The 52,000-nt window shown below is 50.8% G+C and carries 53 protein-coding genes, 1 pseudogene and 1 riboswitch; of the genes and pseudogenes, 21 read left to right on the top strand and 33 right to left on the bottom strand.

All coding sequences use genetic code 11. The features are described from left to right. The 4 genes and pseudogenes from BM299_RS15025 to BM299_RS15010 form a co-directional block, all read left to right on the top strand. Nucleotides 1-684, top strand: a pseudogene (locus tag BM299_RS15025) (acetyl-CoA decarbonylase/synthase complex subunit alpha/beta); the annotation flags it as partial. 163 nt (nt 685-847) lie between these two features. Next, nucleotides 848-1,255 (top strand): YqhR family membrane protein, encoded by a 408-nt coding sequence (locus tag BM299_RS15020; RefSeq protein ID WP_092486148.1) that lies wholly within the window; start codon nt 848-850, stop codon nt 1,253-1,255. Nucleotides 1,256-1,388: 133 nt separating this feature from the next. Next, nucleotides 1,389-2,624: a (Fe-S)-binding protein gene (locus BM299_RS15015; protein WP_092486145.1), complete on the top strand. Its 1,236-nt coding sequence runs from the start codon at nt 1,389-1,391 to the stop codon at nt 2,622-2,624. Nucleotides 2,625-2,768: 144 nt separating this feature from the next. Beyond that, entirely contained in the window at nt 2,769-3,122 is a 354-nt protein-coding gene (locus tag BM299_RS15010; RefSeq protein WP_092486142.1) for a CGGC domain-containing protein, read from the top strand. A gap of 120 nt (nt 3,123-3,242) precedes the next feature. On the opposite strand, the gene ltaE is transcribed toward BM299_RS15010, so the two are convergent. Next, entirely contained in the window at nt 3,243-4,268 is a 1,026-nt protein-coding gene (ltaE, locus tag BM299_RS15005; protein WP_165608360.1) for a low-specificity L-threonine aldolase, read from the bottom strand. Between the two features lie 218 nt (nt 4,269-4,486). Here ltaE and BM299_RS19475 point away from each other — a divergent pair, with 218 nt between their 5' ends. Continuing rightward, entirely contained in the window at nt 4,487-4,624 is a 138-nt protein-coding gene (locus tag BM299_RS19475) for a hypothetical protein (RefSeq protein ID WP_165608359.1), read from the top strand. 74 nt (nt 4,625-4,698) lie between these two features. Beyond that, entirely contained in the window at nt 4,699-4,959 is a 261-nt protein-coding gene (locus tag BM299_RS15000; RefSeq protein WP_092486139.1) for a TSUP family transporter, read from the top strand. A 121-nt stretch (nt 4,960-5,080) separates the two neighbouring features. Here the strand turns inward: BM299_RS15000 and BM299_RS14995 are convergent, their stop codons facing one another. Together BM299_RS14995 and BM299_RS14990 are read right to left on the bottom strand one after the other, a co-directional pair. Next, complete coding sequence (locus BM299_RS14995; protein WP_245779805.1) at nt 5,081-5,878, bottom strand: MBL fold metallo-hydrolase; 798 nt, start codon at nt 5,876-5,878, stop codon at nt 5,081-5,083. Between the two features lie 115 nt (nt 5,879-5,993). Further along, nucleotides 5,994-6,236, bottom strand: a complete 243-nt coding sequence (locus tag BM299_RS14990) for a hypothetical protein (protein ID WP_092486136.1) — start codon at nt 6,234-6,236, stop codon at nt 5,994-5,996. 185 nt (nt 6,237-6,421) lie between these two features. Between BM299_RS14990 and BM299_RS14985 the strand changes: the two genes are divergently transcribed. Beyond that, entirely contained in the window at nt 6,422-7,297 is an 876-nt protein-coding gene (locus BM299_RS14985; protein ID WP_092486134.1) for a hypothetical protein, read from the top strand. 136 nt (nt 7,298-7,433) lie between these two features. Here BM299_RS14985 and hypF read toward each other — a convergent pair whose 3' ends face one another. From hypF to BM299_RS14910, 15 genes are all read right to left on the bottom strand, one after another. Beyond that, nucleotides 7,434-9,728, bottom strand: coding sequence for a carbamoyltransferase HypF (gene hypF, locus BM299_RS14980; RefSeq protein ID WP_092486131.1), 2,295 nt, complete (start codon nt 9,726-9,728; stop codon nt 7,434-7,436). A 76-nt stretch (nt 9,729-9,804) separates the two neighbouring features. Then, the gene (hypE, locus tag BM299_RS14975) at nt 9,805-10,821 is read right to left on the bottom strand and encodes a hydrogenase expression/formation protein HypE (protein WP_092486128.1); all 1,017 of its coding nucleotides are present in this window, start codon (nt 10,819-10,821) and stop codon (nt 9,805-9,807) included. 58 nt (nt 10,822-10,879) lie between these two features. Further along, nucleotides 10,880-11,983 (bottom strand): hydrogenase formation protein HypD, encoded by a 1,104-nt coding sequence (gene hypD / locus BM299_RS14970; protein WP_245779807.1) that lies wholly within the window; start codon nt 11,981-11,983, stop codon nt 10,880-10,882. Beyond that, entirely contained in the window at nt 11,964-12,203 is a 240-nt protein-coding gene (locus tag BM299_RS14965; protein ID WP_092486122.1) for a HypC/HybG/HupF family hydrogenase formation chaperone, read from the bottom strand. Before BM299_RS14965 ends, hypD begins: the two co-directional genes overlap by 20 nt. 19 nt (nt 12,204-12,222) lie before the next feature. Beyond that, nucleotides 12,223-12,882 carry a hydrogenase nickel incorporation protein HypB gene (gene hypB / locus BM299_RS14960; RefSeq protein ID WP_092486119.1) on the bottom strand — a complete coding sequence of 220 codons (660 nt, stop codon included), beginning with the start codon at nt 12,880-12,882 and terminating at the stop codon, nt 12,223-12,225. A 55-nt stretch (nt 12,883-12,937) separates the two neighbouring features. Then, nucleotides 12,938-13,279: a hydrogenase maturation nickel metallochaperone HypA gene (hypA, locus tag BM299_RS14955; protein ID WP_092486165.1), complete on the bottom strand. Its 342-nt coding sequence runs from the start codon at nt 13,277-13,279 to the stop codon at nt 12,938-12,940. Continuing rightward, the gene (locus BM299_RS14950; RefSeq protein WP_092486116.1) at nt 13,261-13,749 is read right to left on the bottom strand and encodes a hydrogenase maturation protease; all 489 of its coding nucleotides are present in this window, start codon (nt 13,747-13,749) and stop codon (nt 13,261-13,263) included. Before BM299_RS14950 ends, hypA begins: the two co-directional genes overlap by 19 nt. Nucleotides 13,750-13,982: 233 nt before the next feature. Next, nucleotides 13,983-15,440, bottom strand: a complete 1,458-nt coding sequence (locus BM299_RS14945) for a Ni/Fe hydrogenase subunit alpha (RefSeq protein ID WP_092486113.1) — start codon at nt 15,438-15,440, stop codon at nt 13,983-13,985. After that, nucleotides 15,440-16,396, bottom strand: coding sequence for an NADH-quinone oxidoreductase subunit B family protein (locus BM299_RS14940; protein ID WP_092486110.1), 957 nt, complete (start codon nt 16,394-16,396; stop codon nt 15,440-15,442). The genes BM299_RS14945 and BM299_RS14940 overlap by 1 nt, the downstream gene beginning before the upstream one ends. Then, entirely contained in the window at nt 16,389-16,823 is a 435-nt protein-coding gene (locus tag BM299_RS14935) for a hydrogenase iron-sulfur subunit (RefSeq protein WP_092486107.1), read from the bottom strand. The genes BM299_RS14940 and BM299_RS14935 overlap by 8 nt, the downstream gene beginning before the upstream one ends. A gap of 42 nt (nt 16,824-16,865) precedes the next feature. Beyond that, nucleotides 16,866-19,922 (bottom strand): CoB--CoM heterodisulfide reductase iron-sulfur subunit A family protein, encoded by a 3,057-nt coding sequence (locus tag BM299_RS14930; RefSeq protein ID WP_092486104.1) that lies wholly within the window; start codon nt 19,920-19,922, stop codon nt 16,866-16,868. A gap of 306 nt (nt 19,923-20,228) precedes the next feature. After that, nucleotides 20,229-20,510, bottom strand: coding sequence for an alpha/beta-type small acid-soluble spore protein (locus BM299_RS14925; protein WP_425429494.1), 282 nt, complete (start codon nt 20,508-20,510; stop codon nt 20,229-20,231). 671 nt (nt 20,511-21,181) lie between these two features. Further along, the gene (locus BM299_RS14920) at nt 21,182-21,496 is read right to left on the bottom strand and encodes a carboxymuconolactone decarboxylase family protein (protein WP_092486098.1); all 315 of its coding nucleotides are present in this window, start codon (nt 21,494-21,496) and stop codon (nt 21,182-21,184) included. Nucleotides 21,497-21,522: 26 nt separating this feature from the next. Next, nucleotides 21,523-21,789 carry a zinc ribbon domain-containing protein gene (locus BM299_RS14915; RefSeq protein ID WP_092486095.1) on the bottom strand — a complete coding sequence of 89 codons (267 nt, stop codon included), beginning with the start codon at nt 21,787-21,789 and terminating at the stop codon, nt 21,523-21,525. A gap of 69 nt (nt 21,790-21,858) precedes the next feature. Beyond that, complete coding sequence (locus BM299_RS14910; protein ID WP_245779804.1) at nt 21,859-23,319, bottom strand: alkaline phosphatase; 1,461 nt, start codon at nt 23,317-23,319, stop codon at nt 21,859-21,861. A 394-nt stretch (nt 23,320-23,713) separates the two neighbouring features. On the opposite strand from BM299_RS14910, the gene BM299_RS14905 reads away from it, so the two are divergent. Further along, nucleotides 23,714-24,433 carry a response regulator transcription factor gene (locus BM299_RS14905; protein ID WP_092486093.1) on the top strand — a complete coding sequence of 240 codons (720 nt, stop codon included), beginning with the start codon at nt 23,714-23,716 and terminating at the stop codon, nt 24,431-24,433. A 179-nt stretch (nt 24,434-24,612) separates the two neighbouring features. Here the strand turns inward: BM299_RS14905 and BM299_RS14900 are convergent, their stop codons facing one another. From BM299_RS14900 to htpG, 7 genes are all read right to left on the bottom strand, one after another. Beyond that, on the bottom strand, nt 24,613-25,119 hold the full coding sequence (locus tag BM299_RS14900) for a hypothetical protein (protein WP_092486090.1): 507 nt from the start codon (nt 25,117-25,119) through the stop codon (nt 24,613-24,615). A 43-nt stretch (nt 25,120-25,162) separates the two neighbouring features. Then, the gene (pstA, locus tag BM299_RS14895) at nt 25,163-26,047 is read right to left on the bottom strand and encodes a phosphate ABC transporter permease PstA (RefSeq protein ID WP_092486087.1); all 885 of its coding nucleotides are present in this window, start codon (nt 26,045-26,047) and stop codon (nt 25,163-25,165) included. Further along, a complete protein-coding gene (gene pstC / locus BM299_RS14890; protein ID WP_092486084.1) occupies nt 26,044-26,937 on the bottom strand; it encodes a phosphate ABC transporter permease subunit PstC in 894 nt (297 codons plus the stop codon). The genes pstA and pstC overlap by 4 nt, the downstream gene beginning before the upstream one ends. A 153-nt stretch (nt 26,938-27,090) precedes the next feature. Next, nucleotides 27,091-28,005 (bottom strand): phosphate ABC transporter substrate-binding protein, encoded by a 915-nt coding sequence (locus tag BM299_RS14885; protein ID WP_092486160.1) that lies wholly within the window; start codon nt 28,003-28,005, stop codon nt 27,091-27,093. A gap of 446 nt (nt 28,006-28,451) precedes the next feature. Beyond that, on the bottom strand, nt 28,452-29,696 hold the full coding sequence (locus BM299_RS14880) for a BaiN/RdsA family NAD(P)/FAD-dependent oxidoreductase (RefSeq protein ID WP_092486081.1): 1,245 nt from the start codon (nt 29,694-29,696) through the stop codon (nt 28,452-28,454). A 137-nt stretch (nt 29,697-29,833) separates the two neighbouring features. Next, nucleotides 29,834-30,508, bottom strand: coding sequence for a polyprenyl diphosphate synthase (uppS, locus tag BM299_RS14875; protein ID WP_092486078.1), 675 nt, complete (start codon nt 30,506-30,508; stop codon nt 29,834-29,836). A gap of 149 nt (nt 30,509-30,657) precedes the next feature. Further along, entirely contained in the window at nt 30,658-32,529 is a 1,872-nt protein-coding gene (htpG, locus tag BM299_RS14870) for a molecular chaperone HtpG (protein ID WP_092486075.1), read from the bottom strand. A 312-nt stretch (nt 32,530-32,841) separates the two neighbouring features. On the opposite strand from htpG, the gene BM299_RS14865 reads away from it, so the two are divergent. Next, nucleotides 32,842-33,954 (top strand): YeiH family protein, encoded by a 1,113-nt coding sequence (locus BM299_RS14865; RefSeq protein ID WP_092486072.1) that lies wholly within the window; start codon nt 32,842-32,844, stop codon nt 33,952-33,954. A gap of 150 nt (nt 33,955-34,104) precedes the next feature. Here the strand turns inward: BM299_RS14865 and BM299_RS14860 are convergent, their stop codons facing one another. The 3 genes from BM299_RS14860 to BM299_RS14850 are packed head-to-tail and all read right to left on the bottom strand — an operon-like array spanning nt 34,105 to nt 37,767. Further along, complete coding sequence (locus tag BM299_RS14860; RefSeq protein ID WP_092486069.1) at nt 34,105-35,550, bottom strand: transcriptional regulator; 1,446 nt, start codon at nt 35,548-35,550, stop codon at nt 34,105-34,107. 29 nt (nt 35,551-35,579) lie between these two features. Further along, nucleotides 35,580-36,194, bottom strand: a complete 615-nt coding sequence (locus tag BM299_RS14855) for a response regulator transcription factor (RefSeq protein WP_092486066.1) — start codon at nt 36,192-36,194, stop codon at nt 35,580-35,582. Beyond that, nucleotides 36,181-37,767, bottom strand: a complete 1,587-nt coding sequence (locus BM299_RS14850; RefSeq protein ID WP_092486063.1) for an ATP-binding protein — start codon at nt 37,765-37,767, stop codon at nt 36,181-36,183. Before BM299_RS14850 ends, BM299_RS14855 begins: the two co-directional genes overlap by 14 nt. A gap of 337 nt (nt 37,768-38,104) precedes the next feature. Here BM299_RS14850 and BM299_RS14845 point away from each other — a divergent pair, with 337 nt between their 5' ends. After that, nucleotides 38,105-39,445: a YeiH family protein gene (locus BM299_RS14845; protein ID WP_092486061.1), complete on the top strand. Its 1,341-nt coding sequence runs from the start codon at nt 38,105-38,107 to the stop codon at nt 39,443-39,445. A gap of 146 nt (nt 39,446-39,591) precedes the next feature. Here BM299_RS14845 and BM299_RS14840 read toward each other — a convergent pair whose 3' ends face one another. Continuing rightward, the gene (locus BM299_RS14840; protein WP_245779803.1) at nt 39,592-39,864 is read right to left on the bottom strand and encodes a hypothetical protein; all 273 of its coding nucleotides are present in this window, start codon (nt 39,862-39,864) and stop codon (nt 39,592-39,594) included. A 178-nt stretch (nt 39,865-40,042) separates the two neighbouring features. Continuing rightward, on the bottom strand, nt 40,043-40,591 hold the full coding sequence (locus BM299_RS14835; protein WP_165608358.1) for an ankyrin repeat domain-containing protein: 549 nt from the start codon (nt 40,589-40,591) through the stop codon (nt 40,043-40,045). A gap of 155 nt (nt 40,592-40,746) precedes the next feature. On the opposite strand from BM299_RS14835, the gene BM299_RS14830 reads away from it, so the two are divergent. From BM299_RS14830 to BM299_RS14785, 10 genes are all read left to right on the top strand, one after another. Continuing rightward, nucleotides 40,747-41,232, top strand: coding sequence for a universal stress protein (locus tag BM299_RS14830; RefSeq protein ID WP_092486052.1), 486 nt, complete (start codon nt 40,747-40,749; stop codon nt 41,230-41,232). 156 nt (nt 41,233-41,388) lie between these two features. Further along, entirely contained in the window at nt 41,389-41,736 is a 348-nt protein-coding gene (locus BM299_RS14825; RefSeq protein WP_245779802.1) for a DRTGG domain-containing protein, read from the top strand. A gap of 28 nt (nt 41,737-41,764) precedes the next feature. Beyond that, entirely contained in the window at nt 41,765-42,184 is a 420-nt protein-coding gene (locus tag BM299_RS14820; protein ID WP_092486154.1) for an ATP-binding protein, read from the top strand. Nucleotide 42,185: 1 nt separating this feature from the next. Next, the gene (locus BM299_RS14815) at nt 42,186-43,517 is read left to right on the top strand and encodes a [Fe-Fe] hydrogenase large subunit C-terminal domain-containing protein (protein ID WP_092486049.1); all 1,332 of its coding nucleotides are present in this window, start codon (nt 42,186-42,188) and stop codon (nt 43,515-43,517) included. Then, the gene (locus BM299_RS14810) at nt 43,514-43,864 is read left to right on the top strand and encodes a DRTGG domain-containing protein (RefSeq protein WP_092486046.1); all 351 of its coding nucleotides are present in this window, start codon (nt 43,514-43,516) and stop codon (nt 43,862-43,864) included. Before BM299_RS14815 ends, BM299_RS14810 begins: the two co-directional genes overlap by 4 nt. A 144-nt stretch (nt 43,865-44,008) precedes the next feature. Further along, nucleotides 44,009-44,506, top strand: a complete 498-nt coding sequence (locus tag BM299_RS14805) for an NADH-quinone oxidoreductase subunit NuoE family protein (protein WP_092486043.1) — start codon at nt 44,009-44,011, stop codon at nt 44,504-44,506. Between the two features lie 5 nt (nt 44,507-44,511). Further along, nucleotides 44,512-45,084 carry an ATP-binding protein gene (locus BM299_RS14800; protein ID WP_092486040.1) on the top strand — a complete coding sequence of 191 codons (573 nt, stop codon included), beginning with the start codon at nt 44,512-44,514 and terminating at the stop codon, nt 45,082-45,084. Beyond that, on the top strand, nt 45,059-45,421 hold the full coding sequence (locus BM299_RS14795; protein ID WP_092486036.1) for a (2Fe-2S) ferredoxin domain-containing protein: 363 nt from the start codon (nt 45,059-45,061) through the stop codon (nt 45,419-45,421). The genes BM299_RS14800 and BM299_RS14795 overlap by 26 nt, the downstream gene beginning before the upstream one ends. Before the next feature lie 39 nt (nt 45,422-45,460). Next, on the top strand, nt 45,461-47,254 hold the full coding sequence (gene nuoF, locus BM299_RS14790; protein ID WP_092486033.1) for an NADH-quinone oxidoreductase subunit NuoF: 1,794 nt from the start codon (nt 45,461-45,463) through the stop codon (nt 47,252-47,254). A gap of 21 nt (nt 47,255-47,275) precedes the next feature. After that, nucleotides 47,276-48,997, top strand: a complete 1,722-nt coding sequence (locus BM299_RS14785) for an NADH-dependent [FeFe] hydrogenase, group A6 (RefSeq protein WP_092486030.1) — start codon at nt 47,276-47,278, stop codon at nt 48,995-48,997. 63 nt (nt 48,998-49,060) lie between these two features. Here BM299_RS14785 and hepT read toward each other — a convergent pair whose 3' ends face one another. The 3 genes from hepT to BM299_RS14770 all read right to left on the bottom strand — a co-directional run bounded on the left by hepT (nt 49,061) and on the right by BM299_RS14770 (nt 50,939). Then, on the bottom strand, nt 49,061-49,492 hold the full coding sequence (gene hepT, locus BM299_RS14780; RefSeq protein ID WP_092486027.1) for a type VII toxin-antitoxin system HepT family RNase toxin: 432 nt from the start codon (nt 49,490-49,492) through the stop codon (nt 49,061-49,063). 4 nt (nt 49,493-49,496) lie between these two features. Continuing rightward, on the bottom strand, nt 49,497-49,934 hold the full coding sequence (gene mntA, locus BM299_RS14775; protein ID WP_165608357.1) for a type VII toxin-antitoxin system MntA family adenylyltransferase antitoxin: 438 nt from the start codon (nt 49,932-49,934) through the stop codon (nt 49,497-49,499). A 75-nt stretch (nt 49,935-50,009) separates the two neighbouring features. Then, nucleotides 50,010-50,939 (bottom strand): selenium metabolism-associated LysR family transcriptional regulator, encoded by a 930-nt coding sequence (locus BM299_RS14770; RefSeq protein WP_092486021.1) that lies wholly within the window; start codon nt 50,937-50,939, stop codon nt 50,010-50,012. Between the two features lie 167 nt (nt 50,940-51,106). Beyond that, nucleotides 51,107-51,192, top strand: a riboswitch (cyclic di-GMP riboswitch). Nucleotides 51,193-51,303: 111 nt separating this feature from the next. On the opposite strand from BM299_RS14770, the gene BM299_RS14765 reads away from it, so the two are divergent. Further along, complete coding sequence (locus BM299_RS14765; RefSeq protein ID WP_092486151.1) at nt 51,304-51,888, top strand: RNA polymerase sigma factor; 585 nt, start codon at nt 51,304-51,306, stop codon at nt 51,886-51,888. Nucleotides 51,889-52,000: the final 112 nt, after the last annotated feature.

Raw genomic sequence — 52,000 nt, 5'->3', positions numbered from 1 at the left:
TTCTACTCCTGCACCCTGTGCCAGAGCTTTGCGCCCACCCACGTGTGCGTGATCGCCCCCGAGCGGGTCGGCCTGTGCGGCGCAGTGAGCTGGCTCGACGCCAAAGCGGCCTACGAAATCAACCCGCACGGCGCCAACCAGCCCATCCCGAAGGAAGGCGTCATCGACGAAGTCAAGGGCCAGTGGCAGTCCTTCAACGAGTTCTGTTTCAACAACTCGCAGCGCAACATCGAGGCCGTCAACTTCTACACCATCATGGAATACCCGATGACCTCCTGCGGCTGCTTCGAGTGCATCCTGGCCATGGTGCCCGAGTGCAACGGCTTCATGGTGGTCAACCGCGAACACGGCGGCATGACCCCGTCCGGGATGACTTTCAGCACGCTGGCCGGCACCATCGGCGGCGGTGCCCAGATGCCCGGCTTCATGGGCATCGGTAAATCCTACTTGGCTTCGCCCAAATTTGTGCCCGCCGACGGCGGATTGGGCCGGCTGGTTTGGATGCCCAAGGCCCTGAAGGAAGAGCTGCGCCCCGCCCTGGAGGAGGCGGCCGAGAATGCCGGCCTGGGCAAGGAGTTTGTAGATAAGATCGCCGACGAAACCGTGGGCACCAGCGGCGAGGAAATCATGTCCTTCCTCGAGGAGAAGGGACACCCGGCGCTGACCATGGATCCGTTGATGTAATACTATAGTAATTTCAGGTTTATATAGATTTTAATCTTGGCATACTTTAGCCTCCCCTGATCGATTACTCCCCTCTACGATCAGGGCTTTTTTTCAGGGACGGTTCCATTCGCAGTGTAATAAAAGCCGGCGGCAGCGGGGAAACTACGATTGAGGTGATATTATGAATTACCTGACCACTTCACTCTGGTTTGTCGCCGCTTCAACACTGCAAGCTGCCACTGTGTGGGTGGCCCTGCGTTACGGGTTGACCGTATTCAACCCGGGCTTTACACTTTCCAGGCTGCTCGTACACTTAGTATTCGGGCAGGTGGCCGGCTACCTGTTGTTCAACTTTTTCAATGGCCGGGCCAGAATACCTGGTATAAGCTACGGGATAATTTACGGGTTGTTTCTATGGGTTATTGTGGCCTTGATGATAGCGCCGGCTTTAAATCTAATAACATCCCCTTTAAAGGTGGGTGCTAATGCTACCCTGACCACCCTGGCTGCGTTTCTGGTTTACGGTATTGTTGCCGGCTACGCGTGTGAACAAGCAGTTAAAGACAGCCGTGCGGAAGAAACCCGGTAACGGCCGATGGTTACCGGGTTTAAACAAGTACTGTACTGAAAAGTCAGAAAAAAAATCCAGTTATGTTAATTGACATTGTTTCAATATGGTTTTAAACTATTGTTAACTAATCTTTTAACGAGGGGGAGAAAAAGTGAGTGTAATTTCAGCAGACAAGCTGGATTCCAACTTTTTTAACGAAGTAGTATCCAAAGCTTGCACCACCAGCAATCGAGAGGATTTTTACAATTGCCTGGCCTGCGGTATGTGCAGCGCGGGATGCCCTTATAACGGGGTTCACGAAAATGCCGACCCCAGAAAATTTATCCGCATGCTGACTTTAGGTATGCGGGAGGAAGTTTTAAACTCTGACTTTATCTGGGCCTGCACCCAGTGCGGGCGCTGCACCATGGAATGCCCCATGGGAGTGGAAGTGTTAACTTTGGTGCGCACCGTCCGGGGCAATTTTGGTCTGAAAGCGCCGGGATTTTTACAGGACGTTGTAGATGCGCAAATTAAAACCGGTAACCAGATGGAAGTTTCCACCGAAGATTACCTGGATACCCTGGAGTGGATGGAGGAAGAGCTGCAGGAAGAAGTGGGCGACCCCAACGCCAAAATCCCCATTGACAAAGAAGGCGCAGACTTTCTGTTTCTGTGGGACCCCCGGGAAATCAAATATTACCCCAACGATGTCCAGAGTATTGCCAAAATTATGTGGTATGTGGGTGCCAACTGGACTTGCAGCAGCAAATGGTGGGATGCCACGCATTATGCATTGTTCAACGGTAACGATGAAGAAGCTCGCATCCTCACCCAAAGATACGCCGACGAAGTAAAACGGTTAAAAGTCAAGGAACTGGTGGTTACCGAATGCGGCCATGCCACCCACGCCAACAAATGGGGCCCCAAAGTTTGGCTCGAAAAAGATAATACATACCCCGTTAAAAGTATTATCGAAAAATACGTTGAGTGGTTTGAAGCCGGTTTACTAAAAGTGGACCCCTCTGTTAACACCGAACCAATCACCCTGCACGACCCGTGCAATACCGTCCGCAAACAGGGTCTGGGCGATGCCATACGCTATGTATTGAAAAGAACTGTATCTGACTTTCGGGAAATGCACCCTCACGGCGTTTCTAATTACTGCTGCGGCGGCGGTGGGGGACTTTTGGCCATGGGTAAAGAGATATACCCCTACCGGATGGCCAAAGGCAAGCTGAAAGCGGATCAGATCAAGGAAACCGGATGCAAACTGGTTGCCTGTCCCTGTCATAACTGTTTTGACCAGTTGACTGATATCATTAAGTATTACGAACTGGAAGGATGCCGGGTGATCCACCTGCACCACCTTATCAGTCACGCTTTAATCATGGATGAAAAGCCATGATCATCTCCCTTTTTAAGGCATAAGGCATTTCAGCATTGAAACCCATGATTATCAATACAAAAATTTATTTTCCTACAGGATTTTAACCATGTCTTATAGAAGGTTTTAAAAATGTTAAAATGTTAAAAACGGGAGAGTGATATCATGGCTAACATTATGATCGTTACCTGTGCCAAAATCAGGGACATTCATTGCATGGCCTGCCTGAAATGTTTCAAGGCCGCCGACCTAAAAGAGGGCGAATTTGCCAACTACGACGAGGTTAAAATTGTGGCTATGAGCTCTTGCGGCGACTGCCCGGGCCTGGTAATGCCCAAGGTCGGCCTGGTTATGGAAATGGCCGACTACCTGGAACGCGACGTCGATGCTATTCACCTGGGTACCTGTATGGTCAAGGCCAACAAAACAGCCGCATGCCCCATTGAATTTGACAAGATTAAGGAGATGCTCTCCAGCAAGTACGGCGTCCCCGTGGTCATCGGTACGCATAATTATTAATTTAAAAACCCCAAAGGGGACTGGCAAAAAGGGGACTGGCTCTTTTTTCGCTGTTTGAAAAAAGTGCCTGTCCCCTTTTTTGCCTTATACGGAGCCAGTCCCCTTTGGGGTTCTTTGTTTTTAATTTAAATTTTGCACCACACCGATTGCGTAATCAATATCCTGCCGGGAAACGTCGCGGTGGGTGACAAACCGCACCAGGTTCGGGCCGAAGGTGCCGGCCAGCACGCCCCGGTGTTTGAGGGCGGCGACGTAGTCCCCGGCAGTCATACCGGTCCCCGTCACATCGGCCACCACAATGTTGGTTTGCACCCTGTTTAGGTCCACTTTGATGCCGGACACTTCGGCCAGGCACTCCGCAAGTAGGCGGGCGTGCCCGTGATCCTCGGCCAGCCTGTCCACTGATTGCAGGGCAACCAGCCCGGCGGCGGCCAGGATGCCGGCTTGGCGCATGCCGCCTCCCAGGGCTTTGCGGTACTTGCGGGCCCTTTCAATAAACTCCCGGTTGCCGGCCAGCATGGAGCCCACCGGTGCCCCCAGTCCCTTGGAAAGGCAGAACATAATGGAATCACAATATTGCGTAAAGGCACGCACATCGGAACCCAGGGCCGCGGCGGCGTTAAATATGCGGGCTCCGTCCACATGCACCGCCACCCCCCGCCCTTTGGCCAGGCGGTACAATTCCCCCATTGTTTCCGGGCGCATCACCGTGCCGCTCCGGCGGTTATGGGTGTTTTCCAGGCATAAAAGGGTGGTTTTGGGGTAATGAATATTTTCGTCACGAATGGCGGCGCCGGCCAGCGCCAGGGCATCCCGGCCATGCAGCCCCGCCATCGGGCGCAATTGCACCGACGACAGCATGGCCGCCGCTCCCACTTCGTAGTAAAAAATATGCGATTCGTCGTCCACTATTACCTCATTACCCCTGGCGGTGTGTGTCAAAATGGCCACCTGGTTGCCCATGGTACCCGAGGTCACGAAAAGGGCCGCCTCCTTACCGACCATATCCGCGGCTGTTTCCTCCAGACGCCTTACCGTGGGGTCTTCCCCCAGCACATCATCCCCCACCTCGGCCCGGTACATGGCCTCGCGCATTTCCTGGGTCGGCCTGGTCACCGTATCACTGCGCAAATCCACTATTTTCATGTTTATCCTCCAAAGCTGCGTTTACTTTTAGTTTTATTTATAAAATTATATAAAACAACTATTTATCCCTCCCCGGGCCGGGTAAAAAAGCCAATGACTTTATTTTCAGGCAAATATTTAGCTAAATAAACAAATAAATTTCTGCAAAAAATTGAAAGGGATAACGCTTTAAGTGTAAAATATATATAATAAAAATATTACCCGGGGGAGGGGAAACTATGGATCCGCATGCAGTCCATGCAGAGCATATCCAGGAAGACTTTAAAATGGATTATTCCGAGTGGAATTATAAAAATATTATCCCGCTGCTGATTTTCAGCGGCTTCATTATCGGCGCCATTTCCATATTTGTATAAGGCATGTTGATAAGACCGCCAGGACGGTCTTATTTTCTTGGGTTGGAATAAAATATATCTCAGCGAGGACTGCAATGACCATTTCCGAATTACACGTTATATTGATTATGGTCACCGGGGTCGTGGCCGTTTATATGCTATCATCACTCATTGTATTTATAGTCAGCGGTAAAGTGCACTGGGTGCCGGGCCTCACCCTGGCCGTGGGCAACGGTATCGGGGCTTATCTGGGCAGCAATTTTGCCGTTGCCCGGGGCGACAAATGGATCAGGGTGATTTTAGTAATCACCGTGCTGGTTATGGCCGCCAAATTGCTGGGATTTACTCCTTTTTAAAATCAAGGACAAAGATTATCTTTTTTAATAAAAAACATTACATAAACTACTAATTGAAAAGGCTAATAATTTTCGTCTTTAAAATGATATCGGGGGTAATACCCCCGTTTTGTCTTAATATTTACCTATCCTCGATTATTGACCTAATGATATGCTGCGAAGCCCACTCCCCGCCGGATATGTAAGTAAGGGGCGCCGTTTTGGGAAAAATCTTTTTGTTGATGGCCGAAATACTCCACCCCCTGCGGTGCAGTTCCAACACCTCGCCCGACATATTTTCCAGGTGCGCCAGTTTCCGGGCCAGCATTTCTTTACCGTTTTTCACCACCCCCGCATGCCCGCAGTATACGGTTTGGAAATCATAGCGCAAAAGGAGACGTAAAGAACCCATAATTTGCGGGACATTCTCCGGCCGCATGGTTATTTTGGTTTTGGGGGTAACAAATAAATCCCCGGTAAAAACCGCCCCTTTTTCCCGGTCATACAGCGCGATATGGTCGAAAGAATGACCGGGAGCCTCTATAACCGACAAATTTTTGTTTTCCGTTTCCAGGTCGCCATTCAGCGGCCGGGGCGAAAATCTATCCCGCCCGCCCCAGAAAAAACGACGGTATAGCGGCAGCTCGGCTCTTCTCCGGCAAACCGGCACGGAAGAAGGGTGTATATAGACCGGAATACCCTGCAGGGCCAGCCAGGGGGCATTGCCGCTGTGGTCCTCGTGAAAATGAGTCAACACCGCCAGTTTTATCGACTGGGACCGGAAAAACTGTATATATTCCCGGGCAAACCTGCTGGGACCTGTGTCAATCAGCAGCCCGTCGTCTATAAATATAAAGGTATCCAAACGGGAGCCGAGTAATTTAACTGTGCAGCCGGCGCAAACCACACCGTTATACTTTTCTACTCGTAAACCTCGCAATAATAACACCTGCCAGAAAATAATAGAACATTTATTTAATTCGTGCAATTACCCCCAAAAACCTTTACCTGTTTCCATAAACTCACAGAATCAAAGGCCTAAAAAAAGAGGCTGTTTAAGCCCCTTTTACTTCATTGCTATGCTCCGTCCCCTTCATACGCCGGACTGCGTCAATATGCCGGCAAATAAAATTTGGATTGACCCGCGACCGGAACCTGAATGTGCAGCACTCACAGGTATGTTCACTGGCCCTTAATTCCCAGCGGCAGTCATAATCGGTGACCAGCGCTTCATTTTCGTTGATGAAATATACCACCAGATCATCCACAAAATACGGCTCACCTATTTTAAATGTCATAGACACACCATCCTTATAAAAGTTTGATATAAATACTGCCAGTATACACTATTCAACAACAGTTTTGTTGTGTCCTTTAAAATAAAGTATATTTTAAATTGTCGTTTTCGATCAATACTTTCATGTACTTTCCGGCGTTTAAATATGATAAATTAAAGTTAACACGGCATCAAGGGGGAGATTGCATGAACAAATCACCCGAACTCTTGAATCCGGCCCAGATTTGTGAAACTCTGGGCATAACACCGAATGGCGTAAACCGGCTTACCAGGGAAGGTTACCTGGAGGTAAAACAAAAAGTTAACTTTAAAAACGGGGTGATGCACCTGTTTCACAAAGAACAGGTACAGGCGTTGGCTCCGTCACTGCCCCGGATCAAGCAAGCCTGGGAGCGGTACGACAATTACTGCCACGGCGCCAGCAGGCTGGCCCGGGCCAGGATGTACAGGCAAAAATCTTATCAGGATAAAGTGAAACGCAAGGAACAATTTTTTAATAACCTGGCACTTTTGCCGGAAGACCAGGAAAAAATGCTTAAAGCTGCTTACTACCTTTTTCACCTGAACCACTACGCCAAGGCGGGCAGCACCTACCTTTACGACCTCAAGGAACTGGTGCTGCATACTTTGGTGCAGAACTATTACGGCAATGATGACTTGTTACAAGTAAGCTTTATCGAAGGGCATAACAAGATAAACCTGTGCCCGGATTGCAAATCCCGGGCGCAAAAACAGCGTTTAAGCTACCTGGAATACCTGGACAGAACCGGCGGCTGCCCCAAATGCACCAGAGAATATAAATACTACAGCCTGTATGAATTTATTGTAAGCTGCGAAGATTACCGGTTTTGTTTTCACACCCCTTACCACACTGCCCAAAAATGGTTTGATAAAAGCCACCTGCCCCGCAAAAAACACACCCCCCTGCGGGAAGGGGCTTATGCTTTCGGCAGGGCCATTTATGATTCCGAAGCCCGGGCCGTGGAATTGATGGAAGTAATCAAAGAGCTGCAACACTTTCTGGCAACATTTAATGTTAAGCCTTTGATTGATACCTACTAATGCAGCAGCGCTATAAATAACATGCTGAACCCCGGCACAAAACCGGTGCTGTTCCACACCGCCCGGCTGCGGGACGGTTTTGTTTGAGCGGATATTTCGGGTCTTTACCGGCCCAAAACACTCGTGGTATAGAGGATTACCCCGGTTGCAGGCAATACTGTCTGCCAGCCACCATGGCCTGCCCCAGGCAAATACCGCCGTCGCCGGTGGGAATTTGCCTGTGGCGGTAAACCCGAAATCCTTTTTCAACAAGTATATTGCTTACAGCCTCCAACATGTACCGGTTATACCAGCAACCACCGCTCAAAACCACTTGATCCAGCCCGCTCCCGGCACCGGCCTCATCCACCGCTTTAACCACCATTGCGGCCACGGTATCGTGAAAACGCCCGGCTATTTTTTCCGCATTAATTTTATTGTCAAGATCGCTTACTATGGCCTTGATTACCAAACCAACCTCAATAACACCATTCCGCAGATTAAAGGGATACGGCTCAAGGGTCCCCCGAAAACGCGCCGGTGCCATTTCGCCCAGTTCAATGGCCGCCTGCCCGTCGTATGTATTAACCAGGCATACGCCCAGCAAGGCCGCCACGGCATCAAAAAACCTCCCGCAGCTCGAGGCCGGGGGCGCATTAATCCCTTTTTGCATTATTTTTTGGATGATCGAAATTTCCTTTTGTTTATCCGGAAATATCTTTTTCGCTATCGCCAGGCCTTCTTCACCCAAGGCTTTGACCAGGTAGGCGACTGCAGTAACCCACGGGTTGCGCACGGCCCGCTCCCCGCCGGGCAAAGGCACGTATTCCAGGTGCCATTCCCTGGTAAACCCCAGGTAATCTCCCAGTAAAATCTCAAAACCCCAAATATTGCCGTCCGATCCATACCCCGTGCCATCCAAAACGGCACCGATAACCCGCTCTTCCAGCCCGTTCTCGGCCATGCAAGCGGCCATATGCGCATGGTGGTGCTGCACCCCGACATGCCGCCCGGCGATCAGGGAACGCGCCAGTTTGGCGCTGTGGTACCCCGGGTGCAGGTCATAACCCACCACCACGGGTTCCATACGCAACAGGCGGCGGAAATTTTCCACGCACTCCCTGTAGTTATCGGCCCCTTCCAGGGTGTCAACTTCCCCCACGTGCTGGCTCAGATAAGCCCGGCCGGCTTTTACAAGACAAAAGGTGTTTTTCATATCCCCGCCGGCTCCGAAGCAAACCATTTCACCCGCAGCCCCGTTAACGCCCGGCAACGCAATGGATTGCGGCACGTAACCCCGGGACCGCCGTATAAACTGGGTGCCACCGCCGGCTGCCCGGACCACCGAATCATCGCACCGGTGCAAAATATCCCGGTTATGCAGCAGGAAATAATCCGCCACCTCCCCCAGCTGTTGCAGCGCTTCCCGGTTATCCCTGGCCAGCGGCAACCCGCTGCGGTTCCCGCTGGTCATCACCAGCACCCCGGGGCCCTTTTCCTGCAGCAAAATATGCAGGGGGGTGTACGGCAGCATCACCCCGATGCTGTTTATGCCCGGGGCCAGTTCCCGCGGCAGAGTGGAAGACGGCTTACGTTCCAGAACCACTATGGGGGCCGCGGAAGAGCGCAGCAGCGCCTCTTCCGCGGGCGAAACCCGGCAATGCCGCCGCACCATTGCGATGTCCCGGCACATTACCGCCAGCGGCCGGGCCGGACGCCCCTTACGGCGGCGTAAATTCATGACAGCAACCGGATCTTCCCCGTTGCAGGCCAGGTGAAAGCCGCCCAGCCCTTTGACGGCTATAATCTTCCCCCCGGCCAGCAACCGCCGGGCCTGTGCAACCCAGTCCCCCGGCACGGCCTTGCCGCACCGGTCCACCAGGGACACCCGGGGGCCGCATTCGGGGCAGGCCACGGGTTGGGCGTGAAAACGGCGATCGACGGGGTCTTTATATTCAGCTGAGCAGCGCTCACACATGGCGAAACCGGCCATGGCAGTGCGGGCACGGTCGTAGGGCAGGCTTTGGATAATGGTAAACCGGGGCCCGCAGCAAGTGCAGTTGGTAAAGGGATACCAGTAATGCCGGTCCGCGGGGTCCATAATTTCCCGGCGGCAATCCGGGCAGGCGGCTGTGTCCGGGGGCACCACCGATTCCCCCGTGGTTTCGCCCCGGGTGGGTACGATGGTAAAGTCACGGTAACCCCGCAGCGGCTGGACATAAACTTCACATGCATTTATAGCAGCCAAGCAGGGCAGGTTCTCTTGCACCGCCGCAATAAAGCGCCTGACAATTTCCCCGGGCCCTTCCACCTCTACCAGCACCCCGCGCCCCGAGTTACGCACCGTCCCGGCCAGCCCCATGGACCGGGCCAGCTTGTATACATGCGGCCTGAAACCAACTCCCTGGACAGTGCCCGTTATTACGATCCGTTTGCTCACCGTTTCACCCACCTCAAACACCTCCCTCGGGTCAGACCCGTACTAACTGTAATAACTGCCTTTTCGCTATATGCGGATACTATACAGCCTAACAAATCCGGGGTAACGGGTTACCTGCCAGATAATCAATAATCCTGGTGCCGCCCAGGGCAGTTTCCATGTATACGTTCCCCTTGCCCGCACGCACTTCTCCGATTACCCGGGCATCACGGCCAAAAGGATGCCGCTGCAAAATTTCCACTACCAGGGCAGCTTCTGTGGGGTCAACTATAGCCAAAAATTTTCCTTCGTTGGCCAGGTAAAGCGGGTCCAGGCCCAGCATTTCCGCCCCTCCACGCGCCGCCGCATCCACCGGCAGCAGCGCTTCTTGCAAGTATATATCAATCCCGCCGGCTTCGGCTATTTCCTTTGCAGCGGTGGCCAGCCCGCCCCTGGTCAAATCGCGCATTATCTTTATGCCGGAACATTTATCCAGCAACTGCCTTATAATACCATTTAGGGGGGCACAGTCGCTTTGCAGGCCCCCTTCCAGCCCCAGGTTCTCCCGGGCGGATAATATGGTCAACCCGTGATTGCCCAGGCTGCCGTTGACCAGCACCGCATCCCCCGGTCGCAGGCGGTGGCAGCCCAGGCCAAGGTTGTCGGGAATCATACCCACACCCGCCGTGCTGATAAATATTTTATCCACATGCCCCCGGGGCACCACCTTGGTATCACCGGCCACCACGGTTACTCCGGCCTCGGCGCAGGCCGCAGCCATGGACGCCGCTATTTTTTCCAAGGCAGCCAGGGCAAACCCTTCTTCAATGATAAAAGAAGCGGTAATATGCCGCGGCCTGGCGCCGCTCACCGCCAGATCGTTAACCGTGCCGCAAACCGCCAGCTTACCGATATCCCCGCCCGGGAAAAAAACAGGGTCCACCACAAAAGCGTCAGCGGTAAATGCCATACGACCTGTTTGCGCCGGCAGTACAGCGGCGTCGGCAAGGGGGCGCAGCAAGGGATTGTCAAAGTGCCGCAAAAAAATATTATTTACCAATTCCCGGGTTAAAAGGCCCCCGTCACCGTGGGCCAGCAAAATAATCTCTTCTTTATCCTTGTTCATCAAAAATCACCTCAAAACACAGTAACCAACTTTCAACAAACGGTGCCTGGCACCATTTTCAACAGGTGGCGCCGTAGTGGTAGTAAGCGGCGCAGGCCCCCTCGGAAGAAACCATGCACGGACCCACGGGGCCGGCCGGAGTGCACCGGCGACCGAACATGGCGCAATCCGCCGGGGTTATGATTCCCCGCAGCAAGTCCCCGCACCGGCAGCCGGCCGGGTCGGCCACCGCCGGGACCTTCAGCGCAAACTTGCGCCCGGCGTCGAACCGGGCGAATGTATCACTCAAAAACAGCCCGCTGCCGGGAATCAAGCCGAACCCCCGCCAGTAGGCATCGCCGGGATAGAAATATTTTTCCATGACCTGTTGGGCTTCCGGGTTCCCCTCATCCCTGACCACCCAGCGATAGGCGTTATAAGTGCGTGCATTTTGGGCCAATACCTGTTCCAGCAACATATGTATAGCATCCAAAATATCCACCGGGGTAAACCCCGCCACCACCGCCGGAATACCGAATTCTTCGCCGATAAAAGCAAACGCCCGGCTGCCTGTAACGGCACTGACATGCCCCGGCAACAAAAAACCGTCCACCCGGACATCTCCCAGCTCAAGTAAAGCGCGCAGCACCGGAGGCACTGATTTATGTACCGAATACACACTGAAATTCCCGAGGCCCAATTCAGCCGCATGACTAATACTGAGCGCCGCCAGGGGTGCCGTGGTTTCAAACCCCACCCCCAGGAAAACCACCTCCCGGTCCGGGTTTTGCCGGGCCAGTTCCACAGCGTCGGCGGGTGAATAAATAATACTTACCCCGGCGCCCCGGGCCCGCTCCCTTTCCAGGGAAGATTGCCCGCCGGGCACCCTGACCATATCGCCAAAGGTGGCCACAGTCACACCCGGAATCCGCGCCAGGGCAATCATGTACTCAATATCCCGGGCGGCGGTGACGCACACCGGACACCCCGGACCGCTGCGCAGTTCCAGTAAGCCCGCCAGCACTCCACGCAGCCCCGTGCGTGAAACCGCCATGGTGTGCGTACCGCAAACCTCCATCAACAATACGGGCCGCCCCAGCCGCTCGGCGGCGCGGGCCGCCAGTTCCCGCACCCGCCCCACCATTTTCCGGCCCAGTGCCGGGTCATGAAGTTTGTTCAGCACGTTCAAAAGCCAAAAGCTCCTCCCATATTTTTATTCTGGCTTCAGCTTCAGCCAGGTCCAGTTTCTCCACGGCAAAACCGGCGTGCACCATAATGTAATCGCCGGGTCGAACCTCCCCCACCAGGTGCAAACCCACCTTGCGCCTGACCCCTCCGACATCTATGACAGCCCATTGTTTTTCCGGCACTTCCACCACCGGGCACGGTATTCCCAGGCACATCCCTGCTGCCACCTCCCATTCAACAACCGTATACTTCCCCCGCCAGCGCCTTCAACCAGCCACACCATTCCTTCAGGCCCCGGCCGGACTTGGCCGACGTAACAAAAACCGGCAGCCGGCCGTTGATTTCTTTCAGGTCATGCAAGCAGGCCGGCAGATCAAAATCAGTGTATGGCAGCAAATCGGCCTTGGTGATCACCGCCGCCCCGGCTTCCCTGAATACGCCGGGGTATTTGGCGGGCTTGTCGATCCCTTCCGCCACGCTCAAAACCGCCACCTTAGCATGTTCACCCAGGTCAAAGGCCGCCGGGCAAACCAGGTTGCCTACATTTTCTATGAATAAAAGATCCAGTTCAGCCAGCGGCATCTCCGCCAGCGCCCGGGCCACCATATTCGCGGTAAGGTGACACAGGCCCTCTGTATTGATCTGCACGGCAGTCAAGCCGGCCTGCGCCACCCGTTCGGCATCGCGCGCAGTATACAAGTCGCCCACAATAACCCCCATTTTCAAATCGGCGCCCAACAACGCCGCCGTCTTTTCCAGCAGCGTAGTTTTGCCGGATCCCGGGGAACTGATCAGGTTGACCGCGACTACCCGCCCGGCATTAAACCGCGCGCGGTTTTCCCCGGCCTGATTGGCGTTGGCGGTTAACAAATCCTTACCCACGATTACCTTCATGTCATCCTACCCCTTCCCGGCGGCGGGCACTGCATTGTGATGCCCGGTATGCATTTTAATCACCCTCATAGTAGTCCACGTACAACTCCCTGCCGCCCACCGGTTCCGCATTTGAAGCAGAACAATCAGGACACCGGTAGGAGTATTCCCCCGGCTTGAACTCCGTACCACACTCCCGGCACTTGAACAGCAAAGGACTGTCTACGATATCCAGCGCCGCCCCGTGACAGACGGTGCCCTCCGCTAATACCTCGAAAGCAAATGCCAGGGCCTCGGGCAGCGCACCGTAGCTTTCCCCCACCACCAACCTGACCCTGTCCACCCGGGTTATGCCGTTTTCAATCGCGCTTTGCTTTACCATATCCAGAAGCTCCTGGATTAACGACAGCTCATGCATGATAAAACCTCCGCCTCAACCATGTCCGCCGCACGGTCCACCGCCGCCTGCACAGCGGAAGAAAGCCCCGCCGCCCAGCGCCGGGTACGCTCAATTTCCACTCCCACCACCACAACTTCGGCGGGAAACCGGCCGGGCATCACCCCGCGGGCAAAGGACAGTGCTTCCCGCAGGCCGATGCCGTGTGATTGCCCGGCGTTATACCCCACGGGTGGCAGTTCCTTTTCCGCAAATCGCCGCACCGTGCCCGGCGCAGTGCCCCCCAGGAAAGAGTCCACCAGCACCACTTTATCGGCGCCCAGCATCATTTCCACCAGGGAAAGCCCGGGTATGCCCGCTTCGATTATTTCCACGCCGCCGGGCAGGCGTTTTTCCGCCATCAATTTTCTGACCACCGCCGTACCGACGCCGTCATCTCCGGCCAAATCATTGCCCAGGCCGATAACATAAATTTTCTTACTCTCCTTCATTTATTTGCCACCCTCAACTAATTTTATGTGATGTTTTAATTTTTAACCCGGCAAAAATTCCGGATTGGCGGTCCGAATCGAGCCTAAAGCCAGTGCCACAAACAGAACGGGTAAAAGGAGCCTGAAATCAAGCATCCTTTGCTGGTTAAGCTTGCAGGTAATAACAACACGGCACTGGCCGGCCCGAATCAAGGGTGGGTGGCAGCGGGAACTACCAACCTCATCCAGGCAAATTACCTCCCCGACAAAACAGACCCATCTGCACCGTAGACAACCACCTTCAGCGGCATTTCGCCGAAAAGGGCATGGGTGGCGCAGCTGAAACACGGGTCATAGGACCTGAACGCCATCTCCACCATGTTCAAAAGGCCGTGGGTGATTTCCACGCCGGGCTTGATGACCGCCCGGGCCGCCTTTTTGACGGCCATGTAAATGGGCGCGTGGTTGTTGGTGGTGCCCACAATCAAATTAACAGCGGTGACCATCCCGTTGGCGTCAGTTTTATAATGGTGCGTCAGGGTGCCCCGCGGCGCCTCGATAATGCCCACTCCTTCATCCGGAGTCCCGGTGGGGATGACCCGGATATCTGTGCCGGTGATTTGGGGATCTTTGCTTAATTCCAATAAGCGCTCCGCCGCGTAAAGCAGTTCCACCAGCCGGGCCCAATGGGCCGCCAGGATGGCGTGCGCCGGCTTGCCACCCAGCGTATCGTACATTTTTTCATAGGCCTCCTGGGCCAGGGGCGTAGCCATGCCCTCCGCGGCGTTCAGCCTCGCCAGGGGAGCCGCCTGGTAAATACCGGTACCCTTGCCCTCCGAAAATCCCGTCCAACCGTTTTGTTTGAGGTAGGGGAATTTAAGATAACTCCAGGGCTCCACGTGCTCGCTTACGTAGTTCAGGTATTCCGGCGGGCTGTACTTGCCGATTTCCACGCCGTCCGGGTCAACAATTCTGACCTTCCCGTCGTAGAAGTTCACTTTGTTATTGTCGTCCACCAGTCCCATGTAATTGGTCACCAACCGGTAGCCTTCACTGAGGATGAGATCGACATACCCTTTGTTTTTGAGCACCACATCCTCAAATAATTGCAAAGAAAATTCAGCAAACTTAACACAGGACTGTGCCATTTCCTCCACTTTGCGGCGTTCTTCTTCCGTCAGCCCCTTGCTCACGCCGCCCGGGACCACCCAGACCGGGTGCGTGGCCTTACCCGCCAGCAAAGCCTGAATTTCCTGGGCGTAGGCCCGGTGTTTGATTACTTCGCCCCCGATATCCAATCCCACTTTGCTCACCACGCCGAGAATGTTGCGCTCCGCCGGGTCGGCATCGGGCCCCAGAACAAAATCGGGGGCGGCCAGGGCGTAAAAGTGGGCTATGTGACTGTGCACAAAGTGCGCGCTGTAAAACAACTCCCGCAGCTTTTTGGCTGCCGGGGGAATCCGGACATTAAAAACCGCATCGTTGGCCTTACCCGAGGCCAAATGGTGCGCCGCGGGTCAGACGCCACAGATTCGGCTGACAATGCGGGGCAGTTCCTCCACCGGGCGCCCCTCGCAGAACTTCTCGAACCCCCGCAGCTCGGGAATCTGGAAATATACGTTGGCCACAGCCCCGTTCTCATCCAGGAATATTTCAATTTTGCCGTGCCCTTCAAGCCTGGTAACAGGATCAATGGTAATTCGTCTGCTCACTACCTGTTCGCCCCCTTTAACAATGCAGTTGCCATCCCGAAACGGTAAAACGTGCCGGCCGGGTCAACAATTCCCGCCAGTATTTCTTCCACTTCTTCCTGGGTACGCGCGTCGATAATGGCACCGATGCTGCTGATATACTTGGCTCCCTGCTCAATTACACCGGGCAGCGGCCCGTAACAGCCGCGGCAGGGCATGTTGGCGCTTATGCACTGCGCGCCGCACCCGCCTCTGGTCACCGGCCCCAGGCATAGCAGGCCCTGTTCCAGTAAGCACCGGTCAGGGTCCGGGATTATTTCGTGGGTCCGGTAAAAACGCTTGATTTTTTTGTCATGCTTTTCCCGGGGACACTGGTCGCACAGGGACTTTTCCAGCGCTCCCACGGTGGCTCCGCGCGGGGGCAGGTTGCCCGAGACAATGGCCTGCACCACTTCCCAGATGCGCTCTGCTGTGGGCGGGCACCCCGGCATGTAATAATCCACTTCCACCACCTGGTCCAGGCTGTGCACAAAACCAAAGAACTCCGGCAGGTGCAATGTGCCCTCGGGCACTGCGCTTTCCGGAACGGGCTTTACCCCTTCCGGGTTGACGGTGGACGGAGTTTCCTGGTAAACCCGGTTTAAAATATCCTCCCGTTCCTTAAAATTGGCCAGGGCGGGAATGCCGCCGGAAACGGCGCAGCTGCCGAAGGCCACCAGTACCCGGGATTTTTCCCGCAGCATGCGGGCCATATGCTCATTTTCGGAATTGCGCACCGCGCCGTTAAACAGACAAACGTCTATACTTCCAGGCGCCATTTTTTCGACATCGCTGTATTTGTGATCCGTAGCCACCGGCCATAATACAATATCCGCGACGGCGGCAATGTCCAATATTTTTTCATGGACATCCAGCACCGCCACGTCACAGCCGCCGCAGGACGCCGCCCAGTAAACGGCCAACTTCAGTTTAACCAATTTTCGCCCCCCCTTTCGGGAGTTCTTTCCTGTACGGCCCCAGCCGGCGAATTGTTTCGGTAAACTCTTTCACCACGCCGGCGAATACCGTACCCTCGGCCGCGGATATCCACTCCAGCCGCACCCGTTCCCTTTCCACGCCGAATTGTTCCAGCACTTTGAGCAGCAAAGGAAAACGCTTAAAGGTATTGTAATTGCCGTCCGTATAATGGCAGTCGCCGGGGTGACAGCCGGCAATCAACACCCCGTCCGCCCCTTCCCGGAAGGCTTTGAAAACAAAGGTCGGGTCAACCCGGCCGGAACACATCACCCGCACCACCCGCAAATTGGGCGGGTACTGCAACCTGCTTACCCCGGCCAGGTCGGCGCCGGCATAACTGCACCAGTTACATAAAAAACCGATGATTGTCGGTTCAAAGTTTTCCATCACCGAGCCTCCTTTCATGTTCATTGCAGCGCCCGCAATTGATCAAGTACAAAGCGCCTCAATTTCCGCCAGGATTATCTCATCACTGAAATTGCCGGTGGAACATGCCCTGGTGGGACAGGCCGACGCGCAGACGCCGCAGCCCTTGCAGAGGACCCGGTTTATTTCGGCCGCCCGCAGCTGCTCATTAAAGGATATGGCCCCGTAAGGACAGAGCCCCACGCATATCCGGCACCCCGAACATTTTTCCTGATCAATGGCCGATACCACCCCGCCGGCCACCAGGCTTTGGCTGGAAAGCACTGTCATGGCCCTGGCCGCCGCCGCTTTGCCCTGGGCGATACTTTCGTCAATTAACTTGGGAGCGTGGGCCAAGCCGCACATGAATACGCCGTCGGTGGTGAAGTCCACGGGGCGGAGTTTGACGTGCGCCTCCAGGAAGAACCCCTCGTCGTTGCGGGGCACCTTAAACAGCTTGGCGATATCGGCGCCGTCTTCGGGAGCCAGAATGGCCGCTGCCAGGGCGACAATATCCGCATTTATCACCAGGGGGCGACCCAGAATATGGTCTTTTACCGTAACCTGCAACAATGTTCTGTCACCTTCCGCAACCCGCTTGACTTCCGGCCTTTCATCCTGCGTGTATTTAATGAACACGACCCCCAGTTGACGCGCCTTCAGATACAGGCCTTCAAAGAAACCAAAGGTGCGCATATCCCTGTAGATGACGAACACGTTCAGCGCGGGATTCATTTCCTTGAGCTTGATGGCGTTCTTGACGCTTTCCGAGCAACACACCCTGCTGCAATATGGCCGTTCGGGCTCGCGGGAGCCCACGCACTGAATCATCACCACGTTGCGGGCCTCTTTTACCGGCGCATGGTCAGAGGCGATGGCCTCCTCCAGCTCCAGGCAGGTCATCACCCGGGGGTCCTGCCCGTAAAGATATTCCACCGGCTTGTACTCCCGGCCGCCTATGGCGATAACGGCCACGCCGTGATTTATTTCATACAGCCCCATTTTGGAAGCAACCGTGGTCACATAATTACCCACGTAGCCGCGGACATCCGCAATGCGCGCCCCCCGGTATACCTGGATCAGCGGTTCGCTGTAGACTTCTTTGATCAGTGTTTTCAAGTAATCCCTGACATTGCGCCGGTCCATGGTATAGTGTATGCGCCTGGTGAGGCCGCCCAGTTCGGTATCCTTTTCCAGCAGGTGCACCTTGATACCCTGCTGCGCCAGGTTCAGAGCGCAATTCATACCGGCCACGCCGCCGCCCACCACCAGTGCAGATCGATTGACGCCCAGTTCCATTTCGTACAGGGGTTCCTGCAGCGCCACCCGCAGAATCGCCCTTTTAACCAGGCTCTTCGCCTTTTCGGTGGCCAGCGCACCCTCGGCGGCATGCACCCAGGAGCAGTGTTCGCGAATATTGGCCATTTCAAAAAGATAGGGGTTCAGGCCGGCCTCCCGCAGGGTCTGCCGGAACATGGGCTCGTGGGTGCGCGGCGTGCATGAAGCCACCACTATGCGGTTCAAATCTTTCCGGTCAATCAGTTCCTTGATATTTTGCTGGTTATCCTGTGAACAGGCGAAAAGGCATTCCTCGGCATGCACCACCCCCGGCAGTTTACCGGTATAATCAACCACCGCCGGAACATCCACCACCGAACCGATGTTGATACCGCAGCGGCACACAAAAACCCCTATGCGGGGCTCCTTGCCGGCCACATCCCGCTCGGGTGTCCTTTCCTGTCTTTGAACCATTGTATTCCTGGCCTCGTTAAGCAATGCCGCCGCGCTCCCGGCCGCGGCGCTGGCCTGGACCACGGAGCGGGGTATGCTCATGGGCCCCTGGAAAGTCCCGCAGGCGTATATCCCTTCCCGGGAAGTAACCACGGGGTTGAAATTGGGATACTGGCAAAAACCGTATTTATTCAGTTTGACGCCCAGTTTTCCGGCCAGTTCAGCATTGTGGGTCCCGGGCTTTAAACCCACCGATAAAACAACCAGGTCGAATTCCTCGGTTTGCACCACCCCGTCCGGGGTTGCATACCTGATCACCAGGTTATCGTTTTGGCCTTCGGTTAACTCGAAGATCCGGGAACATACCAGGCGTACGCCGAATTCATACTTGGCCCGTTCCAGGTAACGCTCAAAATCCTTGCCGAAAGTGCGCATATCCATATAAAATATAGTGGTTTCCAACTCGCCGCGGGCATGTTCCAGAGCCACAATGGCTTCCTTCAGGGCATAGGTACAGCATACCGAAGAGCAATAGACATTGCCGCTTTTGGCCACATCCCGCGACCCCACGCACTGTATCCAGGCTATTTTGCGGGGCGGTTGCCCGTCCGACGGCCTTTGCAAGTGTCCCGCCATGGGACCCGAGGCACTCAATACCCGTTCAAATTCCAGGCTGGTTAAAACATTGAGTGATACACCGTAGCGATAATTTTGAAAATCCTTTGGATTAAAAGGCTCCAGGCCCGAGGCCAGAATTAAGGACCCAACGTTTATTTCCCTTACCTCTTCCATCTGGTCGAAATTTATGGCCTCACTATTACAGTGCTTTACGCATAATTTACATACCTCTTTACCCTTTTCTTTACCCCTGGTCAGGTACAAACAATGTTCGGCGTCAATTACGTAAGCCGAAGGCACGGCCTGGGCGTATTTGGTGTAGATGGCCTTGCGCTCGCTCAGTCCCCGGTTGAATTCGTCCGGCACTTTTACCGGGCATTTTTCGGCACACACCCCGCAGCCTACACATTTCTCCACATCCACGTACCGGGGCTTAATGCGCAGTTTAACCGTATAACTTCCGGCCTTCCCCTGCAAATCCTCAACCCCGGCGTTAGTAATCAGTTCAATGTTTCCGTGCCGCCCGCTCTCTACCAGCTTTGGCGAAAGTATACACATAGAACAATCATTGGTGGGAAACGTCTTGTCCAGTTGAGCCATCACCCCGCCTATGGCAGGGGAATATTCCACCAGGTACACATAATAACCGGATTCCGCCAAATCCAGCGCCGCTTGAATGCCGGCCACACCGCCGCCAACAACCATCACCGCCCCAACCTTCCGGTGATCCACAACAGCACCTCCTTTTTAAGCTCCGCCCAAAAGAACAGTTGCAGTTAATTATATATTTTGAAAATTCTCCAAATTATCCCCACACCTCCCTTTTAAATTTTTTTATTTTATACCTATACCGAGTGACAAAAAAAATTAATCTTGCTGCCTACATTCATACATAGACCGGATTTAATGGTAAATTATATCATGACAACTTATTAGTTAATAGTATTTTGACCTCAAATTGAAAAAAACAAGGATTAACGGCAAAAAGACATGGCCGGTTTTCCACCGGGCCATGCCTTTTTAACAAGCTTGAATAATTCACTCCGTCAACATCTCAGGCCGATTCATTTCAGTATCATTTAATAGCACCCTGTTTTTATAATTCCAGGCTAAAACGGCCTCGGCAAAGGCCACCATTTTTTTCGTCATTCCACCGCCGACCTTGCCGTTCAGCCTGCTGGGCAATTCGCCCTTATCTATATAAGCATAGTCCGGCATCCCCAATTCCGCCGCCGTTTCATTTCTAAATTCCTCCAGGGCGGGAGCGACATATTGTTGCAATTCCCGTGGCACCAAACCCGTGGCCGCCGTTGTTTTCATGAGTTCCGGAAACGAGTCGTGCCACAACGCCAAACTTTTTTCTTCCACCATCTCCACCCCCATGGAATATAAAAAAATTATGTTGCCCAATATTTGATTATAGTATTCTCTGTTTTACGATATTTATGCAGGTGTAAATTACCATTAAAATAATAAATTAATTATCTCTATATTAAAATTCGGTGTTAAAAAGAACGCACAGTGCATTGCAACAGCTCGTAAATGCCAAAATTATCACATAACTTTAAAAGCTGGTATAAAATTCTGGTCTTAGCATCCCCATAGGCTATTCTCTCCAGAAGTTCTTCAGTTTCTTTCAACCGCAAATTAGTCCATTCCAATATTTTCAACGTAATTCGGGGGTTGCTTTCCAGTATTTCTTGAAAAACTTGCCCGTCAAGCTATACAGGAACTGGTACTCCCTTTTAACCGGAGCGCCGCAAGCCCAAGGTGGTTATGTTGATTACCCATAACCACCTTGTAATGACTTGATCATGCCGGCCTATCAGTAATACTATTGGTCACTATACCAGTACCCGAACCCCCAAGCGGGTATCGAAATCTCGGGCCAAGGGTATGCTAAACCAATAATCAAATTAAGGTGTTTCACCTACAGAAAAGAGCGGGCAGCTTTGATAGGCCACCCGCTCTTTTAGTCACACATACCTAACTTATTCGTCAAAAGCCTTTAACGCAACGGGCAGCACCTGCACAACCCGGTTGCCCACCGCGGGCATCCCAAGCAGGACAGCACTGATGATTTCTTCCCGGGTAGCTCCCAGTTCCCTGGCGTGCTTTACGTGAAAAGGGATGCCGCTTTCCAGCCCAACGGCGGCCAGCACCGCGATATAAGCTATTTCCCCGGTTTTATTATCAAGGGCGCCGGCGGCGTCCAGCTTTTTCACCGCTTCCATCCAGGCTTGCGCATGAGCGGGAGCCTCAGTTAAAAAGGTTTGAAATGCATTACTTACATGCTTGATTTCCATGACCATCACCTCATCTTAATATCTGTTTATTTTTTACTAAACTGCCACCGCTTCAGTTTGGGAAGGTGAGCATTCAGTATAGCTCTGGCCTCTTCTTCCTTCATCCCGCTCTCCTTCATGTGGGGCACGCAGATCTCAATCATGGCCTCCATGGTCAGGTCGGGCTGTTTAAACCGGCCGTCCTCATAACAATAAACGCAATAGTCCTTGCTTGCAGCGCCGCCCTTTTCCGTACCAAGTAGCTTATCGTCGGTAAGCGGCATACCGCAACTTTGACATACATTATTAAACATAACCAATCACCTTCAATTATTAATTGAATAGCCGGGATTGCTCCCGGCTATTCAGTGTTAAACCAATTATTACTCCCTTAAATCAAAACCCATTACCTGCGCCATAGCCCCGGCTATTTCCGTATTATCTTTATACCCGGCAAAGTTGGCGGCTCCAACCCCTATGGCGGACATCGGTATGGCCGTACCGGAGTGCGCGTAAGTGGTCCAGTACAGGTTGGCCCTTTCGGACACCACATGCGTAGCGGCAATGGCCGCCGGATCGTATCCGCCGTATGCTTTGGTTTCCACTTTACTGTCCACTATATCCATGGCCATTTCAATTTCCGCCTTTTCTTCAGCCGTTAAATTATCCAAACCGAGGTTTTGTTCAAGATACCGGTAATAAGCGTTTCTGTCCCCGGTATATTTGCCTTCCAGGGTGTCATCCACGGATACTTTCACGTCCGCCAGTTCATCGAGTTTCAGGAAATAGTTTTTAGCAAAACCCAAACCCATGCCGCCGGTTTCATGGTCGCCGACAACCACAATCAATGTTTCATTGGGATGCTGCTTGTAAAATTCGTAAGCCCTGGCGATGGCGGCGTCAAAGGCCAGCACATCGTGGATGGTGGCCGGCGCGTCGTTGGCGTGGCAGGCGTGGTCGATCCTGCCGCCCTCAACCATCATGAAGAAACCGTTTGGATACTTGGATAAAACTTCAATGCCCTTGGCAGTTATCTCCGCCAAACTGGGGATTGCACTGTTAGCGTTGATTCTGTCTATTTCATAAGGCATGTGCGAGGAAGTAAAAGACGCTATTACTTTCTCTTTGCTGTTTGGATGATAATTCTTAAACTGTTTTGCCCCGTTACGTTCACCTACGAATACCTTATAACCTTGCTTGCCAAACTCATTAAATATGTTCCGATCATCTTTCCTTTTAGATTTTCCCCATTGCCAGTTTTGCGGAACAAAATGTCTGTACCCGCCACCGGCAAAAAACTCCACACCGCTGTCCAGGAAGTCCGCAGCGATTTCATTTTCATTATTTCTGTTTTCATTATGAGCCGCAAACACCGCCGGAGTGGCGTGAGTCAACCTTGTAGTGGTAGCTATGCCGGTGGCCATCCCCTTTTCTTCAGCGGCTTCAATCAGGGTTTTGACAATTGTTCCGTCGGGCAGCATGGAGATTACACCGTTGTTTGTTTTATGACCGGCGGCCAAAGCAGTGCCCGCCGCCGCCGAGTCGGTTACCAGACTGTCCGCCGAGTGCGTTGTGTTGATACCGGCCACCGGCAATTTGTTCATAAGCAGCTTGGCATTTTTATCGCCCTTTTTCATTTGCAGATAATATTCGGCGGCCTGTCTTTGGGAAGCCCCCAGGCCGTCACCGATAAAATAGAATACATACTTGGGTGCTGCTGCGGCTTCAGCAATTTGTGGCTGCAAAGGGCTATCGGCCACGAACCCCGGCATAATGTTGAATGCCAGGAAAGCCAATAAAACAACAATACCTACAATCTTACACAGTAAATTCCGTTTGAGCACTTGCATACCTCCTCTTTAATTTACAACGTGCCTTTATTATAGCCGGGCGTTGTTAAAACAGGTCCATACCGCTGTTAAATTTCGGTAACAAATCAGTTAACCTACAAATTTAACCGCTTGATTCAATAGCCGCACCCGGTGATATATTTTAAAGGAATTGGCACCGATTCGTTTTTCACGCTGCCGATTACATTTATTACATTTATAATAAATATGATGAGATCGTATCTAAAAAAAATTACGAAATTCCTTTCTCCGTATAGCAAAAAGCTGCCGGTCTAAAAGGCAGCTGTTTTGTTTACAATAACTTAACATAGTTTTAAATTGTTCAAAATCAAACCATAACAACTTTGTTTTATAGTTAACCATAGAGTTATATTCGGAAGGTGCAGGCATGAGTTATAAAATACTTGTGGTTGACGATGAAAAAAATATCCTTGAATTAATTTCATACAACCTGAAGCGTGAGGGTTATACGGTTGTTACTGCAGATAACGGTCTGGACGCGCTGCAAACGGCCCAGGATGTAAAACCCGATCTGATAATTCTGGACATTATGCTGCCGGGCAAGGACGGGCTTGAGGTTTGCCGGCAGTTAAGATTTAACCCGGAAACCTATAACATTCCCATTATCATTTTAAGCGCCAAGGACGAAGAGATCGATAAAGTGGTCGGGCTTGAAGTAGGAGCGGATGATTATGTTACCAAACCATTTAGCCCGAGAGAACTTTTGGCCCGGATCAAGGCCCACTTGAGACGAATGGCGCAAAGAAGTTCCCGGGCACCGCGCGAACAGGAAAAGAGCAATAGCAAGGACCTCATGTTCGGCAGTTTGAGAATCAGGCCCGAGTCATACGAGGTATATCTTGAAGATAACAAAGTAGAACTCTCGCCCAAGGAATTTGAGATCTTAGTATTACTGGCCGGAAACCCCGGTCGGGTTTTTACCAGGGATAACTTGCTTGAAAAAATTTGGGGCTTTGACAGCGTGCGTGAGACCAGAACTGTAGACGTACATATCCGATATCTCAGGCAGAAAATTGAAAAGGACCCCGCCAATCCCAAGTATATAGAGACCGTCAGGGGGGTTGGTTACCGGTTCAGCGATAAGTAGTTATATCTTAAAAAAAATAATTCCGGCTTGGCTCATCCCCGGATTGTTCATTCCGGGGATTTTTATTCTTTACAAATGTTATCATGTATAAAACCAGGCGGGCAGTTAATTCCATCGCCATCACCGCCCGCCCTTTATTCAGCCGTCCCGGCCAGTTTTTCCGTGGCCACGGAAGCTTTTTATGATTGGATTAATTCACCCGAATTGAAACGGTTCTTTACTTCGTTAATGCCTTCCCGGGTACCCAGGATCTTTTTCCGCGCTGCGTCGGGCAAATGGCTTGTCCCATTGACTTCCTCGGTCGTGTATACCTTCCCGCCCCGGTTGTCAAGTATGTCGATTTGTACCGGCGTGCCCCTGGCAACAAAAGCGGCCCGCTCGTTTTGCACTAAATAAACTGTTTTCCTCATTATCTCCCGGCTATTTACCGCGGAAGTGTATAGGTCGATTTCTTTGGCCACACCTTCCGCCGAGTTGAGCATCATTTCATCGATATAATTTAAAAGCAGGTTTCTGGATATTATATAGGTGGCCGTTCCCTGGATTGTCAGCACTAAAACAAGTAGTAAACCAAAAACGATCATTAACCTGGATTGAAAGCTAAGGCTATCGCTCCACTTGTGTTTTTTGTGCTTCACCCCCAGTAGCGGCTCTGTTTGCTTGTTTTCTGTCGGAGTAGCCTCCATGCGCAACAACTCCCCTATCCTGATCAGAGGTGTTATATAAAGATTATTCCGCCGTCAGCCTACGGTATATGAGCCTGCCCAGCCAGCGGGCACAGAAGTTGAAAGCCAATACCACCATCACCAGCACTGCTGCTGAGCCGTCTGCCACCCTGCGCACGTCCGGAATTATCCCTTCTGAGTTCACCTTCCATATATGCACGGCCAACGTTTCGGCCGGGCGGAATGGGTTCAGCGGGGAACTGGGGCTGAATATATTCCAGTTGGTGAAATCAAGCGCCGGGCTGCTCATACCGGCGGTATACAACAGTGCCGCCGCTTCACCGAACACGCGCCCCGATGTAATGATGATTCCTGTAACCAAGCTGGGGAAAGCGCTGGGTATAATAACAGCCCAAATGGTCTGCCACTTGGTGGCCCCCAGGGCCAGGCTTCCCGCGGCCAATTCCCGGGAAACACCGTTGATGGATTCCTCGGAAACCCGCACCAGGAATGGCAGGTTGAATACCGTCAGGGCCAATGCGCCAGACATCAGTGAATAACCCCAACCCGTTATATTGACGAACACCAGCAGACCGAACAATCCCACTACAATGGATGGTAGCGATGTTAGCGTTTCAATAGCCACGCGGATACCCTCCGCCATTTTGCTACGCCCGGCATATTCAGCCAGGTATATTCCGCCCAGCAGGCCGATGGGAATAGATATACTCATGGTTAAAATAAGAATGTAGAAGGAATTGAATATTTGCGGGCCTATTCCGCCGCCGGCCCTGATTGATTGCGGCGGTGAAGTAATGAATTTCCAGTCAATGGACTTTATGCCGTGATAAAAAATATAAGCGATCAGTGTACCCAAAATCAACAACACCAACCCGGCCCCCAACCAGAACATCGCTGTAGCCAAGCGGTCTTTGGTTATATTGTTCACTGAGCGACCCCCCTCCTAACAACCACCCTGATCAGCATGATAAAGAACAAAGACATCAGCAACAAGATCAGACCCATGGACCACAGGGCGTTGTTCCAGGGAGTACCCGCGATTGTGGCTCCCATGTCCATGGTGATGGCGCTGGTTAGTGTCATCATGGGGTCAAGAATTGATGTTGGAATCTGACGCGTGTTACCGATTACCATTTGCACGGCCAAAGCCTCCCCAAAGGCCCGGGCCAATCCCAACACTACCGCGGTAATCAGGCCGGAACGCGCCGCGGGAACTAAAACCATGCGAATAGTCTGCCAACGAGTGGCCCCCAGGGCCAAGGATGCATGCTTCCACTCAATATGCAGTGCTTTTATGCTGTCCGCCGAAACGCTGATAATAGTAGGCAGAATCATTACCGATAAAACCAAAAATCCGGCCAACAGGCTAAAACCCCCGCCGCCGATATTATCCCTAATAAAAGGTACCAGCAAACTAAGGCCGATATAACCGTATACAACAGAAGGAATGCCGGCCAGGAGTTCAACTGCCGGCTGCAGCACTCGCTGCCCCCAACCGGGCGCGATTTCCACCAGGAAAACCGCCACTACTATACCAAGGGGGGCGCTAATCCCCACCGCAAATAAGGAAACAAGCACCGAACCTATAATCATTGACAGTGCACCCAACTGCGGCCCACCTTCTGCCCGGGGACGGTCGGGCCACCATTGGGTACTGAACAGGAATTCCCGCAGGCTAACTCCGTCAGATATAAAAGTTGCTATGCCTTTGGAACTGATGAAATAAATAATTGATACCGTAAGAACAATCACCAGGCTGGCGCAAAAGAGGGTCAAAGCCGAACCCAGCCGGTCATAGAAGTATCTTTTTTTTAACATTCAACCATTGCTCCTTTAAAAAGACTTCTCCCCATCTTCCTGAAAGCAAATTCTCTATCTGTTTTAAAATTATTTGTAACATAACAGCAGGCGAGGGGATACCCTTTTGCCGGCAAACCCCACGCCATGCTTTAAAACATGATTGCAGCTTGATTACTTCTGGGAAACATTGCCCTCAGCGTCCCGTTTAACTTTCATTTCAGTGGCGGGCAGATAACCCAGCTCCGGAACCAGAGTCTTTTGCACTTCGTCTGACATCATGTAATCCAGGAAATCCTTGGCCAGGCCGGTGGGTTCACCCCTGGTGTACATGTGTTCGTAAGCCCATATCGGGTAATCGCCGGTGTAGATATTTTCTGCTGCAGGCTCCACGCCGTCCAGTTTCAGCGCTTTTACGCTGCCGTCAAGGTAAGAAAAGGCCAGGTAGCCGATGGCGCCGGGAGTCTCGTTGATAATCTTGCGCACGGTGCCGGAGGAATCCTGTTCAATACCGCTGGCTTCTTCAGCGCCGTCCAGGGCAAAAGCCTTAAAGGTGGCGCGGGTGCCGGAACTCTTGGGACGGTTGACCAGGGTAACTTTAACATCGGGACCGCCAATTTCTTTCCAGTTGGTGATCTTACCGGTAAAAATGTCAATCAGCTGTTGCTTGGTAACGTTATCCACAGTAATGTCGGGGTGTACAACCGCAGCCATGCCCACAACACATACTTGATGGTCAACGAGCCCCTTGGCTTCTTCGGGGGTCAGTTTTTCTTCGGCAAACACGTCGGAGTTACCGATATCGCTGGCGCCCTGGGCAACCTGGCTCAAGCCGGTGCCGCTGCCGCCGCCCTGCACTACGATTTGCGCTTCGGGGTTCTTAGCCATAAACTGGTTGGCCGCTTCTTCCACCAGGGGCTGGAGGGCCGAAGAACCTACCGCGGTAATGGAACCCTTGGAACCGCCGGTTTGTTCCTGTTGAGTTTGTTCATGGCCTTCTTCCTTCTGGTCGGATTGACCGCCGCAACCGACAACCGCCCCCATTAGGACGCCGATAAGCAGCAATACCAAAAACAGCTTGGATTTCATACTTTTTCTCCCTTCCTTTGTTTTAAAATTACTTACCCGCGATAAAACCAACTTTAAAAAAGTCTCCCGTAGCCCTTGCCTCCCCCTTTTATTTTTTTGGATATGGTAACTGTAACACCCCAAGTTTAAATATAAATTATGTATTTGTTACGTGTTAGTAAAAATAACGTAAAATCACACATAGCTTTAACAACATTTGCCTCAGTAATAATGCCGACGGCAAGACCGGTTGAGCAACCGGTTTAAATATAAACCGTAGATTTAATTATAAATTAATCACAACTTCCTTTTGTTTTAACATCACAGTGTTATGTTACAATTGGCTTCAAACCACTTCCTTCTGACTCTGAACATATAGAGTTATCCCCGGCAGAGGCCGGGGAATTTTTTATACTTTAGGAAAGTTATACCTTGTCATATATATGGTCAGTAAAAATAATGCAAATTCAACTTGGCTCACGGGCGGCGCTCAAACCGCTCAGGTACCCGGTGGAAAAGGCTATTTGCAAGTTATAGCCCCCGGTCAGGGCATCCACGTCCAGCACTTCCCCGGCAAAATAAAGCCCCTTGACAATTTTGGATTCCAGCGTGGAAGGGTTGATTTCCCTGGTATTGACGCCACCACCGGTGACTATGGCTTCGTTTAGCGGGCGGGTCCCCTTGACGGTCAACCCGACATTTTTCAGCGTTTGCGCCAGCCGCTCCCGCTCCGCCCTGGTAACCTGATCCACCTGTTTGTGCATGTCCACTCCTGACAGGCGTAAAATTACCGGAAGCATTTTCCTGGGCAACCAGTCATCCAGGACGTTTTTTAGGTGTTTACCGGAACGTAATTTAAAGTCCTCCAGCAGGCGATGGTTGATCTGTTCTTTGGACAAAGCGGGTTCTAAATCTATATTTAGTGTAACTTCATTAGCGGCTCCTTTAATATTAAGGAAACTACTGATGGATAGGATAACCGGCCCCGATACCCCGAAATGCGTAAACAGTAGTTCCCCGAGCCGTTCAACCCACACCCGGTTTTTTACCAGCACCTGCACTTTAACGTTCTTCAGCGCCACCCCTTGCAATTCCTTAACCCATTGCTCAGCTATTTCCAGGGGCACCAGGGCCGGGCGGGGCTCAACTATGGAGTGCCCCAGCGCCCGGGCCATCCGGTAGCCGTCTCCGGTGGAGCCAGTCTGCCGGTAGGACATCCCCCCGGTGGCGATAAGCACCCCGCGGCCCGGTACCCGGCTGTTGTCCCGTAACAGCACCCCGCAAACCCGGCCATCCCGGACCAGTATCTGTTTCACCTCGGTGTTCAACTTTATCTCCACCTTGTTTGCTTGCAGGTATTTTGACAGCGCCTGCACAACATCACCGGATTTACCTGAAACGGGAAACACCCGATTTCCTTCCTCAACCCTGGTTTGCACTCCCAGGGCATGCAGCAGTTCAATCAACCGGTAATTGTTAAACGCGCTCAGGGAACTGTATAAAAACTTGCCGTTGGTAACAATGTTGCTTTGAAAATCGTCGAAACCACAGTAATTGGTGACATTGCACCTTCCCCCGCCGGTTATGAGCAGTTTTCTACCCAACTTGTTATTTTTCTCCAGCAAAATAACTTTAAGGCCATTAACCCCTGCCGTTGCGGCGCCCAGCATACCCGCCGGGCCGCCACCCACCACAATAAGGTCGTACTTCATAAGAAAACCCCCGCAAATTGAATTTATAACCTATTATCAGCCAAACTCCCGGTTAAAAATTAACGCGGCGTCGGGTAAAACAATTGTAAAATAAAAAAGGCGCTGCAGTACCATTTTTTTGGCTGCAGACGCCCCGGTTATCCTCCCAGAGTAACGTCCTGGTTTTCATACCATTGCATAGCCTCGTAAAAATGTTCCTTTTTAAAATCGGGCCACAGGTCATCCAACACGTAAAAGTCTGAATAAATTGACTGTACCGGCAAAAAACCGCTTAACCTCCGGCGGCCACCCCAGCGGATAATCAAATCCACACGAGATATATCACGTGAAGCAATGTATTGGATAACGTTGCGACTACCGCCTTTGCCGGCCATCAAACTATCCCGCATTAAATGGTTCAAATCCCATTTCCACCCGTAGTTAACCAAAAAATTAATTTTGATCAACCCCCGGCCGAAGGTCTTTCTTTCTTTAAACTCTAATAATTCGCGGGGAAAAAGGGGCGAGTCATAATCGCCGATCACCAGCAGGGCGGCGTCACGGTTGGCCAGCATACGCACGGCATCCACGCAGGCCTTTTGAAAAGCCCTGGTCTGCACCGCCGGGCGCTTTGTATTGTCCTGGGTGAACCCGTAAAAAGTAAGTTCCGGAATCCCCAGTTCAAGACATAACTCATACAGCATCATGCCGGGCTCCAGCCCCCGCCGGTATCCGTCCTGCTTGGGCAGTCCTTGCCCCACCGCCCACCTCCTATTGCCGTCCGGTATGACCCCGATATGTTTGGGCAACCTTTTAAACTTTGGGTGAGTCATATAAATCCCCCATTGCCGTCAGGTATATACAATTCTAAAATACCCAATTTCAACCGGGTTTATAGCATGGTTCATAAAAATAAAACAATTTGAACTTATTGTATAAAAACTCGCCCGCCGAACGGCAAAATTATTTTTTGGCTTCCCTGCTACTCCGTTAGGGCGCGTTCCAGAATACGATACATGCGGTCCACCATATTTCGGGAATCAACTACCAGTCCGGCGGCGATAACTGCGTTGTCATAAACCTGTTCCAAGGCCAGTTTGGCAAACTCCTCATCTTTTTCGCGCAAGGCAGCCAACCCCTTAATCACTTTGTGCCGTGGGTTTATTTCCAGCGCCTTACCTCCAATATTACCCACATCTTTATTTAGCATCTGCATGACCCGCTGCATGCTGCTGGTCATGGCGCCGTCCAGGTTTATCAACAGCGCCGGGCTTTCCACCAGGCGTTTGGACTCCCGCACTTCGTTCACCCGGTCGCCCAGGGTTTGTTTCATCCAGGCCGTCAGGTTGCGCAGTTCCAGGGAATCCATGCCTTCTTCCCGTTGTTTCTCATCTTCGGACGGTTCCGGCAGGTCCAACTCGGCCTGGTCGGCGGAAACCAGTTTTTTTCCCTGGTATTCAGCCAGGTTACTCAACACAAAATCATCTACCGGCTCATGGGTGTACAACACTTCAATGTCTCGTAATTTAAAAGCCTCCAGGTAAGGCCCCGCCTCAATAAATTCGCGGTTTGGGCCGTTGATATAATAGATATTTTTTTGCCCGTCTTGCATGCGACCGGTATAATCGTCCAGGGAAACAAGTTTACCCGGCTCGGATTTGGACGACTCAAAGCGCAAAAGAGGCGCAATATCCTTGTTGTAAGTGTAATCCGCTGCCGCCCCTTCCTTTAAGAAAATGCCAAACTTCTTCCAAAATTGAGCGTACTTATCGGGGTCGGACTTGGCCTGCTCACCCAGGAATTTAATGAATCTACCGGTTATAACTTTACGTAATTTAGCCACCAAAGCGCTGTCCTGCATGGTTTCGCGTGAAATGTTAATGGGCAGGTCTTCACTGTCCACCACGCCCTTGACAAACCGCAGCCATTCGGGCAACAGCCCCTCGGCGTTTTGCTGCAGCATCACCTTGCGGCAGTACAGTGATACGCCGGGTTCCATTTTGCCGAATCCGAAGCGTTCAAAGTTTTCCTGCGGCACGAAGAGTAGGGCGTTGATGGCCAGGGGCGCATCGGCGGAGAAATGTAAACGGTACAGCGGCTCGTCGTATGCATTGGCGATAAACTTATAAAATTCAGTGTATTCCTCGTCCTTGATTTCATTTTTGTTACGCGTCCAGATAGCCTGGATGGTATTCACCTTTTCCCCGTTCAGTATGATGGGAAAGGGCACAAAGTTTGAATAACGCTTGATAATCCGCTTGACATTATCTGTAGAAGCAAATTCCCCGGCGTTGTCCTTTAGCTCCAAAACAATTTTGGTGCCCCGCTGCAACCCTTCCGCCGGGCCGATGGAGTAACTGCCCACCCCGTCCGACACCCACTCACAACCTTCAGCTCCGGGTTTATAAGAGCGCGTCAGCACCCGCACCCGTTTGGCCACCATAAAAGCGGAATAAAAGCCCACCCCGAACTGGCCGATCAGGTTGACATCATGCTTGCCCGCTTCCCCCAGGTGTCTTAAAAAAGCCCGTGAGCCGGAATGGGCGATGGTTCCGAGGTTTTCCACCAATTCTTCACGGGTCATGCCGATACCGGTATCACTGATAGTCAGCATCTTTTCCTTATCATTTACCTCAATGGTTATTTCCAGCGGTAGGTCCGCGTCGATTATATCCTTATCTGTTATGCTCCTATATCTAAATTTCTCCAGGGCATCGGCGGAATTGGATACCAATTCCCGCAGGAAAATTTCCCGGTCGGTATATAAGGAATTGATGACTATATCCAGCATTTGTCTTACCTCGGCCTGAAATTCCCGCGTCTCCCGCTGTTTGGCCACCGCTTCAGCTACCATGTTAGCATAACCTCCCATTTTATTATTTATAGTTCAAGCATGAGTAATAACACAGGGTGAACCGGCGTTCCCCGTAATGATAATTGATAAAAATCATTTATGCTGTTAGCACTCCCTTTCGATGAGTGCTAATCTAAACAGATAGTACATAATTCACCCTGTGCGGAGCAAGAGTGTTTATCATGCAAAAGTTGTCAATATTTCCTTTAACAATGAATTATCTCCCTGTTTCTTTTAATTTTATACTAAAAGTACTTGTGTACATACCTGTTATATAAGGTAAAATAACAGTACCATGAAAGCGGATTGGGGATGTGTTTATTGGTTTTGCAAATTATTCCGGGCATTATTGCCATGGTGGCTGTTGCCGTCCTGGCCAGGGGCGGCGCGGACCTGGGTTTTCCACAATGGCCGGGACTGGAAGCGCTGTTTGCTGCCCACCCCGTAACCAATAAAATTTTAATAGATGCGCTACACCTCAATTATGTGCTTATCTCTATTTTAACGGGGATGCTGCTCAGAAACGTAATCGGCATCCCCGGCATACTCATGAGCGGTATCAGGACATCCCGGCTTTTTATTAAAATAGGAGTCATTCTGCTTGGTTCCCTCTACAGTATCATGGATCTGGCCAACCTGGGCATTAAAGCATTTTTGATTATTTCCGTTTTTATGACCCTGACACTGATTTTAACCCTTTACATGGGCCAAAGGGTCGGTCTTTCGCCGGCTTCGACATCGGTACTGGCCGCCGGCACGGCCGTATGCGGAGTTTCAGCCATCATTGCCACCGCGCCGGCGGTGCGGGCCAGAATTTCCGACGTGGCTTACTCCATAGCCACTATCCTTTCCGTAGGCTTGATTTTTTTGTTCGCCTTTCCCGGTATTGGTTCCCTGTTGGGCTTGAGCCCTCACCAGTTCGGAGTGTGGGCCGGCACCGGCATTTTGAATTCCGGACAGGTTCTGGCGGCTGCACTGGCCTTTGACCACGGTACCGCCGAGCAAGCCTCGGTCAGCTTAAAAACCGGCGAAATTTTTAATTTGACCCGAATCTTGTTTCTGCCGTTTGTGGTGCTGGCACTGGCAGTTTATAACAGCCGGCTTACTGAAGATGATGACTATAGCATCCACACCGGCTTTTGGAGTAAATTTCCCTTTTTTATTATTGGTTTTATCGTAGTAGTGATTATGACGTCCTTCGGCCTGCTAGGCGATACCTCACCCCCATCGCCCGAACTGAGATTTATCCGCAACCTGTACAACTGGTTTTTTGCCATTGGACTGGCCGGCCTGGGCATGCAAATATCATTTGATGAATTACGCAAGGCCGGCGGCAAACCGCTTTTGGTGGGTACCCTGGCCGCGACAGTCAAGGCCCTCGGCGCCCTTATCGTTGTGCTGCTGTTTATTTCAGAAAAACCTTAATAACAAATAACAATTTTGTGAAGCAGGAGGTATTATAACATGACCGACCAGAACGATCATGACAAGCTTAATATTTTCTTTACTTCGGAGTTGCTGGAAGATTATGCCGCCCTGGCCATATCAGCCCTTATACTGATTCTGGTGTTGTTGCTATTCTGACCCGGCCCTGTCTTTCAAGAAAAGAACCATACCGCTATAAAAGCCGCTGGTATCATAAACCGGTATTAGTTCGCACAATATGCCGCCGTAAGACAACGCGGCCCTGGACGGTGAAGAGGAACCGATATTGTTTTCTATCAGGGTGGCCAGTTCAGCGTTCACTTCATCGATATTTTTTTCGGTTTGTATATTGCCGAGATAATACCTGGCCATCATATTAAAGGTAACTATTTTATTGTCCTTATCGACAAAAACTACCCCGTCCGGCAACATCTCAACAATCTTGCCCAGCGCATTGCCACATAATTTTTCCTTTTCGTGACTGAATCCTATAACCACCAGCGACCCCAGCAGTTTGCCGTTTTTAAAAATTGGTGAACTTATAATTTCCAGCAGTTGGTTGGCTTTTTTAAGTGTCACCCTGGTGTCCGGGTCGTCCAGCGGGCCAATTAGATCCTTCAGTTCCGTCTTCTTAAAAACAATTTCTTTTTCGTGGAAAATTTCATGCACCACGTGGTTGGTATAAACTATTTTGTTAAATTTATTAGCAATGATAATGCCTTCCTTTAAATTGTTAAAAATATTAAAATCTATATTTTCGAAGTAAGCATTGATATTATTAATATTTAGCAACTCTAATATAAACTGGTATATTAAAAAATAAAGCGCAAACAGAAGTAACATGATAGTAATTATGCGGTAGGCATCAAAATAATTGTATTTACTAAAAAAATAAGCCTGCAGGTTGGTGTTCTCCAGGTCAATCCTACTTACCGCATATTGCGCATTCTGAGCCTTAAAACTCTTCCGGTCCGAAACAAAACGTTCAAAGCTTTCTTGTGCAAAAGGCCAGACCGCCGGGTGGCCACCGGAATCAATTAAGGCAACTTTAAATTTATCAGTGTTATAATTTAGGATTATTTTATTTTTATAATCATTAATATCATAGGTTACTACCATAAAAGTTAAAGGGCCTTCATAACCTGTCAACGGTACCGCCACACCGAGCTCGTCAACCTGTTCGTTATCATGAATACCGTAAATATACGGGTAAGCTTCACGCACGTTCCGCAGCGCCGCCTGATGCAGCACCAAATCTTTTTTACCGCCTGTGGATTTTAAAACATTACCACGACCGTCCAACAAATATATGGCCGTAATCCTGGGGTCTTGTTGCGCAATATTTGTTAATATATCCGGGCTTGACAATGCTTGTTGCTTTATTATGTGTCCGGCTGCACTTTCCGTTTGGAACTGTAGTTCTTCCAGGTAAGAATTTACCTCTCCCTGCACAATTTGTTGAATATTGGCCTCATTTTCATCCATGATTCTTTTTAAGTAGCGAAATTCCAGGGCAAAAAAAAGAGTTATCAGCGTTAAAAAAAATAATATAGCGAAATAACCCAGTATTTTTTTCTTACCTGGCAATCCGTCCATTATAAAGCCTCCCTTGGCCTACCATCCTTTTATTCAATTAATCCCTTTTTTACAGCGGAGGCCAGGGCCTCTTCAATTGTATCCACACCCAACTTGGTACATATTCCTTTAATCCTTCGTCTTAAAGTAGAAATACTGATAAATAATTCAGCCGCAATTTTTTTTTGCGTTTCACCGTTGGCAATCATTTGCAGAATATTAATTTCCGATTCCGAAAGCCCCGGTTCCGAAAGATTCATAAGCACTTCCAAACCCAATCCCGGATACAGGTATTTGCCGTCCCTGAGGGTGATAGTAATAGCCGACTTAATTTCATCAAAGGAAGCGTATTTGGGGATAAATCCCTGCACACCTGATTCCAGGGCCTTCCTGATAAATAAAGCATCGTCATAGGTGGTAAGCGCAATAAATTTTATGCCGGGAACTTTCTTCTTTACAATGTCGCATAGTTCCAAGCCGTCTCCGTCGGGCAGTTTTATATCCAACAGCACTATATTCACGTCTTCGCGCAGGTTAGCCAGCGCTTCCCGGCAAGATCCCGCCTCGGCCACCACCGTCATACCTTCTTCCATATCAATCAACCTTTTAAGACCTTCCCGTACAATATTGTGATCTTCCACCAGCATAATATTAATTTTCGCCATTTTGCTTTCCCTCCAACACCAGCGGTACGGTCAAGGTCAGGGAAAAACCGGATTCCGTATTGCTAAAAACCAGGTCGCCCCCAATTAAGTTGGCTCGTTCCTTCATCCCCCATAAACCTTTTCCCGCAGCAACTTCTCCCGGCGCATGACCGTTATCCATTATTTCTACCCTTAAAGCGTCTGTGTCACTTTTAAAATAAATATCCACTTCACTGGCATCGCTGTGTTTAACCACGTTGCTCAGTGCTTCCTGAATAATTCTATAAATAATAATTTGTGCCACTTTTCTAATGTTAAGGTCCCTGCTTTGGTAAAACATATAAACATTAATACCATGCAGCTGTTCAAAATTTGCCACATAAGACTCCAATGCCGGTATCAACCCCACCTTATCTATTAAATACGGGTGGATATCATTCATAATTCCGCGCATATCCATAGCAGCAGTTTGGCAATGGTTACGTAGCTTAACCAGGTCGTCATGGACATCTGCTGGTATCTTTTCAGCATGGGCCCTTAATATAAAATCCAGCGAGTGTATTATCGGGGACATACTTCTGCCGATCCAGTCATGTATTTCTATGGAAATTTTTTTACGTTCAGCCTCAATGGTTTCAAATAAGTGACGCTTGTTTTTTTGCATCTCCACCGGGTGCGCGACCATTGCTGCTCCTGTTAATTTTTCTCCGTAATATAAAGGATAGTAATCAACATTCACAAAGGTCCTCTTCCCGCGACCGGTAATAACTGCCTGTTTATTTGACAAGGCCTTCCCTTTTAGTAAGACGCTAAACAGGGGTTTGGTTATATTTTGCAAAGGCGGGTATTGCACTGTTACCTCGTTAAGCAACCGCCCGGTAACCCCTGAAGCAGGTATGTCCAAAAGTTTAGCGGACGCCTTGCCGGCTTTGGTAATTACGCCCCGGTGATCTATAACGAGCACCGCATCATGAATATGGTCAAAAAGGCCTGCCATCCGGTCGTGATTAACCAGCATAGGAAAGACTATTTTAAGAAAACCGGTGATAACCAGCGCCAGCGAAAGTAAAATTAGAAAAGCTGCCGCGGCTCCGGTGCTGTTTTCCAAAGCCATGGCATTTAAAGTATTGCGTTTTATGTCTGCTTGTCGTTCCATTAATAACCTGCTTGCGATTTGTTGCAGATCGATGGCCAAGGGCTCATATTGTTCACGGTATAATCCATCAATGTTATCTTGACGCATAAGAGAGGTGTATTCCCGGGTTAAATCAATTAACTCTTTTAATTCTTTTTTTTGCCGGTCTGAACCGGCCCGGTTATACAAGTCCAACTCTTGTTTAATTACCCGGAGTCCGTATTCGTTAAATTTATCCAGATACCGGTCATCTTTGTATATTACATATCCCCTGGCATTAAATACTAGATGCCCCAGGTTCAGGGATAATTGCTGGTGCTCCTTCAATAAATCAAAGTTAGTGGAAATGTCCTGGACTTTTTGCGGGGATATTTGTGTATTGTATAACAGCAACAAAGGAACCAGCAACAAAAGAATAATCAAGGCAAGTATCCAATTAAGTACATTTGACCTGGACATTTTCCTCACCCTTTTCCATTACATTAAACAGTTCTATTTTTTCGATATATTTCCCTCCGTGCAAGAAAAAACTCAAAAAAATGAACCAAAGTGTTCACATCCCTGATCAACCGGCTTCATAAACAGCATCCAAAAGATTCACCTTGCCCGTTTTAGATTGATTAAACAAATAAATGATGTATATTTTCATTATACAAACTATTAGGTACTATTATTCAATCCATAAGATGAAGTAATATCCACAGTCAACTAATAGCCCGGGCATGTGTTTTTTACCAGGTGCTTATTATGCCGGCTACCAATAAGCACCTCGAAAAAAAAGCAAGGAGGAATACTGATGTCCAACAAACCTGCTGCTGTCAGCGGTGGCTGGTCAGACCTGTATAAAAAGGAAGACTGGTGGGCGGTCTGGCTTGGTGTGGGTATAGTAATTGCGGCCATATTATTGTGGCTCTCTGGTAGTTCTATTTCACTTTTAGCCGTAAAAATTCCGCAATGGGCGGAATTTAGCACAGTTTCATCTTACCTGGGGGATAACCTGGGTTCGCTGGTTTTATTATTTATAGTCTTTACAGCAATATTTTCTCTGGCTGTAAAAATTCTTGGTCACAAGCTTAGCGAGTTTTTACCCGGTTTTTTGATTATCTTTATCATGGCTGTCCTGGTCTCTATTTTCGGTTCCTGGGAATGGGCCAAAAAATACAATCTGGAAGCCCCGCTGGTAGCACTTGGCTTGGGCTTAATCATCGGCAACCTGATGCCGATTCCCAAGTGGTTCGAAGCAGCTCTAAGAACTGAATTTTACGTTAAGGTTGGTATTGTTTTACTGGGCGCCACGCTGCCTTTTACCAAGATTATTGAAGCAGGTCCGGTAGCCTTTACCCAGGCGACTGTCATCGCCGTCACTACATTCATGTCCATATACTGGGCCGGTACCAAGTTATTCGGCCTGGATAGAAGGTTCGCAGCGACCCTGGGCGCCGGTGGTTCAATCTGCGGCGTGTCTGCATCCATCGCCATCGGTGGCGCGGTAAAAGCTGAAAAGCAACATGTTTCAGTTGCCATTACAATGGTTATTGTTTGGGCCATTATCATGATTTATGCCTTACCCATTTTTATTAGCGTCTTCGGCATCCCGGCCGGCCCTGCCGGCGCCTGGATCGGAACTTCCGAATTTGCCGATGCCGCCGGAATGGCTGCAGCCGCTGCCATCGGCGATCAGGCTATTACCACCTTCACCCTGATGAAGGTTGTGGGCCGTGATATGTTTGTCGGCATTTGGTGCTTCTTGCTCGCCTTAATTTCCATTACCAAATGGGAAAAGCGGGAAGACGGAACCAAACCCGACGCGGCTGAAATTTGGTACAGGTTCCCGAAGTTCGTTATTGGTTTTTTCGTAGCTTCCGCAATTGTTACTTTAATTATAGCCGGCGCTGACCCGGAAACATCCAAGGCCATAACCTCGGATGTAATCAAGCCGGTTAAAACTCTAAGGACCTGGGCCTTTATCTTCTGTTTCCTGGCCATCGGTTTGACCACTCGTTTCAGAGAGTTGACATCGGTAGGTTGGAAACCGTTCGCTGCCTTTACAACCGGTGTGCTGGTCAATGTTCCGCTGGGGTATATCTTCTCCATCATAATTCTGGGCGGTTACTGGATGGCTGTTGCAGCCAAGTAACCGGTTAATCTCACAAAAAAGCCAAAAAGGGGACAGGCATCTTTTTTCAAAAAACGAAAAAAGCAGCCTGTCCCCTTTTTGGTATACTTTCCTTAACAATTAATAAGTTTCCCCGTGCGTACTTTTAACCGCACAGGGACCCTTTTTTATAACACACCCCACTTACGTTCATATTCCACTTTTAAAATAAATTCATCATCGTTGAAACCATGTTCCTTGAGCAGCTTAATAGCATCATTAAAGTCCCAAGAAGCAGTTTCCATTAAGACTTTATCCCTTTTACCGGTGACTGCCCATTTGTCATGCGCGGACAATAGTATATCCATCATTTGAGATATCCTATCCATACGCCAGGATAAAAACTCACCCAACTTTTTTATGTCCCCGGGTTTAACGGTGGATTTAATTACACTGTTCAAAGGAGGTTCTTCCCCGGGTTGCCACTCCCTTTTTTCAAAAAAATCAAAAATAAACTTTACCTTTTGAATGCAGGCTAGATTGTTGGGATCCATCACACTCACCTTTTCTTTGATTTTTATACCTGGTATGGCTGGCATGTTAGCTCATTAATTCTTTAAAATTAAGATGTAAGTATTGTTAGGTATTATCCTTTTCCAGCAGTCCGACAATGTCAAAGCAACCTTCCTTTTCCGCCAAAGTAGATGCGGTTTCGCCATCGTTATTTTTTGCATTGACGATAGCGCCGTGGTCAATCAATAACCGCACAGTTTCCTTATTGTCCCCCATGGCCGCGTACATTAGAGCTGTAAAACCGTTTGCGTTCTTTTGGTTGATATCAGCGCCATGTTTTATCATTGTGCGCACAATCTCAGTTCTCCCCGTGGCCGCCGCAAACATTAAAGCTGTCCAACCCTGGTTGCCCTGTATATCCAAAGCCGCGCCATGTTCCAGGAGAACCTGCACTATCCCGGCATGTCCTTTATACGCCGCCCACATCAAAGCTGTGTTACCGTCTTTATTCCTGGCGTTCACTTCCGCTCCGTCCCTGAGCAATTTTTCAACTTCACCGGAGTTTCCTTCCATAGCTGCTTTAATCAAAGGGTCCATCTTGGCTTGTCCCGTGCATGAAACAAGCGTGATTATTGTTAAAACCATCAAAAACATTAATTTCCAGCGGTTGAGCATAATTACCACCATTTATTGCTTTGTTTAATTATATACTTACCAGGAGGCATTTGTAAAACCGGTTGGACTGAGAAGCAATGGATCTTTAAAAACTTTAGCTATTTTTTGTGGCATAATAATCATTAGCATAACTGTTACTCTGAAAGGAGTCACCAATGACCGGGCATATTCTATACATCACCGACGGCTCATATTCCGCTCGCATGGCCGGGCTGCAAGCCATCCAAATAGCCTTATCCCGGCAAACCGCTCTACAGGCCTTATTTATCATTGACGAAAGCTGGCGCGACATCCTCGGCGATGAATGGATGAGCAACTCTTTGACCAGAATGCAGTTCTACCGCTGGTTCGAAACAAGTGTGCAAAAATACGCAGATGAAATATTAATTGAATTTGCCAACCGGGCCCGGCAGCAAGGGGTTATAGTAGAAACTGCCATAAAAACCGGCCGCTTTGAAAAAGTGGTTTTAACTATTGTAAGTCAAACCCAACCCGCCTTGCTCGTCCTACCCAACCCCCACGCCACCGGCCCTGCCGCCGCCTGCGGGTTGAAGTTCAACCTGCACCGTTTGACCAAAAAAATACCCTGCCCCGTTCTGACCGGCCCCAATACTACAGAAAGTAATAGTTATAACCTCTAAAAAATTTTTTTCACATGTCAAAATTGCATGAAAACTTATTGATTTTTTACAATACTTTAATTATGATAGGTAGTAATAATAATATTTTATCAATATTTATAATATTAACTTATTAGTTATGGTGGTTTTCAATAAGAATTGTTTATGGGCAGGTGATTGCTTATCAAGTTACAGGATGTTAAACGCATATTGGACGCCGAAATAATTACCGGCGCGGATATGTTGGACATTGAAGTCAGTTCCGGCTTCGGGTGCGACCTGATCAGCGATTCACTGTGTTTTTCCAGGCCGGAATGCCTGTTGATCACCGGGCTTACCAATATACAAATCGTTCGCGTGGCGGACATGATCGAGGCCAGAGCGATACTGTTCGTGCGGGGAAAAAAGCCCGGCAAGGAAATTATCCAGTTAGCTGAAGGAAAAAAAATACCACTTTTGGTAACCAAACGTTTTCTCTTTGAAAGCTGCGGCCTGTTGTACCAGCACGGTTTACAAAGTTCATGACACCAATGGAGCGTGATTAATTTTGCAAATGCAGTTCGAGGTACAGGGCATGGACTTCAACCGGGCCGGGGAAGCCGCTGCTAAAATCAAAAAAGCGCTGCAAATGGTGGGTATGGAAGTGCATACCGTCAGAAGGGCGGTTATCGTGGCTTACGAAGCGGAATTAAACATTGTTATTCATGCCCGGCGGGGCACCCTGACCGCACATGTATACCCGGATCGGGTGGAAATAGAGGCCCTGGACGAAGGCCCGGGCATACCCGATATTACCCTGGCCATGCAGGAAGGGTATTCCACCGCGCCCCCCCATATCCGGGAAATGGGTTTTGGGGCGGGAATGGGCCTGCCCAACATAAACCGTTGTTCCGATAAATTGCAAATTGATTCAGCGGTAAACAAAGGCACCCATGTGAAATCGATAATATTCAATCAAGCAAGTGGTGAATAAAGTGCAAAAATACTTCCATTCGGTGACGTTGGACGGAGAAAAATGCAAAGGCTGCACCAATTGCATCAAACATTGCCCCACGGAGGCCATCCGGGTGCGCGAGGGTCAGGCCAGGATTATTGAAGAACGCTGCATTGACTGCGGCGAGTGCATCCGCATCTGTCCCAACCGCGCCAAGCTGGCCATCACCGATCCCCTGGCAACCCTGGCCAATTTCAAATATACCATTGCCCTGCCCGCACCTTCCCTGTACGCTCAGTTCGGGCCCGGGGTAATGCCCCACCATATCCTCGGGGCGCTCCTGGACCTGGGGTTTGATACTTACTTTGAAGTGGCCGTGGGGGCCGAAGCCGTATCCATGCACCTGCGCGAGTATTTGGGCCGGCAGTGCCCCAGGCCCGCGATTTCCTCGGCCTGCCCCGCGGTAATCAGGTTGATGCAGGTTAAATTCCCCGGGCTTTTGGAACATATCGTACCCATGGAAACCCCCATGGAAGTGGCCGCCCGCATGGCCCGGGAAAGGGCCGCCCGCGACCACGGCCTCAAAGACGAAGAAATAGGCATTTTCTTTATTACCCCCTGCCCGGCCAAGGTCACTGCCGTAAAGCAGCCCTTCGGCGAGCGCTCATATGTTGACGGGGCCATATCCATGTCCGCGATATACGGTGAAATACTGGGCCGGCTGGAGTCCCCCACCACCAGGCTTTTATCCAGCATTTCGCCGGCCCGGGGCGTGGGCTGGGGTAAAACCGGGGGTGAAAACCACGCCATCAAGGAGCATTCCCTGCTGGCGGTAGACGGCATCCATAATGTGATCAATGTGCTGGAGGAAATCGAACGGGGCGGGCTGCGGGACATCGACTACGTGGAGGCGCAGGCTTGCACCGGCGGGTGTATCGGCGGCCCTCTGGTGCCCCAGAACCCGTTTGTTTCCCGGGTACGCATGGAAAGTCTGTTAAAAAAGCTGGCCGGTCGGGAGCAGCAATTACCGGAAATCCCTACCGATCCCGGCTACTACCGGCTGAAAAGCCCCATAGCACCGCGCCCTACCTTAAAGCTCAGCAATGACATCCAAAAGGCCATCAGTATGCTGGAAGAGGTGGAAAGGATCACCGCCGAACTGCCTGGTTTGGATTGCGGCTCCTGCGGCTCACCCAGTTGCCGGGCTCTGGCGGAGGATATTGTGCGAGGTTATGCGGAGACCTCTTTTTGCGTTTTTAAACTACGGGAAAAACTACAGCTTCTGGCCAGGGAAATTGTCGACCTGGCCCATATGCGGCCGCCGGCCATGGGCCGGGAAACGGTAAATGGCACCGAGGAGGGACAAAAATGAACCTTTGGAGTAAAATTATCCAGTCGTTGCAATTAACTTTGCTGACCGATCCCCAAACCCTACAGCGGGACATCCGGGGCGCTTATTGCGGGGATCTGTTAAGCGATGTCCTGGCCCATGCCTCCCCCGGTGATCTTTGGATTACCATCCACCGCCACCGCAACATTGTGGCGGTGGCCTCCCTCGTAAATCTTTCCGGCATTGTGATCACAGGCGGCCGCACACCCGAAACCGATACCCTGGAAACCGCTGAAAAAGAGGGGCTGGCGCTTTTTTTTACACCGCTGAACAATTTTCAGGCCTGTGGACGCATTTATGCTTTATTATCTGATTATTCAATAATGTAAAACTTGCCTCAAAAATTATGACACGTATACAGATTGCGCCGGCATTCGCCAATAATAGCCGCAAAACAATAATCTGCAAGTATCTTAGTAACCGGCGGTTTCATATCAAACATACTACAAAAACTACAAAAGGAGGTTGACGACATGTCAAATGGCTGTGCATGCCATACCCAGTTGGAACCGGAACAACTAAACGAGGTAGGAAGAATAATGGAACCCTACCGGGGGCAGCCCGGCAGTTTAATCCAGGTGCTGCACAAGGCGCAAAACGCGGTGGGATACTTGCCCCGGGAAGTGCAGGTAATGGTGTCCGAAGGGCTTAACGTGCCGCTCACCAGGGTCTACGGTGTGGTATCCTTCTATTCCTTTTTTACCACCAAGCCCAAGGGCAAACACAAAATCTGCGTCTGTGCCGGTACGGCTTGTTACGTTCGCGGAGCCAACCAACTGCTCAATCAACTGGAAAAGGATTATCACATCGGGCCCGGGGACACCAGCGATGACGGGCAGTTCTCCCTGGACGTGGTCCGGTGTGTGGGAGCCTGCGGCCTGGGCCCGGTGATGACAGTGGACGATGATGTTTACGGGCGGGTACATACCGATAAATTATCCAGTATTTTAGAAAAATATGCCAAGGAGTGATCCGCGTGGAGGACCTATCCCAGCATATCCTGGATATTGCCTTTAATTCCCTGGAAGCCGGCGCCACCGATTTAACCATCACTGTCAGGGAAGACACTGTCGCCAATATCCTGGCATTCGGGGTGCTGGATAACGGCCGCGGTATTACCCAAAATGATATCCCCAAAATCACGGACCCCTTTTTTACTACCAAGAAACACAAACGCGTAGGTCTGGGCGTCCCCCTGCTTCAGGAAGCCGTGCAAAGATGCGGAGGCAACCTGGAGATCAAGGCGCTGCCCCGCAAAGGAACTTCCGTCACGGCTGTTTTTCCGCATGACCACCTGGACCGCGCCCCGCTCGGAGACATTACCGGCACTTTGATCGCCCTTATAACAGGCCGGCAGCCCGTAAACCTCACCTATCGCCACAAGTACAACAACAGAAATTTTCTTTTCAATACCAGGAAGTTGTGTATCCACCTGGGGGCTATCCCCCTGCAGACACCGGAAGTGCTGGTATGGTTGCAAAACTACCTGGATGAAAACATTGCAAATTTAAGGAGGGAAACCAATGAAGAGCTTGGCCGAACTGGATAAACTGCGGGAGAAACTACGGCAGGAAATGAATGTCCGGGAAAAAGATCACGACGTCACCGTAACGGTGAGCATGGGCACCTGCGGTATTGCGGCCGGCGCCCGGGAAATCGTCAAAGCCCTGCTGGAAGAAATGAAAGAACAGGGCTTGAGCAGGGTGGCCCTGACCCAAACCAGCTGCGCCGGCCTCTGCCAGCACGAGCCGCTGGTGGAAGTAAACCGGGGCAACGAAAAGATTACCTATATCAATGTGGACCGGGATAAAGCCCGGGAAATAGTCAAAAAGCACCTGGTGGCCGGTCAAGTGATCAAGGAATGGACCACGCCGGAAAGAAGTTAGAAAATTCAACTAACAGCAAAAAGCAAGGAGGCTAAGGTAATGGAAATGTACAGGTCCCACGTGCTGGTTTGCGCCGGGGCGGGCTGCATATCCTCGGCCTGCAAATCGGTGCAAAGCGCACTGCTGGAACACATTGAAGAAAACGGTTTGACCGGCGAGGTCAAAGTGGTGGAAACCGGCTGCATGGGCCCCTGCGACCTGGGTCCGGTAGTAATGGTCTTTCCGGACGGAGTTTTTTACCGCCGGTTGAAACCCGAAGACGCCGCCGAAATTGTCAGCGAGCACCTGCTAAAAGGAAAAGTGGTTACCCGGCTGCTGCACCGGCCCGCCGGCAACGACAAGCAGGTGGCCGGTTTTGACCAGTTGGACTTCTTTAAAAAGCAAACCCGCATCGCGCTGCGCAATACCGGCGTGATAAACCCGGAATCCGTGGAGGAATATATCGCCCGAGACGGTTACCGCGCGCTGGGCAAGGCTCTGTCGCAAATGACCCCCGCCGAGGTGGTTGAAGCCATCAAGGAATCGGGCCTGCGGGGCCGCGGCGGCGCGGGTTTCCCCACCGGATTGAAATGGGAATTCACCGCCCGGGCCCCCGGACATCCCAAGTACGTAGTCTGCAACGCCGATGAAGGCGATCCCGGCGCTTTTATGGACCGCAGCATTTTGGAAGGCGACCCCCACTCGGTTCTGGAAGCCATGGCCATCTGCGGGTATGCCATTGGAGCCAACAGGGGCTACATATATGTCCGGGCTGAGTACCCCCTGGCGGTGGACAGGCTGGAAATCGCCATCGGCAAAGCCCGGGAGTACGGATTATTGGGCGATAATATCTTCGGTACGGACTTTGGCTTTGATATTGAAATCAGGGTGGGCGCCGGGGCCTTCGTATGCGGCGAAGAAACCGCACTCCTGGCCTCCATCGAGGGCAAGCGCGGCGAACCGCGCCCCAAACCGCCTTTCCCGGCCCAGGCAGGCCTGTGGGGCAAACCAACGGTGATCAATAACGTGGAAACCTTGGCCAACATCCCCCCCGTTATCCTGAACGGTCCCCGGTGGTTTGCCGGCATTGGCACCGAGAAAAGCAAGGGTACCAAGGTGTTTGCCCTGGCCGGCAAAGTAAACAACACCGGCCTGGTGGAAGTGCCCATGGGTACCACCTTGCGGGAGATAATTTTCGACATTGGCGGAGGCATCCCCGCAGGTAAGAAGTTCAAGGCCGTTCAAACCGGGGGGCCTTCCGGCGGGTGCATACCCGAGGACTACCTGGATACCCCGGTGGATTATGAATCGCTGACCAAGCTGGGCACCATCATGGGCTCCGGCGGGATGATCATTGTGGATGAAGAAACTTGTATGGTGGACCTGGCCAAGTTTTTTCTGGAATTTGTCCAGGAGGAATCCTGCGGCAAGTGCGCCCCCTGCCGCATCGGCACCAAGCGCATGCTGGAGATTTTGGAACGCATCACCGCGGGCAACGGTCGGAATGGAGATATTGAATTGCTGGAAGAACTGAGTGCGGGCATTAAAAACTCCGCCCTGTGCGGGCTGGGCCAGACCGCACCCAACCCCGTGCTGAGCACCCTGCGCTATTTCCGTGACGAATACGAAGCACACATCAGAGATAAAAAGTGCCCGGCGGGCGCCTGCCAGGCCCTGTTGACTTATTACATCAACGCCAAATCCTGCCAGGGATGCGGCCTGTGCAGCAAAGTATGCCCGGCCGAAGCCATTATAGGGGAAAAGAAAAAGCCCCATGTGATTGACACCGATAAATGTATCAAGTGCGGCACATGTAAGCAGAAATGTAAATTTGACGCTATTATAACCGTTTAATTAATAAATGGAGGAATATGTATGTCATTGATAAATTTAACCATAGACGGCGTCCAGGTACAGGCGGTGCCGGGCACCTCCGTGCTGGAGGCCGCCGGGCAAGCCGGCATTAAAATTCCCACCCTTTGCTACCTGAAAGAAATCAACGAAATCGGGTCCTGCCGCATTTGCCTGGTGGAAGTGGAGGGCGCCCGGACTTTACAGGCTTCTTGCGTAACCCCGGTAACCGAAGGCATGGTGGTACGCACCAACACGCCCGAGGTACGCCAAGCCCGTAAACTAAACCTGGAGTTAATCATGTCAAACCACCCGCAGGAGTGCCTGATCTGCCCCCGCAGCACCAACTGCGAACTGCAGCAACTGGCCGCGGAACTGGGCATCAGCGAATTGCGCTTTACCGGTGCCATGTCGCCCTACGAGCCCGACTTTTCCAGCCCTTCGCTGGTCCGCGACCCCCGCAAGTGCATTCTCTGCCGGCGCTGCGTAAGCGTCTGCGAAAACGTGCAGCAGGTCAGTGCCATCGCCCCCCAGGAACGGGGCTTCGATACCGTCGTGGCTCCGGCGTTCCTGGAACCCCTGGGCAATGCGGCCTGTGTAAATTGCGGGCAGTGCGCCCTGGTTTGCCCCACGGCGGCCATTCACGAAAAAGATCAGACCGGCGAGGTGTGGGCCGCCCTGGCGGACCCGGAAAAACACGTGGTGGTGCAGACCGCTCCCGCCGTAAGGGTAAGCATCGGCGAGATGTTTGGCGCGGAACCGGGCCGGGTGGCCACCGGCCAACTGGTGGCGGCATTGCGTAAGCTGGGCTTTGACCGGGTTTTCGACACCGACTTCACCGCCGACCTGACTATCATGGAAGAAGGCAGTGAATTAATAAAACGCCTGCAGGAAGGCGGCACATTGCCGCTCATTACCTCCTGCAGCCCCGGCTGGATCAAGTTTATCGAACACTTTTACCCGGACCTGCTGCCGCACCTTTCCACCTGCAAGTCGCCCCAGCAAATGTTCGGAGCCCTGGCCAAGACCTATTACGCCCAAAAAGCCGGTATTGACCCGTCCAATATATTCGTGGTTTCCATCATGCCCTGCACGGCCAAAAAATTTGAGGCGGGCCGGGAGGAAATGAACGGCAGCGGCCACCGGGACGTGGACGTGGCCCTGACCACCCGGGAACTGGGTAAGATGCTCAAAGAGGCCGGCATTGACTTCAACTCTCTGGCGGAAGAAGAGTATGACAGCCCCCTGGGCATTTCCACCGGTGCCGGGGTAATCTTCGGTTCCACCGGCGGCGTTATGGAGGCTGCGCTGCGCACCGCATACGAACTGGTCACCGGGGAAACCTTACCTGACCTGGAATTCCATGCCGTGCGGGGACTGGAAGGGGTCAAGGAAACCTCCGTGAACCTGAACGGCACCACCTTGAATGTGGCCGTGGCCCACGGTCTGGCCAACGCCAGGGAAATTTTGGAGCGGGTATCCGGTGGGCAGGAATATCACTTCATTGAAATAATGTGTTGTCCCGGCGGGTGCATCGGCGGCGGCGGCCAGCCCATTCCCACCGACAGGGAAATTCGCGCCAGGAGAGCGGCGGGCATTTACGACGCCGACCGGGCCATGCCCCTGCGCAAATCCCATGAAAACCCGGCCGTTCAGGCCCTGTACAAGGAATTTCTGGGCGAACCCCTGGGACACAAGTCACATGAGCTGCTGCACACCCACTACCTGGCACGCCAAAAATATTAGTATTTCACTTATATACAACAACTGAACAGGGTGGATATAAGTTATCACTTCCATCCACCCTGCTTAATTCTTCTTTGCCAGGTACTTTATAATGTATTCTCTGAATTTATAAATATCCTTCAGATCTTCATGAAGAATCTGAAATACTCTTTCTTTATCAATTTCCCAGTATCCATGCACAAGTTTATTGCGAAACTTGGCCATATGCACAAGTCTGCCGGCAAAAGACTCCGGCATTACTCCCAGTTTACCCAGTTTTATGAAAATATCGGCATAATTACAAGGGGCGGCTAACTCCGGAGCATCCTGGTTTAAGGATAAAACACGTCCCCCTATATTCAAACAACTTTCAATAGATAACTGTAAATACCGTTCTGTTGCTCCCTGAATAGTAATATCAGACAAATAATCCTCTTTTGCAACTTTAGTAAATGATTCCAAATAACTTAAATATTTATCTAAGAGTTTAATGTGCTCCAGTATTCTTGTATCCATAGTCTTATCCACCCAAACCCAAACGCTTCATATATTCTTTAAAAAACTCATTCCTGATGGGAGCAAAATCAAGATACTCCATTAACACCCTGGTTTCAAAATCGGCTCGCCTTTCATGGTTTGTGCAGAATATAATCTTTCTTTCTTTTATCGCTTCATACTGGATATGCAGCGGGGCATCATTCAGGACTACCAGATCAACTTCTTCCGTATGCAAAGCTTCCATGGCATTAATTAATACTCTCGTTTCCAGTTCTGATTTTACCGGTGGCACAAAAAGAATGCCTATATCAACATCACTTAACGGCTTGAATTCATTGCGGGCACAGGAGCCGAATAAATAGACGGCTATAACATCGGAGGCATGTTTTTCCAGTTTTATCTTAAACCTATCCAACCCGGCAGCAAAATCGGTAAAATCTATTGGTCGCCTGTGAATCAAAAATACCACCTTCTAAGGCCGTTTCCAATATTATAAACCATAATTTTACATTAAACAACGTTATGAAGTGAAAGTCTAGTTTCGAAATAAAGGCAAATCATTTACAAACCGCTGCATCATTTCTTCATCGGCAATAAAAGAACGAAAGGCCTTGGCAGCCAGGCTTTCCTTGTCAGGGCGGTTCCAGGCCAGGTACAGGTCATAACTCAAGTTTACACCGGGAACGCTGACCTCACCCAGTCCGCCTTTTTCCAACAGTTCACCCGCCGCCCAGCGGGATACTACGCTGATACCCAACCCGAGGCGCACGGCGTTGATCGCCGCCTGCGCGCTGCCCAGTTCCAGAACGCTGGAAAACTGATCCAGGGTAACGTTATGTTTTAATAATTGCTGCTCCAGGGCTTGCCTGCTGCCGGAGCCCACTTCCCGCACGATAATGGATTCATTGGTCAGGGCCGCCAGGGGAACTTCCTCCCCTTTAAGCGGATGCCACGGGGGAGTGACCACCACCATATGGTCCGTAAGCCAGGGCTCGCATTCCACCCCTTCCGCCTTAACGGGATACCCGACAATGCCCATTTCCACTTCCCGCTCTTTCAGCCACCGGGCCACTTTGACGCTACCACCTATCTGCAGGCTGACGGTAACCCCCGGGTATTGCTCCCTGAAGCCGCCAATGGCCAGCGGCAGCAGGCATTCCCCCGCCACCGGAACAGCGCCCAGCATCAGGTGCCCGGCCTTGACTTCCCGCAAGTCGTCTATCCCGGCTTTAATTTTGTTATACTGGCGGATCATCTGCATGGCGATGGGATAGAGCAGCCGGCCCGCCTCGGTCAACACCACTTTTTTTTCGGTACGCTCAAAAAGCGTGATATTGAGTTCCTCTTCCAGTGATTTTATCTGCAGGCTCACCGCCGGTTGGCTCATGTCCAGCTGCGCGGCCGCCCTGGTAAAGTTTCTGAGCTGGGCTATCAACAAAAAAGCCTCTAATTGTTTTATATTCAATCACATCACCACTTAAGCAGTCGTTTTATGAGTATATTTCTACACTTGCAACCCTAATCCTTTCAAACCATATTTTACGCATAGCGCCTGTACGAAATTAAGTTGGTTGATTCAACAATATTTTACAGTATAATATATATAATTACCTTATAAGTTAATACATGGCAGCTAAGAAAAAGCAAACTTATTGAAATATGAGGACGCAAAGCCACGGGCCTAATGCATTACTGCAACGACATGACGGGTTGCCGAAGGCACATGCATAACGGAGCAAAAGCTTATCCTGTGTTTACATGTAGGATAATCTTTTATTTTGAAACCCAATGTTTATTTTGGTAATACCATTGAAAGAAGGGTTTTCATTTTGAATACAGAAACCATTGTTTCAAAAATTAAAAGCGGTGATGTTCAGGCACTTAGATTCGTTTATGAACTATTTTACAGGCCTGTTTACCAGGCTGCTTATTATATCACCAATGACACGGGCCTTGCCGAAGATGCTGTCCATGAAGTCTTTCTTAAGATTAAACACAAAATAGAGCAGCTTGAAGACCCCTCCAAATTGGAAGCCTGGCTATGCCGTATGGCTGTGAACACTGCTCGGGACATTATCCGACATCGTTCAAGGAACACTCTTTATATGGAGCCCCGGAGTATTTATTCAGACAACCAGCTATTATCCCCGGATACTATCCTACTCATAGAAGAAGATAAACAAGTGATTAAGCAAAAAATTAATAGCCTTCAACCGGAGTACCGGCAAATACTATATCTAAAATATTACCGAGATATGTCCTGCGAAGAGATTAGCACAGCCCTGGATTTGCCGGTGGGAACCGTCAAGTCCCGCCTTTTTCACGCCAGACAGAAAATCAGAAAATTGACAGAGTCCGAAGGCAATTTCCCACATCACAATACTGTGAAGATTAACCCGGAAGAGGCGAAATAACCATGAAACAATATTCTAAATCAGAATTGGATAAGGTGGTCAAAGAAACTGTACGCGAGACAGTTGATTCAATTACCCCTCCCCCGCTGGAAGAATCGTGGGCAAGGTTTGA

This window comes from Desulfoscipio geothermicus DSM 3669 (assembly GCF_900115975.1).
GTDB lineage: Bacteria > Bacillota > Desulfotomaculia > Desulfotomaculales > Desulfallaceae > Desulfoscipio > Desulfoscipio geothermicus.
Note: the sequence above shows the minus strand (reverse complement) of the source record. Positions and strands in the feature narration are given on the sequence as shown.

Excerpts from the sequence above, each read along its gene's own strand:
- BM299_RS15010 (WP_092486142.1), top strand. The coding sequence starts at position 2,769 with ATGGCTAACATTATGATCGTTACCTGTGCCAAAATCAGGGACATTCAT.
- hepT (WP_092486027.1), bottom strand. The coding sequence starts at position 49,492 with ATGGATACAAGAATACTGGAGCACATTAAACTCTTAGATAAATATTTA.
- BM299_RS14855 (WP_092486066.1), bottom strand. The coding sequence starts at position 36,194 with ATGGCGAAAATTAATATTATGCTGGTGGAAGATCACAATATTGTACGG.
- BM299_RS14905 (WP_092486093.1), top strand. The coding sequence starts at position 23,714 with ATGAGTTATAAAATACTTGTGGTTGACGATGAAAAAAATATCCTTGAA.
- BM299_RS14860 (WP_092486069.1), bottom strand. The coding sequence starts at position 35,550 with ATGGACGGATTGCCAGGTAAGAAAAAAATACTGGGTTATTTCGCTATA.
- hypB (WP_092486119.1), bottom strand. The coding sequence starts at position 12,882 with ATGAAGGTAATCGTGGGTAAGGATTTGTTAACCGCCAACGCCAATCAG.
- BM299_RS14915 (WP_092486095.1), bottom strand. The coding sequence starts at position 21,789 with ATGTTTAATAATGTATGTCAAAGTTGCGGTATGCCGCTTACCGACGAT.
- BM299_RS14990 (WP_092486136.1), bottom strand. The coding sequence starts at position 6,236 with ATGACATTTAAAATAGGTGAGCCGTATTTTGTGGATGATCTGGTGGTA.
- BM299_RS14850 (WP_092486063.1), bottom strand. The coding sequence starts at position 37,767 with ATGTCCAGGTCAAATGTACTTAATTGGATACTTGCCTTGATTATTCTT.
- BM299_RS14810 (WP_092486046.1), top strand. The coding sequence starts at position 43,514 with ATGAACCTTTGGAGTAAAATTATCCAGTCGTTGCAATTAACTTTGCTG.
- BM299_RS14830 (WP_092486052.1), top strand. The coding sequence starts at position 40,747 with ATGACCGGGCATATTCTATACATCACCGACGGCTCATATTCCGCTCGC.
- BM299_RS14865 (WP_092486072.1), top strand. The coding sequence starts at position 32,842 with ATGTGTTTATTGGTTTTGCAAATTATTCCGGGCATTATTGCCATGGTG.
- BM299_RS14920 (WP_092486098.1), bottom strand. The coding sequence starts at position 21,496 with ATGGAAATCAAGCATGTAAGTAATGCATTTCAAACCTTTTTAACTGAG.
- BM299_RS15000 (WP_092486139.1), top strand. The coding sequence starts at position 4,699 with ATGACCATTTCCGAATTACACGTTATATTGATTATGGTCACCGGGGTC.
- hypE (WP_092486128.1), bottom strand. The coding sequence starts at position 10,821 with ATGAACAAGGATAAAGAAGAGATTATTTTGCTGGCCCACGGTGACGGG.
- BM299_RS14950 (WP_092486116.1), bottom strand. The coding sequence starts at position 13,749 with ATGAAGGAGAGTAAGAAAATTTATGTTATCGGCCTGGGCAATGATTTG.
- BM299_RS14965 (WP_092486122.1), bottom strand. The coding sequence starts at position 12,203 with ATGTGCCTGGGAATACCGTGCCCGGTGGTGGAAGTGCCGGAAAAACAA.
- BM299_RS14900 (WP_092486090.1), bottom strand. The coding sequence starts at position 25,119 with ATGGAGGCTACTCCGACAGAAAACAAGCAAACAGAGCCGCTACTGGGG.
- BM299_RS14795 (WP_092486036.1), top strand. The coding sequence starts at position 45,059 with ATGAAGAGCTTGGCCGAACTGGATAAACTGCGGGAGAAACTACGGCAG.
- uppS (WP_092486078.1), bottom strand. The coding sequence starts at position 30,508 with ATGACTCACCCAAAGTTTAAAAGGTTGCCCAAACATATCGGGGTCATA.
- nuoF (WP_092486033.1), top strand. The coding sequence starts at position 45,461 with ATGGAAATGTACAGGTCCCACGTGCTGGTTTGCGCCGGGGCGGGCTGC.
- BM299_RS14785 (WP_092486030.1), top strand. The coding sequence starts at position 47,276 with ATGTCATTGATAAATTTAACCATAGACGGCGTCCAGGTACAGGCGGTG.
- BM299_RS14925 (WP_425429494.1), bottom strand. The coding sequence starts at position 20,510 with ATGAAAACAACGGCGGCCACGGGTTTGGTGCCACGGGAATTGCAACAA.
- BM299_RS14820 (WP_092486154.1), top strand. The coding sequence starts at position 41,765 with ATGCAGTTCGAGGTACAGGGCATGGACTTCAACCGGGCCGGGGAAGCC.
- hypA (WP_092486165.1), bottom strand. The coding sequence starts at position 13,279 with ATGCATGAGCTGTCGTTAATCCAGGAGCTTCTGGATATGGTAAAGCAA.
- BM299_RS14805 (WP_092486043.1), top strand. The coding sequence starts at position 44,009 with ATGTCAAATGGCTGTGCATGCCATACCCAGTTGGAACCGGAACAACTA.
- htpG (WP_092486075.1), bottom strand. The coding sequence starts at position 32,529 with ATGGTAGCTGAAGCGGTGGCCAAACAGCGGGAGACGCGGGAATTTCAG.
- BM299_RS14885 (WP_092486160.1), bottom strand. The coding sequence starts at position 28,005 with ATGAAATCCAAGCTGTTTTTGGTATTGCTGCTTATCGGCGTCCTAATG.
- BM299_RS14835 (WP_165608358.1), bottom strand. The coding sequence starts at position 40,591 with ATGCTCAACCGCTGGAAATTAATGTTTTTGATGGTTTTAACAATAATC.
- BM299_RS15020 (WP_092486148.1), top strand. The coding sequence starts at position 848 with ATGAATTACCTGACCACTTCACTCTGGTTTGTCGCCGCTTCAACACTG.
- BM299_RS14845 (WP_092486061.1), top strand. The coding sequence starts at position 38,105 with ATGTCCAACAAACCTGCTGCTGTCAGCGGTGGCTGGTCAGACCTGTAT.
- BM299_RS14935 (WP_092486107.1), bottom strand. The coding sequence starts at position 16,823 with ATGGAAAACTTTGAACCGACAATCATCGGTTTTTTATGTAACTGGTGC.
- pstC (WP_092486084.1), bottom strand. The coding sequence starts at position 26,937 with ATGTTAAAAAAAAGATACTTCTATGACCGGCTGGGTTCGGCTTTGACC.
- BM299_RS14880 (WP_092486081.1), bottom strand. The coding sequence starts at position 29,696 with ATGAAGTACGACCTTATTGTGGTGGGTGGCGGCCCGGCGGGTATGCTG.
- ltaE (WP_165608360.1), bottom strand. The coding sequence starts at position 4,268 with ATGAAAATAGTGGATTTGCGCAGTGATACGGTGACCAGGCCGACCCAG.
- BM299_RS14985 (WP_092486134.1), top strand. The coding sequence starts at position 6,422 with ATGAACAAATCACCCGAACTCTTGAATCCGGCCCAGATTTGTGAAACT.
- BM299_RS19475 (WP_165608359.1), top strand. The coding sequence starts at position 4,487 with ATGGATCCGCATGCAGTCCATGCAGAGCATATCCAGGAAGACTTTAAA.